The sequence below is a fragment of the Desulfurobacterium pacificum genome (assembly GCF_900182835.1).
Taxonomy (GTDB): domain Bacteria; phylum Aquificota; class Aquificia; order Desulfurobacteriales; family Desulfurobacteriaceae; genus Desulfurobacterium_B; species Desulfurobacterium_B pacificum.
Genome location: NZ_FXUB01000005.1, coordinates 1 through 56,918, shown reverse-complemented (window position 1 = coordinate 56,918; position 56,918 = coordinate 1). Strand labels below are relative to the sequence as shown.

Sequence of the window (56,918 nt, the reverse complement as noted above, 5' to 3'; positions counted from 1 at the left end):
CCAAAGTTTGTTCCTGAGAGAAAAGAGTATCCCCAGCTATCAACGTTTTTTGTGTGGATTTGTTTTGAGTAGCTTCCTACGAAGGAGCCTGTAAATGTAGAGGATATCTCTGGTATGGCAGTTTTTACGTAAAAGGTGATTAACGTTCCCGAAGTGTAGTAAACGTGGTCAGTCGTTCTATCAATGGAGTAGCTTAAGAATGAGAAGAAATAGTGTTTGATTTTGTTTGTGTCTTTGTCTCTGAGAAATAGGTAGGTGGTGCCAGGGGTGAGGGTGTGGATTTTTTCTCTGTCTAAAAACCAAGGGCTTGCTACGGAGATTTTAAACGTTTTTTCGCTTTCGTCCTCGTGGCTATAAACGTTACCATTTATGCTACCTTTCTGTTTTATGAGTCTGTACAGTTGAAAGTACAGGTATCTATCCTGTGAAAATTCTGTGTTTATCCATTTTGTGTATCCTATGAATAGTTTATTTCCCATTCCAGATAGATTGTAATCTCTGATTTCTATTCCTACTTTATAGCTGCCGTCGCTTTTTAATCGGAATTTTGGAACGGGAATTATGGGAAAGCGTTCTTTAACGTAGAAAGTTATCTTTACGTTTCCGTTTTTGAGTTTTTTAACCAGGGGGTTAATTTTGTAAAACAGGTGAGTATTAAGAAGGTTCCTTACGGATTTTTTTAGTAATTCTTCCGAAAACTCTTCACCGGGTTTGAGTAGGATTTCTCTCTCTACGAATTCCTTTTTGCACCACTTTAAACCTATAAAATTGATACTTTCCACAATTGCTGAGTAGCAGGTAGTTGTTGTGAGAAGGGAAATTAGAACTATTAATTTGATTGGCTTCATTGTTTCCTCATGATTAGAAAGAAAAGAAAGGAAAGTGCAGAAAGTAGGAAACTTATCAATAAGCTTGTTCCAAGTGGAAAGTAGAATACGAAATTATCCTTTTTGATATATATGTCTCCTGGTAATCTTCCGATAGGAAACCCACTGCCTGCTTTTGATATTATGATAATGAAAAGTCCTGTTATTATAAGTAAAATCCCCCCATACACCAGCATCTTACCTACTTCTTCCATTCTCTCCTCCACTTTCCTCTTCAGGATACTCCACTCTGTTGTGGTATATCCCAGATAGAACTTTCTTGAATACTTTTTCTATTAAAGATATATCCTTCAGTGAAAGTCCGCTCTGGGTTAACTGACCATCTTCAACTTCATCCATTATTAGTTTGTGAATTGCTTCTTCTAAATTGAAATCTTTGTCTTTCATAGACCTTATCGCAGCTTCAACGGTGTCTGCTAAGAGAACGATTCCTGCTTCTTTGAACTGAGGTTTCGGTCCTGGATATCTAAATTTTTTTTCATCAACTTTATCACCGTATAATTCCTTAGCTTTGTGGTAGAAGTATTTCATCAGTTTTGTTCCGTGGTGCTGTTTAATGATATCTATAACTTTTTCTGGCAGGTTATACTTCCTGCCCAACTCCTCTCCGTACTCAACGTGAGAGCGCAGTATTGCAGCGCTCTTTTCCGGCGGTAGCTTATCGTGTATGTTGATACCGTTTGTCTGGTTTTCTATGAAAGCTTGAGGGTTTTTAAGTTTTCCTATATCGTGAAACAGACCGCCTGCTTTTGCTAAAAGGGCGTTTGCGCCAATCGTTTCTGCTGCTGCTTCAGCAAGCGTTGCTACCATAACTGAGTGGCTGTAAGTGCCGGGTGCTTTTAGTACTAATTTCCTCAAGAGAGGGTGGTTAAGATTGATAAGTTCCATATAAACCATATCCGTTGTAAATTTGAAAATGTTGATAAGTAAAGGACTTAAACCGTTAACTACTACTGCTGTGATGCCAGCACCTGTAAGTGAAAGAATCGGGAAAACGATATTTTCAGGCTTTAAAGTTAATCCGTAGTAGTAAATAAGGATAATTTCTTGGAGGAGGGAAGCGAATAGACCCATTGTGAAGGCGCTTTTGTATATCATCTCTCTGCTTCTGTACTTTCTTGAATCAAAACAGGAAAAAATCCCACCCACTGCCACCGGAATAATAAAGAGCTCTGGTTTAGGTAAAAGAAAAGCAGGCAGTATGGAAACCGGAAAGACGTGAATTGTTGCAACTTTCTTCGTTATAAACATAGATGCGAATATCGTTGACGTAACTATTGGAACGTAAAGCAGGTGTTCGTTTACCGGTAAATTCAGGCTTTCAACTATCAGTTTTGACAGGTAGGTGAATATCCTAATAAGGAGTATGTCTAACGTTACGGTGCAGAAAGAGAAAAGAACGTTTTTGACGTTGAAAGCCGAAGGACTTGTTATTCTGTAGAGTTTAACAAGTAAGTAAAAGAGTATAAGGGAAAGGAGCGTTAAAGAAAGGTATTTGTTGACGCCTCTGCCTTTCTCTTTCTCTTCGCGTATGAGTTTAATCTTTGCAGCCGTTTCAGGTGTGACTTTTTCCCCTTTCCTGACTAATATTTCTCCCTTTTTGAGGGTAATATAGACGGGCTTTACCTTGCTTTCCGCTTCAGACCAGAGCGTTTCTGTTAGTTCCTTCTGATAGACGTAGTTTGGTTTAATCAGTTTTCCCACTTTATTTACTATCTCTTCTGCCCGGTTTTTGTTTATGAACTGAGATAAATCCTGCCTGAGGTAGTTTTTAATCTGGTTGAGTTTTATAAATCTGTCGGCGTTTACTACCTTTTCGCCTTTTGCCGTTATTATTTTTACTCTGCTGTAGCCGTTAGGTATCTGGTTGACGATTCCCCTTCTGTAGTAAAGTTTTAATATCTCTTCAAGGTATTTTTTCTCGTTCTCTGTAAAGTTGCCGGCGCTTTCTACTTCTTTGAGTACTTGATTTTCAACGGCGTGGTGTTTGAATACGGGTAGAACTTTCTGTTTTGCTTCCTCTTTAAGTTTTAGGGTTGCTTTTACGTCTTTAATCTTCAACGTATAGGGGGAACGAATGTCTGTAGGGCTTACCTGCCCCGGTTTTAAAAGAGGAACGTTTACAACGTTAAAAGGCAGCATTATAACGGTTACGATTATCGCTGCTAAAAGAACAAAGCCGTATATCTGATAGTTATCCTTTTGTTCCTGCTTCATACTCTTCATAAGCCTTTATTATCTCCTGAACGAGTCTGTGTCTTACTACGTCCTGCCTTGTAAATTCTACAATTTCTATTCCGTCTATGCCTTTTAGTATTTTCAGTGCTTCTACAAGTCCTGAACGTTCTTTTGATGGAAGGTCTATTTGAGTGATATCACCGGTTATTACTACCTTTGAGCCAAAACCTAACCTCGTTAAAAACATTTTCATCTGTTCTTTTGTTGTGTTTTGAGCTTCGTCTAAGATTATGAATGCGTCGTTCAGCGTTCTTCCTCTCATGTAGGCAAGGGGCGCTATTTCAAAGACGTTCCTTTCAAGAAGGGCGTTTACCTTTTCCGGTTCCATCATTTCAAAGAGGGCATCGTAAAGGGGTTTTAAGTATGGGTCTATCTTTTCTTGAAGCGTTCCCGGTAAAAAACCCAACTTTTCACCGGCTTCCACCGCAGGTCTTGTAAGGATTAATCTATTTACTTTACCTTTTCTGAAGTAAGATACTGCGACGGCAACTGCGAGGTAGGTTTTACCCGTTCCTGCTGGTCCTACGCCGAAAACGATATCGTTTTTTTCTATTGCTTGGACGTACCTTTTTTGGGTGGGGGTTTTGGGGAGGATTTTTTTACCTCTAAAGGTTTTTACTATTTCCTTGTTTGCTTCTATTTCTACTTTTTCTCTGCTTGAAAGCTGAGTTATGTACATATCCATATCGCTTTTTGTAATTTTGTGTCCAGACTTTATTAAGGTTTCCAGACCTTTAAAGAATTCTTTTGCTTTCTCTTCACCTTCAGCGCTGCCGTTTATCATTATTTCGTTGCCGCGGGAACCCAAGTTGATGTTCAAAATTTTTGCTATCTTCTTAAGGTTTTCTTCGTGATGTCCGACTATGGTGTAAAAATCTTCTGGGCTTAGCTCAAGGATTACTTTTATCAATTAATCTGACCTCCTTTAAGGAATTTGTTTTAGTATTTCCTGAATCTGTTTCTTTAGAGTAGGTAAATCTTCTTTTATCGTATCCCAAATAACTTGGGCGTCTACGCCTGAGTAGTCGTGGATAAGGATATCTCGCATTCCTGCTATTTCTTTCCAAGGAATATGGGAGTGGTTTTCTTTAAGTGTTGTGGGGAGTTTTTTGGTAGCTTCTCCGATTATTTCTAAGTTTCTTATTACGCCATCTATGATGAGGTCATTTGAGAAGAACTCTTCTTTTGACATACCTTTTGTGTATTTTTCTATTTTTTTAATAGATTCTAAGATGTCTTCTAAATAGACAGCAGGAGACTTCTTTTTAGACATATATGACCTCATTTAAGATGTCTTTTTTTAGTTTCGGTTTAATCGCTCTTTTCATAACGAGGTCTACTTTGCATTCAAGTTTTTCTTCTAAAAACTGTTTGAGCTTGACAAAATCAATAAGACTGAATTTTGTTTTTTGAATTTCGACCAATATGTCAACATCACTGTTCACAGTGTTATCTCCGCGGGCGACGGAGCCGAAAATACCGATTTTTACTACCCCGAAATTCTGTTCAAGTATTGGCTTCAGTTTTTTAAGCTGTTTGTATATACATTCTTTGCTAACTTTTTTGCCTGTTTTTACCATTTACTTTATCCAATAACTTGTTTTGTGAAAAATTTATATCAAAACTATATTTGTTTCTAAGTTAGTCTGCTGTCGAGAGAAGTGGATTTAAAAATTTCAACCTTTAGTTTGTTTCTGAACCAAACATCGTTTTGAGGGAATGGAATTTCTATGTTGGCTTCTTTGAGTTTGTACCACGCTTTGAAGTAAAAGTTACTTATTACGTTTTTAATTCGCGCGTTTTTCCTTATATCCGTCCAGACTACTGTAGTAAATATCAGAGCGCTGTCTCCCAACTCTTCAAACCAGACGGTGGGTGGGGGGATTTTTCTAATTTCATCTACTTCTTCGGCTACTGAAAGGAGTATCTGTTTAACAGTTTTGGGGTCTGAGGAGTAGGCAACACCTATAGGAATTCGGATTCTCACTAAAGGGTCTCTGTACGAGAAGTTCACTATCGGTGAGCTTATAAATTGAGAGTTTGGTATAGAAATTTCAACTCCATCGTTTGTTCTTGCTATGGTTGATAGTATTCCAATATCTTCTATTTTGCCGAAAACGGAATTTTCAGGTTTGCCTAAGGTTGTTACCGATATTGATGGAAGTTCAACGATGTCTCCTACTTTTAATTTTTTGCTAAAGAGGAGAATAAATCCGCTAACGTAGTTGTTCATTATCGTTTGAAGTCCGAATCCCAGTCCTACGCCCAACGTTCCTGCTACAGGGAGAAGGACTTTCCACGTTATTCCTAAAGTAGAAAGCAGGATTATTACGTTAATTAGGACTCCTAAGTTGAATATGAGAGCTTCTGCTGATGCGCCTTCAACGTCTCTTCTGTTTTCGGGGAAGAAAAACTTGATTAGTTTCTTTCCTATGTTTAGGAGGGAAAAGAGAAATACGGCGGTTATTATGCTTATTAAAACGTTGTCTATGTTGATTTTTATGAGGTCGTTATTTATTAGATATGTATCTTTTAGTTGTTGAAAGATGGAGTTGAAAGGGGGAGTGGTGGAGAGGATTTTTTTCAGAGCTACTGCGTAGATGGCGGTCAGCAACGCTTGAACGTTAAACTTTATGCTGTTGTAGTCTTCTTCTGCTTTCCTTTTGATGAAACTCAGGTAGGTATCTGTTTTTCTGATTGCAAAAATGTAAACTGAAGTGATAAATACCGCTACAGTTAGTTTTTTAAGAAAAGTTACATCGGGAGATAGTTTTCCCGTTTCCCAGAGCAGAAATGCCAGAAGGGATAGGAACACCGTTAGTATGGAGAGTAACCTGTTTAGTGTAGGTGGAAGTTTTTCTTCTAACTGGAGTAGTATTAGCAGAATTCCTAACAGTATGAATGCTCTATTGAGGTGTGTCAAGAAAATTGTTGCATTTGGAGGGAGTTTTAGCGTCAAAGAAACAACGTGTGAAAGAAATGCCAATAAAAAGACGGCATAAGGGATGAACTTTCTTATTCCTTTTGATGGGGAAAGAACGTTAATAGCTCTTACTATGTAAAGGGTTGCGGAAAGTAGAAGGATGTCTTTAATTATTGAGGCGGTTTTGAAGTCTGATACCGCTTTAGGAATTAAAAACGTTAAGGAAGAAAAGAGGAAGGCTCCGATTAGAGAGATAAAAACTTTTACTATTGACTGTTCTTTAGTATAACGTTTTGCCTTTATTTCAATTAAAAAATCCGTCATTAAGAATGCGGCTATTACAGTTATGAATAGGAATTCAGGTTTCAACTTTTACCTCCGAAAATCCCCCCACCTTCTCCACCTTCACCACAACATCCCCCACCACCTCTAATTCCGGGTCGTGGGTAACAATAATCATTTGGGGGATTTTCGTCTTTAACTTCTGAAGCAGGTCGGTTAAAGCCTGTCTTCTCTGCTGGTCAAGATGAATGGTTGGTTCGTCAAGTATGAGCAGGTCAAATCTTTGAGAGAAGTATTTTGCAAGGGCAAATCTTAGGGATAGGGCGAAGGCTATCTGCTGTCCGCCTGAAAACTCGTTCAGCGTTAGCTGTCCTCCAAGTCCTCTTGCCGTTACGCTTAAATCTTCCGATATCGTTACGTCGCCAAATTCAAAATCAAACTCTTCAAAAAATTCGCTGCAGTAATGAGAAATTTCAGGTAGTAACTCTTTACGGACTTGCGTTAAAAATCCCCTCTCCGGATGTAGCCCTTCTAAAACAGACTTTAAAATTCTCAACGTGTCTTCCGTTCTTGCTAATTCACTTTTTAGCTTTTCTCTCTGTTTTAATTTTTCCTCTTTTTCAGCAATTACCTTTTTGTACGTTGAGATTTCGCCGGAAAGTTTTGACGCTTCTTTCTCTAAGGCTTCTACTTTTTCTCTTTCTCTTTTTACCGTTTCCTTCATCGTTTCGTATTCTTCTACGTTAAAGTTCAACTCCTTTAGCTGTTTTTGTAGTTCGTTTAATCGTTTTTTCAGTGCTGTTAGGGTTTCTTCCTTTTCTTTCAGTGCTTTTTCGTAGTCGGGAAGTGAGCGAATTTCTCCTTCTATTCTATCTTTTTCTTCCTTAAGTTTTAAAAGTTCTTCAACTTTTCTGTTGACTTCTTGAAGTGATGAAACGTCAAGATTCCAGAGCTGTTTTATGTTTTTTGCCTCATTCAGTGCTTGTTGTATAGACTCTTCTAAGCTTTTCACCTCTCTTTCAAGGGTTTTTATATCGTGCTGTTCTATCGTTTTCTCAATTTCCTCTTTTCTTTTTTCCTTTTCTTTTATCTGCAGTTCAAGGAATTTCTCTTTTTCTTTGAGAGAGGCTACATCTTTTTGGATTTCCTCAAGTCGTTTTTGTAGCTTTTCTATTTTGCTTTCTTCTACAGGAATTGCTTGAAGGCTTTTTTTGATTTGTTCTGCCTTCAGTTCAAGGTTTTTTACGTTTAGGGTGATTTCTCTTTCTAACGCTTCTTCCTGCTTTTGTTTTGTGAGGATTTTTTCCGCTTCTTTTAATTGTTTTCCAAGCTGTTCTTTTTTGTTTTTCAGCGTTTCTATCTCCTTCCTGATTTGTTTAATTTCTTCAACGGAGGTTTTTATTAGCTCTTTCCTTTTTTCTGTAGATAAAGGAGATAGGCAGACCGGACAAGTGTTTGTTTCTAAACTTTCAAGTTCTTTCAAGCGTTTTTCTAACTCTTTAAGTTTTGCCTCTTTTAGGCTTTCTTCCTTTTCTACCGCTCTAAGTTTTTCTTTGAGTTCGGTGAATTTATCTTCCGATAGTTTTGGTTTTGATTGGAGGGAAAGGAGCTTTTCTCTGGCACTTTTAAGTTCTTTTTCTATTGAGAGTAGTTGCGTTTCTAATTTTAGTTTTTCTCTTCTTTTTTCTTCCATCTCTTTGATTTCTTTTTGGACAGAAGGAAGGAGGTTTGTTAACCCTTTAAGCTTTTCAGAAATTTCCTGTAGCTGTTTCTTGAGTTCGGGGAGCGAGGTTTCTATATCTTTTAACTCTTTGTTTAGCTCTGTCAGTTTTTCTAACGTTTTTTTCTTCTCAACCAAGTCTTTTTTCTTTTCTGCAACGCCTGTGAGGATTTGGCGGATTTGGTGGAGGGGGGGGAGGATTTTTATCGCTTCTTTCAGTGCAGGCAGCTCCTTCTTAAGTTGTTCTATCTTTCCGATTTTTTCCTCTATCCCTTTCTTCTCTTTTTCCACTTCTTCTATTCTTTTTTCGCAGTTCTCTATTTCAGATTTTAACAGCGCAGCATTTTTCTCTTTTTCGTTTAACTTTTGCAAAATATCTTCTTGCTTTTTTAAGAGTTCTTTTTCTTCTTTTAGGGTTCTTTGCGTTTCCTTAAATTTTTTCTCCTTCTCCTTAACTACTACTTTGCTTTGCTCTATCTCTTTTTCTAATTCTTGAAAGTTTTCTTCCTCTTGGAGGAGAATGTTTCTGAAGGATTCCATTACGCGAAAGAACTTTTTCGTTCTTTCAAACGTTTCCCCAATTTCATCCAATCCTAAAAGTCTGTTCAGAATTTGTCTTTTTTCTCTCTTTTGCAGGTCAAACAGAGAAAGAATCTCACCTTGAGGAACGTAAACGGTGTTTCTAAAGATGTGAGGGTCAAGGTTAAGCGTCTCTTCTATGAATTTTTTTACCTCTTTAACGCCTGATGCTGCCAATCTGCCGTTTACTAGAAGTTCTGCTGTGCTTTTTCTCGTATATAGGGAAAATCCCCTCCTTACCTCAACTTCCCTTCCCCTGTAGAGAAATCTAACAGATGTAGAAAAACGTGAAGCGTTTTTGTTGACTAACTTTTCCTGTTTGTCTGCCACAAAATCTTTGCCAAATATAGAGAAAAAAATTCCCCTCAGTATAGATGTTTTACCGGAAGCGTTTTCTCCTAAAATCACGTAGGTTTCGTCAGAAAAGTCAATTTCGGTTTCCTGGTGTGAAAGGAAGTCTTTTAGCTTCAGACTGCGAAGCTTTATCATCTAAGTGATTTCCTCGTTTTCAAAATCAAAACTTTCTCTATTATCCACTTTTGTCTGTTTTTTATCCTCTCTTAATATAACTGTGAAACAAAAAACGACAAACCCGAAGACTACCATCCACGATAGAACCATGAATAATAAAGAACTTCCTTTCATGATAGATTCTCCTTTTGTTTACGATTACTACTAAGGTATACCAAGAAGAACAGAACGATAAACGTTAAAATCATCACAAACCTTGCCACCCATACCTGAACGTCTGTAACGAAAAGCTTAGAAGGAAGTGTAGTTACCATCCAGGTTGAAAGAATTACAAAAAAGAATAAGCGGTGTAATGTAGCGGAGAACGTAAAAGTAGAACTTTGGCACTTTAAACAAACCACCCCTATTTATCTCCTCCCAGGCAAGTTCAGGTTTAAACAACCAGAAGAAGATTATTACCTCTAAGAGGGCAAAAAGTACAACGAAGAACGTTCCAGCCCAAAAATCCATTTCGTCTAACGCTTTCGGCATGAATATAGGAATCTGCGCAACTAAGAACATGAATATCACCGTTGCCGTAACGGCTACCTTTCTCTTAAAGCCGAACTCATCTTCTAAAAACGCAACGATAGGCATAGCTATAGCAACAGAAGAAGTCGCACCTGCAAAGAATAGCAGGAAGAACCACAAAAATCCTATTAGATTTCCTGCTGTGAGGTTCGAAAATATTGCCGGGAGACTAACGAAAGCTAAGTTGAAAGCACCGCTTCCGGCTACAGCTTTGGCGTTCATAACGCCGAAGAAAGCTACTGCTGCTGGTATGGCGATAGAGCCGCCTAAGATAACTTCTGCCAATTCGTTTAATGAAGCGGCAGAAAGTCCAGAAGCCACTATATCGTCATCTCGTTTTATGTAAGAGGCGTAGGTAATGATTGCTCCAAAACCTAAAGATAGGGTAAAGAACACCTGTCCTGCAGCTGCCAGCCATACCTTTGGATTTGATAGTTGGGAGAAATCTGGATGCCATAAGAAATCCAACCCTTGAACGGCTGTTCCGTTGGGAGTTTCAAGAAGGATTACTCTTACCATCAGGATAAAAGCTAAGATAAACAGAGTTGGCATTGCTACCTTGGCAAACTTCTCTATACCGCCACTTACACCTTTATAGAGAATGTAAGCGTTAAACGCAACGGTTATTAAGAAAAATATGTAGGCAATTGGTGAGGGTTGTGTGTAGTGCTTTAGAAATTCGGCAAATGGTTTTAAAAACTGGTCCTGCGGTAGAGATGGGTCGGGATGGGGTAGGAGTCCTAAAAGGGAAAAGACAGAGTACCCTAAAGTCCACGATTCAATGTAAATGTAATAACAGAGGACGATAAACGGAACGAATAAGCCAATTGCTCCGATGTACTTTGCTATCGGATTTCTCCATAGAAGATAGAAAATTGCTGGGGTTGTTCCGTGACCTTTGCTTCCTCCGTACCTACCTATTGCCCATTCCGTCCACATTAAAGGTATGGCAATTAAGAGCATTGCAATCATGTATGGAATCATAAAAGCGCCGCCACCGTTGTCTGCTGCCTGCGTTGGAAATCGCAAAAAGTTTCCTAATCCAACGGCATTACCAGCCATAGCTAAAATGAGACCTATTCTTGTTCCCCAGTGTTCGCGGATTTCTTGAGACATTTTTCCCCTCTCAGTTTTCTCAAGTTTGCGAGTATAATTATACTTACTCTTTGGCTTTCAGCGAGGTGATTGATGAAATATATCTTTGGTCCTGTCTTTTCACGAAGGTTAGGCATCTCCTTAGGTGTTGATTTAGTTCCTTATAAAGTATGCAGTATGGATTGTCTCTACTGTGAAGTTGGAAGGACTTCAGAGAAAACGTTAAAAAGGGCAGAATACGTTCCTTTTGAGGCTGTTAAATCTGAGCTTGAAGATTATCTCTCTTTTAAACCGGAACTTGACTATATAACCTTTTCTGGTTACGGTGAACCAACGCTGTATTCTCGTTTGGGCGAGCTTATAGGTTGGTTAAAAAATAATTACAGCTATTCTTTAGCGTTGCTTACGAATTCTTCTCTTCTTTACGATGATAGAGTTCTTGAAGAAATTAAGACTTTAGATGTTGTCTTGCCGTCTCTTGATGCCGGCTGTGAAGAAACTTTCAGAAAGCTAAATAGACCTGTTGATGGGCTAACTCTGAAAAAGGTTGTTGAAGGAATAAAAAAGTTAATGTCTGTTACTTCTGGAGAGGTTTGGCTTGAAACGGTGTTCGTTAAGGGCGTTAACGATTCTGAAGAAGAAATTGAAAGGATAGGAAAATTGGTTCATGAGATTTCTCCTCACCGGTGGCAGCTTAACACAGTAGTTAGACCTCCTGCCTATAACGTTCAAGGATTGAGTTATGAAGAACTTGAGAGAATTAAAGAGAAGGTTAAGTATCCCAAAACAGAAATAGTTGCAAGGTCAAAAACGGATAGGAGAAAGCTACCTGTGAAGGAGATAGAGAAGGAGATTGTAGCTTTGCTGTCAAGAAGACCGTGCCCCGCTTCTGAGATAGCTGATGCGCTCAATCTGCTTCAGGAAGAGGTTGACTCTATAGTTTCTAAGTTAGTGAGAGAAGGAAAAATTATTGAAATAAATTTCGGAGGAGAGCCATACTTAAAGGCTGTTTCAGATGGCTAATTCTATTGTTTTTAACTTTTAGTGGAACAACTTTAGCTTCGCTACCTGTTTTGCAGGTTTCTCCAAAAGTTAGTTTTGATGGAAAAGTTAAAAAGCAAATAGAAGAGCAGCTACCTGCTGTTTGTTCCTTTTCAAATTGTACTTATGTCCTTCTGTCTCTCTTAAACTCTTTAGGGTATGAGGCAGAAGTTAAAGGTGATAAAGTTATTGTAGTAAAAAGCGTTTTGGTTAAAAGAGTCAAAATAGAAGGGCTTCCATCTGCAGTTTCTTCTCTCAGAAAAACTGTAAAGCTATTGCTTTTAGGGAAACCTTTTTCTGAAGATGCGTTGGAGAACGTTAAACAGCTTTTACTTTTAAACCTGAGAACTGCCGGTTATAGGGATTCTAACGTTAGGTTTAAGGTGGTTTCTCAACCTGATGGTTATACTGTAGAAATCTACGTTTCAGCGGGTCTTCCTTTTATTGTAGAGAAGGTAGTTGTGGATTCTCCTGCAAGGTATAAGAAAGAGTTACTCTCTGCGTTTAAACAGCTGGTGGGAAAGAGGCTTGATGCATCTGTTGTTAAAGATTTAGTTGATAAATTAGAAGAAGAATATATAAAACAAGGATATTTCAACGCGTATATAAGTTACTCCTGTTCTGTTGTGAGTCAAAAAAGTGGAAAGAAGTTAGTAATTTTGAAGATTAAGTTTGTTCCTGGTAAGCGGTATAGGATTGAATTTAAAGGTAATGAGCATTTCCCTCCTGATAAGTTGAAGCCTCTTGTCACTTTTTACGAAGCCAAATCAGTTGATGAGTTTGAAATTGAACGTTCTAAGGAAAGGATTAAGAACTTTTATGAAGATAATGGCTTTCCTTTTGTTAAAGTAGAATCGGTTTTAAGGAGAGAAAAAGATTTTGTGGTTGTTGAGTTTAAGATAGATGAAGGTAAGCAAGTAGTAGTTAAGAGAGTAGTTCCAAAAAATTACCAAGAGTTTTTTAAATCTTTGATGGGTAAACCTTTCTCTCGGAGTAAGGTTGAAAGTGCTGTGGCAAAGATGAGACGTTTCTTTAAAGAAAAAGGATTTTTGGATGTCAAAGTTTCTTACGTTGTTTTGCCTTCTGGTGTTTTAAAGGTTAAGGTTGATAAGGGGAAGCGTTACTATCTGATTTCTGTGAAGGTGTGGGGGGATTTTTTAAACTGTTCTTCGTTGAAGAATCTTAAACTTCCAATTGTTTATACAGAAGATGTTTTAAATAACATTATGGATAGGATAAAGAATTGTTATAAAAAAGCGGGTTTTTCTGGAACTGAGGTAATTGTCAATAAGCGTTTTGTAAATGGAAAATCAAAGACTTTTGTGCTTCTTTCCATCTACGTTTTTCCTGGAGAAAAGAGAGAGTTCGGTTTTGTAATAGTTGAAGGTTTGGAGAGGACTGGTTTGAAATGGATAAGAAAACTAATTGTGATACATCCAGGGGAGATTTACAAGGAGGATTCTATTATAAATCAGTATTCAAAACTTGCGAATACGCGTTTGTTTTCAATGGTTTCTATTAACGATTATCCAGTTGATGGTGTTGTTAATGAAGTGATTTCTTTAAGAGAAGGTTCTTTGCTTCACGCTAAAGGATTTGTTGGCTATGGTACAGATTCGGGTTACGTTATGAACGGATTTCTCTCTTCAACTTCTCCTTTTGGGTTGGGAATAAAATATTTCCTCTTTGGTAACTACAGGCAGAAGGAAGGTTACGATGCTGTTTTTAAGATGAATAAACCTGCTTTTCCGTTTGAACGTTACGACACTTCGTATTCAATAGTAAAGAAAGAGCAGATTTTTGAAAGTTTTACTACAGATAAGATTTTTTACAGATTTGCTTTGGAAAGAGAAGCTTCAAAGGTTATGTTTCAGAGTTTTGGTATTGAGATTGCAAGAGAATCAATAAAGGATACTACTATTCATGAGAAGAATGAATCTGTTAAAAGAACGTTGTTTTATTTTCAGAGATACGATAAGAGGGATAACGTAAAAAATCCTAAGAGGGGCTATCTTATTCAGTTATTTACTTCTTTTGCTGGTAGATTTTTGGGCGGAAATACGGATTACTGGTTGGTTGATGAAAAAGCGCTGAAGTTGTTCCCGATAAACGAAAAGATTGTTGTAGCTTTGAGAGAAGGAGCTGGGCTTATTCAGCCTATTAGGGGAAGTTACGTTCCTGTTCAGGATAGGTTCTTTTTGGGTGGAGCGGAGAGCGTTAGAGGTTATAAATATGGAACTATTTCTCCTACCGATTCTAACGGTAACTACGTTGGCGGTGAGGCTTACGGGTTATTTAGCTGTGAGGTGAGGTATAACTTTACGCAGACGATACAGGGAGCTGTATTTTACGATAGTGGGAAGGTGTTTAGGAAGGGGGGGGATTTTTCGTTTGGTAATTGGTACTCCTCTGTAGGAGTAGGATTTAGATATATCACTCCTGTTGGTCCTTTACGTATAGATTACGGTTACAAACTAAAAGAAGTTCTGGGTCAAGGAAAGGGAAGATTCCACATTTCTTTCGGTTTCCCCTTTTAAAGTCTTATGAGCGTTTTTTGTGATAGAATAAGAAAAACTTATTAGGAGGGGCAGATGGAGGGTGTTGAAAAAGATGTTAGAGTAGAGGAACTTAAAAAATATGCACTCATAGTTTACATTCTTTACGTCCTCAGTCTGGTGATAGGATTAACTTCTATTGCAGGTGTTATTATCGCTTACCTGAAGAAGAAGGATGCTACTGGGACGTGGGTGGAATCTCATTTTGAGTATCAGATAAGGACTTTCTGGATATCTTTAATAGTTGGAATAGTGGGCTTTATCTTGTCTTTTATTTTTGTGGGCGTTATTGTAATTCTTGCTGACATTGTGTGGTTCTTGTACAGAACTATAAAAGGATGGCTTGCATTAAACGACCAGAAAGAAATTGACCCTTATACCTGGTTTTAAATTTTACAGGTTCGGGAGTTATTTCCCGAACCTGTACCATATGTTGCAAGCTCCTTCCATTGATACCATACAGGGTCCTTTGGGGTTTGAAGGAGTGCATGCTTTTCCAAACAATTTGCACTCATTGGGATAAGCTTTACCTAAAACTATTTTGTCACAGATACATCCTTTAACTTTTTCCTCTTCTATCTCTGGAAGGTTGAATACTTTTTTAGCGTTTATATGGTTGTATTCTTCTCGGAATTCAAGACCAGATTTGGGTATTAATCCGATGCCTCTCCAGTTTACATCAGCCTTTTCAAAATATTTATACATCAGCTTTTGGGCTTTAACGTTCCCCTCCGGTCTTACCACTCCTCTGTAAACGTTTTCAAGTTCGCTTTTTCCTTCTCTTATTTGGTACAGGATTCTCAATATTGCTAAAAGAAGGTTATCTGGTTCAAAACCAGCAACTACTGTAGGAATTCCATACTTTTCTGGAAAAACTCTCCAAGCGTTCGCACCTACTATTGCAGAAACGTGCCCTGGAGCAACGAATGCATCAACTCCTACTTCTTCGTCTTTTACTAAAATTTCCATGATTTCCGGTGTAAGCTTTTGAGATGTAAGTATCGTTACGTTTTCTGGTAGTCCCATCTCTATCAGTGCAGCTGTAGGAGCTGTTGTAGTTTCAAAACCTATGGAGAAGAAAACCACGTTTTTATCAGGATTTTCTTTGGCTATTTTTAGTACTTCGTGTGGAGCTGATATCATCTTATAGTTTTTCCCGCTGGTCCGTATGGAACCTTCTTTTGTGGGAACCCTTAGCATATCGCCATAGGTTACCAAAATTGTGTCATCTCTTTGTGAAAGTCTTATAGCGTTTATGATGTCGCTTTCTGAACATACACATACTGGACATCCTGGTCCGGGAACCAATTCAATGTTTTCAGGCATTAAACTTCTCATTCCACTATAAGTTATCGTATGTTCATGAGAACCGCATACGTTCATAATTTTTATCTTTCTATCTTTAGGGTTGATTTCATGAATTAATTTAACTAACTCTTTTACTTTCTCTTTTCTCAATGTGCTCCTCCGCTTTCTATTTTTATTCCAAACTTTTCTATTAAGGTGAATAGGGCTATTGCGGGAACGAACGTAAACTGGAATACCATGGTTGATAGTACAGCAAACTGAACCAAAGCTGCTTTAATGGGAATGATGCCGGCTAACAGTAAACCAACCATAACACCAGGTATATGGACTATACCTGCTGACCGCAACATGTCTCTTACTGGAACGGTTATATCGTTTATCAGTTCTTTAAAAATAAAATGGAATATCTGGACGTTAGAAGCCCCGAGGGCAGCCATTCCCAGTATTATGTCTTCTAAATCTCGGAGTTTTGTTTTTAGGTATTTGTATCCTAAGGATAAGCTTCTCATTCCTGCGGCAGTTACTATACCAGCTAACGGTATAAGGCTGTTAGCTTTAAAGTGGAGGATACCAGACATATACAAAAGCGTTAAAGATACTATTGACATTGTGGATATTGACATAAACGTTATAAAAAATCCCCACTTCCGCGGATACCCCTTAAACTCAAAACGCTTAGTTGAGATTATAGAAGCGTTTACGAAAAAGAGTAAAACTATCGCAAAGTTAACGTAGTTCAGTTTTAACTTTAACAGGAATAGAATGATAAATCCCACTGCTACAAGTTGTAAAAGTGAAAGTACAGAAGAACGCAGAATCTCCTTCCAGAACCCAACGTTGAATTTCCTGTCAAAGTAAGCTACTGCTAAAATCATTAGGTAAGATACAACAACTATCTTCACGTAGTGTTCCATTAGCAAATCCTCGGTAGAGGGTCTTCTTCTAACAGTTCTAAATGACGAACTCCACCTATGGATGTAATCAATTGAACTTTTTTGTCTCCTGTAACTTCTCCAACTATTTCTGCGTTTTTCCCTAACTCGTGGGATTTAAGTATTTCAAGCGCTTTTTCTGCATCCTCCTTTCCTATAACTATTACGGCTTTGCCTTCGTTAGCAAGGTAAAGAGGGTCGTATCCCAACATATCGCATATGAACCTTACTTCTTCCCTTATAGGAATTTTCTCTTCATAAAGTTTTACTCCTAAGCCACTACTTTCAGAAAACTCAATTAAAACGGTTGCAAGTCCTCCTCTTGTAGGGTCTCTCATCCAGCGAAGCGTTGGGATTTCAAATAGTGGAGTGAGAAGGCTATTTAACGGAGCGCAGTCGCTTAAAACCGCCGTTTCTATATCGAATTCTTCTCTTGATAGAGAGATGGCTATACCGTGGTCGCCAATAAATCCTGTAACTATTATGACGTCTCCTTCCTGTGCGTTTAAAGGTGTTAAGGTTCTTACGTTCTTTCCTACTCCGGTTGTGTTTATGTAAACGCCGTCACACTTCCCCTTTTCTACTACTTTTGTATCGCCTGCGACAATCTTTACGTTACTCTTCGCAGCGGTTTCTGCCATAGCTTTGACTATATTTTCAAGCGTTTCAAACTCTGTACCTTCCTCAATTATGAAACCGACAGAAATATAGAGGGGTATATTACCTGAAACAGTTAAGTCGTTTATCGTTCCACAAACGCTGAGTTTCCCTATGTTTCCTCCCGGAAAGAACAGGGGGCGAATTACGTAAGAATCTGTAGTGATACCGATTTTTTCACTTTCTGCAGATAGAATTGTTGCATCTTGAAGAGATTTAAGTTCTGGAAAGTCAAAATGTTTTAAGAACACCTTTTCTATCAGTTCTCTGGTTAGTTTACCTCCAGAACCGTGTCCAATTTCTATTTTCACGCTCCACCTCCTATTAAAAAGAGAAAGGGTGCAACTGCCAAACTACTGTCAAGTCTATCTAAAACCCCGCCGTGACCAGGGAGAATCTTACCCGAATCTTTCACTCCAAAGGTTCTCTTGTAGAAACTTTCAAACAGGTCTCCTAATTGGGCAATTATTGTTAAAAACAGAACTATAAGTATCTGTAAATAGCTTAAAGGGATACCTAAAAGTTTTGCTATTAATACTGTTGTGATTGCGCCACCCAACGTTCCGCCTATTGCTCCTTCCACCGTCTTTTTGGGACTTACAGCAGGTATTAGTTTCCTTTTTCCGAAGAACTTTCCCGTTAGGTAGGCAAATGTATCTGTTGCCCATACAAGTGAAAGTAAAAGCAGGAAAAACTTTTTATTGAGACATCCGATGGAGGTTATACCTATAAGTATGTAGAGGAACATTAAGGCTACGGCAAAAAAGTTTTTGGATATTTCCTTTTCATCTATAAGTTCTGTTGCAAAAAGAAAAAGGACTGCAGTAACGGGGAATACAGGTAGGAGATGTGGGAAGTTTACTCCTATGGAGTAGAGTAGAGAAAACAGAATTAGTCCAAAGAAATACTTTTCTTCTCCTAAACTTCCACTAATTTTTAAAGACTCGCTAACGCAGGCAAATCCTAACAGGTAAACGAGTATCTGGTAAATCTCTTTTGATGAAAAGTATAAAAGCAACGCATAAACGATAACTAAAAGAGAACCTAAAAGTCTTTCTTTCATTTTATTCCGCCGAACTTTCTGTCTCTCCTTTTAAAATCTTCAATTGCTTCTAAGAACTCCTCTTCTGTAAAATCGGGCCATAGCGTTTTTGTAAACCACAATTCAGCGTAAGCCGATTGCCAGAGTAGAAAGTTGGAAATTCTCATTTCGCCGCTTGTCCTTATTATCAGGTCAACATCGGGTAGCTCCGGCATATATACGTATTTTTGGAGAACTTCCGGCGTAACGTTTTGAACTCCATCTTTGATTAATCTGTTTACTGCGTCTATTATTTCCTGTCTTCCTCCGTAGTTAACTGCAAAAACGGCAGTCATTCCCGTACAATGACCGGTTTTCTCTTCTATGGATTTGAATCCTTCCTGAAGGTATTGGGGAAGTTCCCAAAGTCTTCCTATAGTTTTGAACTTTACGTTATTTTCTAAGAATAGAGAAAGGCGAGAGTTGATGTATTCATACATTAGGTTAAAAAGAAACTCTACCTCTTCCTTTGGTCTTTTCCAGTTTTCTGTAGAGAAGGCGTATAGGGAAAGGTATTTTATACCTAAATTGCTTGCAGCTTTTACTATCTTTTCTGTAACTTCTGCTCCTTTTCGGTGCCCTTCTATCCGCGGTAGTCCTCTCTTTGTAGCCCACCTACCGTTGCCGTCCATTATTATTCCTACATGAACGGGGAGTTTACCTTTCATTCATAGTCTCCTATGGTTATTCCTCAAGTAAGTTATGAAATCTGCCAACTCTTTTACCTTTCCTACCAGCATGAAATGAACACCGTCGGCAAACTCCGATATCGCTTTTGCTAATTCAATTGTATATTTCCATCCATATTCTGCAGGCTTTTCAGCGTTTTCTATCGCTTTTTTTAGGTTTTCTGGGACAGAACCTGGATTTAACTTCTCTATAAAGTTAGCCATCTTGACGCTTCTGATAGGCAGTAGTCCAATTATGGCTTTTCCTCCTAAATCCCTGATTATTTCTGTTACCTCTTTTGCCTTTTTTACATCGTAAACAGGTTGCGTCTGTATGAACGTTGCTCCAGCTCTTATCTTTTTTTCCAATTTCCATACTTGGAGTTTTGGAGGACCTGCGAAAGGGTTGTAAACCGCACCTATGGTAAAAGAAGTAGGTTTATCTAAATCTTTTCCGTTGATAAGTTTTCCTTTGTTCATGTCGCTAACGCTTTTTATTAGCTGAACGGAGTCTACATCAAAGACCGGTTTTGCCTGCGGTACATCTCCTAAAGTGGTGAAGTCCCCTGTCATTAAACAAACGTTTTGAATGCCAAAAGCAGCTGCTCCTAAAAGTTCTGATTGCAGGGCGATTCTGTTTCTATCTCTACAGGTTATTTGAAGGATGGGGTCAAATCCATTGTCCAACAGTATTTTTGACATTGCTATTGAGGACATTCTGAGCATTGAACGTTGACAATCTGTTACATTAAAGGCATCAACCTTATCGCGGAGGGGTTCAATCTCTTTTATCGTTTTTTCCCAGTTAATCCCTCTTGGAGGTGCTATTTCAGCAGTTATGATGAACGTGTTGCTGTCGAGTTTTTCGCGCAGAGTCAATTCAGTCCTCCACCTTCAGTTCTCGCGGATAAACAGATTTGGAGTAATCAGCAGGAGGTTTTGGTAACTTGAGGCTTGTAATAGTTTCCAACTCTTCCATTTTCTTCTCAATGGTGTACCAGATACACGGCATAGAAGGGTTTACTTCACATTTTCCATCAATTGCTCCTCCGCACGGACCGTTCAGGAGCGATTTTGGACATCTTGCTACTGGACATATACCCCCGGTTGAAGAAATCATACAATCGCCGCAGGCAATGCAGTACTCTTTAAAGGTATGGCTATCTACTTCTGCTCCGATGAAGAGGGTATCAACGCCTGTTATTACTGGAATGTCAAGGTTTTCTGCCAATACCTGCGTTCCTGCGCCGCAGGCTAAAGAGATTACTACATCGCATTTGCTTTCTATATTTTGTAGAACGTTCCTTTTGAGTCTTTCTAATATGCACGTTCCGCCTGGCGAAGCTATAAGACTCACTGCATAGCCGTTTACTGCCAAAGCTTCTGCTAACTCCTTGGCTTCCTTTAGCCCGCCGTTTTTACACCTTGATGAACCGATTTCGCAACCAACAATTCCGATATTCCACTCTTTGTTCACATACTTTACTATTTCTTCTATTGGTTTGAGTTTTACGGTAACCAATAGACTTCCTCCTGACCTACATGTAAACCTTAACGCTTGCGGTTCTTTTCAGGTTGTCTATGTAATCTTTGAGCGCTTTCTGGAACTTTTGGACGAAAAGACGTCTTCTAATTTCCTCTTCGTTGCAGGATGGCGTTTCTTGCGATTTAACGAAGACAATGTAGTAGCCGTTTTTCGTTTCTACTAACTTGTAAGTTCCAGGTTTTGTTGACCATACGGCTATGTCAAGAGGTTTAATTAACGAACCCTTCGTTACCTTTCCTACGTATCCGCCATTTTGGGCTGTTGTAGGGTCCTCTGATAGCTCTTTGGCTACTTTTTCAAATGGAACTCCTTGTTTTAAGAGTTCAAGTGCCTTTTGGGCTTTTTCTTTACTCTTAGTATATATGTAGTAAACGGTTCTTACGGGGTGGGATTTTAAACTGCTGCATATTTTCTGGATTTCTACATCGGATACATTGATTTTGGATTTAACGTCTCTTGCAATTAGCTTTGCTATTAGTAGTTGTTCTTTCAAATTTTCCTTAAGGTCTTCAAAGGATATTCCTTGAGATTGGAGCATCTTTTTAAATTCAGCGATGTTCTTCGCACCACTTCTTTTTGCTAAGTCTTCTAAAGCTGCGTTGAGTTCTTTGTCTGTTACTTTTAGTCCTTCGGATTGGGCTTGGGTGAGGAGGATTTTTCTTTCTATTACCTTATCTCTTGCTTTTTCAAGGTCATCTATTCCGTTTTCTTTGGCGAACTTTACTATTTCACTATAAAGTACAGGTTCTCCGTTAACGATGGCAGCTATGTAATCTACAATTTTGGCAGTGGCAGGCATAGAGAAAATGAATATGGAGATAAGAAATATTACCAGGTTCCTACTCATAACCTAACTCCTCCGTAAGCGTCTTACTTGTTGGTAAATACTTTTACCTTGCTTGAGGTTTTTAGCTTTTTGATGTACTCGTTTAAGCTTTTTATGTAAGCTTCCTTACGTTTGTTTTCTAATAGTACTTCTTTTAGTCTTGGTTTTAGGGAATTGAAGTCAATCGGTTTTCCGTTCATGCTGAAAACTTTTTTGTTCTTTTCGTAAAAGGCTTTGACTTCAGCATCGCTAATTTCCACTTTGGGAGGCTTAACGTGTTTTTTAAGTAAGTAAAGTATCAGTATCCTCTTCTTTGCTGCTGCGAGTGCCTTTTTAACTTCGGGGTCGTTTTCAAGGTTTTCTTTTAACGCTTCTGAGTAAAGCAGGTCCTCTTTAATGAGATTGTCTAAAACCATCCCTTTTAAATTTGGTACGTTCTTCATATTTGGAGGAACGCTTTTTAAGGCTTCTTCAAGTTGCTGTTCAGTAATTTTTATGCCGTTTACCTCTGCAACAACTTTTGTGGGTTCTTTGGCATAAGATAGAGAGGAAAGTGTTAGCAAAACTGATAGCGTTAAAATTGACTTTTTCAAGTTAGCCTCCTTTAATTTCTATTTAAAGCGTCTCTTAAAGTTAGGAAGTATAATGTAATTTGCAAAGTCCGCTCAAAAGCATAACTTTATGCTTCAAATTTCACGTCAATATTATCACAGGTGAAGAGAGATGAAGAGGAAAGTTAATCTTAACGAAGTTACTGCTAAAGAACCTGTCAAGGTAGATACTGAAATTCAGGCTTCTATTATGCATCTTCCTGAGGAGGAAGTTTCTAAAGCTTCTTCTTTCAAACTTCACATTGAGATTACTAAGAAACCTGTTGGATATAACCTCAAGGGTAACATAAAGGGTGAAGTGGAATTAACCTGCAGCAGGTGTAATGAGAAGTTTATGCATAAGATAGATAAAGATTTTGAGTATAAGTTGTTGCCTACTTCTGAAATTACGGGCGGAGAGATAAAATCTTCTGAACTTGATGTAAAATTCTCCGACTCTGACGTTCTTGACCTTGCTGAAGTAGTTGAGGAACAGATTATTCTTGATTTACCGGTTAAACCTTTATGTAGCGAGGATTGCCAATTGCCAGCTTTGGAAGAGGAAAAAGAAAAGAGTACTGAAGACGTTAAGAGTGGTGTTGATAAAAGGTGGGAGAAACTCAAAACACTTAAAGATAAACTATCAAAGGAGAAGTGAAATGGCAGTTCCAAAGAGAAAAGTTTCAAGAACGAGAAGAGACAAGAGAAGAACGCACTGGAAAGCTAAGATGCCTGCAATCTCTACGTGTCCAAACTGCCTTCAACCAAAACTTCCTCACAGAGTTTGTAAGTACTGTGGTTACTACAAAGGAGAGACAGTAATTGAGGTAGAAGAGTAAATGAGGGTGGTTCTGGATGCTATGGGGGGTGATAACGCCCCCCAAGTTCCTGTAAGGGGAGCAGTTCAGGCTGCAAAAGAGTTAGGAGTAGAGGTAATCTTAACTGGGAAGAGGGAGTTAATTGAGGATGAACTTTCTAAATATTCGTACTCCGGTAATTTAATAAAGGTGGTTGATGCTCCTGAATCCATTTCTATGGATGAGCAACCTTCAAAAGCTTTAAAGAAAAAGAATTCATCCGTTCACGTTGGTATGTCTTTAATTAAAAACAAAGAGGCAGATGCTTTTGTTAGTGCCGGGAATACCGGTGCAGTTATGGCTATTTCTGTTTTTTCTTTAGGAAGGCTTAAAGGGGTAGAAAGACCTGCAATATCAACTGTCTTACCTAATTTGAAGGGACATACTTTTCTATTAGACGTTGGTGCTAACGTTGATTGTAAACCTCATCATCTTTTGCAGTTTGCTGTAATGGGTGAGGCTTACGCTAAGTACGTTTTGGGTGATGAAAATCCCCGCATCGGTCTCCTCAACATCGGCGAGGAAGAAACCAAAGGAAACGAGTTAACGAAAGAAGCTTATAAACTTTTAAAGAAGGCTTCCGAAAAAGGGCTCAACTTTGTCGGTAACGCTGAAGGAAGGGATATCTATTCTGGCGATTTTGATGTAATTGTATGTGACGGATTTGTTGGTAACGTTGCGCTTAAACTCAGCGAGAGCCTTGCAAAAATCTTAGCTAAAATTTTGAAAGAGGAGATAGAAAACCACTTTATATCCCGCTTAGGTGCCATAACGTTGAAACCTGCGATAAAGAGCTTTAAAAAGAGGATAGACTACGCTGAGTGGGGTGGAGCGCCGCTACTTGGAGTTAAAGCGCCTGTTATAATATCTCACGGTAGTTCAAATGCCAAGGCTATCAAGAACGCTATAAAGGTGGCCTGCCAGTTTGCAGAGAGTAACCTTAACAGCTACATAGAAAAGAATATAGAGAAATACGGGTAGGGAAAATGGGAATAAGGTTAGTTTCAACCGGTTCGTATCTTCCGGAAAAAATCCTCACCAACCACGACCTTGAAGAAATGGTAGAAACTTCTGATGAGTGGATAACGACGAGGACGGGCATAAAGGAAAGGAGAATCAGCGAGAAGGAAACAACGGCAGAGTTAGCATATAAAGCCTCACTGAACATTCCTGACTTAAACCCTGAAGAGCTTGAGCTGATTCTTGTTGCTACTGCCACGCCTGATGCTTTTTTTCCCTCTACAGCCTGTAAGTTGCAGGCACTTCTTGGAAATAAAAATTCTGTAGCTTTTGACATTTCAGCTGCCTGTACCGGATTCATTTACGCCCTTTACGTAGCCGATTCAATAATGAGAACTAAAGGCGTTTCAAAGGCGCTGATTGTAGGGGCGGAGAGGTTCTCAAAGATTCTTGACTGGAGTGACAGAACTACCTGTATTCTGTTTGGAGACGGTGCCGGTGCGGTTTTGCTTGAAAAGTCGGAAGAAGAGGGGATTTTAGGATTTGACCTCGGAGCTGACGGAAGCTACGGCGATTTACTCTACGTTAACTCTGTAGGAAGTAACGAAAATCCCCCCTACCACCTCAAAATGAAAGGAAACGAGGTTTTCAAAGTAGCTGTTAGAACCATGGTTGACTCAGCTAAAAGAGTTCTTGAAAAAACCGGCGTTTCACCTGAAGAGATTTCTCTTCTTATTCCTCATCAGGCTAACGTAAGGATAATAAACGCCGTTGCCGAAAGGCTTGGAATAGATAAAAGTAAAGTTTTCGTTAACCTTGATAAATATGGCAATACAAGTGCAGCTTCCATTCCCATAGCGTTAGATGAAGCGGTGAAGAGCGGTGCTGCTAAGAAAGGAGACCTAATTCTTTTTGTTGCTTTCGGAGGAGGATTTACCTGGGGTTCTTGCCTTATAAGGTTATAATTGACCTACTGCTGAAATTGGAGGAGAGAGATGCTTAAAACGAGGGTTTGTGAGATTTTAGGGATTGAGTATCCCATACTACAGGGGGGAATGGCTTGGATAGCCGATGCAGAATTGGCAGCAGCAGTGTCAAACGCTGGCGGTCTTGGAATTATTGCCGGCGGGAACAGGAGCGCCGACGAGTTAAGGGAAGAGATTAGAAAGTGTAAGGAACTTACCGATAAGCCTTTCGGCGTTAACATAATGCTTATGATGCCAAACGCAGAAGAGATAATAAACGTCTGTCTTGAAGAAGAAGTTCCAGTTGTAACCACAGGAGCGGGAAATCCGGGTAAGTATATTCCAGCCTTCAAAGAGAAGGGAATAAAGGTGATTCCCGTTGTTGCCAGCGATGCCTTGGCTAAAAGGATGGAAAGGATAGGTGTTGACGCTGTAATAGCCGAAGGAATGGAAGCTGGAGGTCACATAGGAAAGCTAACTACTATGGTTCTTATACCTGCGATAGTAAGAGCAGTAAATATTCCCGTGATTGCTGCCGGAGGTATAGCTTTAGGTGAGCAGGCAGCGGCAGCTTTCGCTTTAGGAGCTGAAGGTATTCAGGTAGGAACGAGGTTTTTAGCTGCAAAAGAGTGCAACATCCATCCAAAATATAAAGAAAAGATACTTAAAGCGCGTTTTAATCAGGTTACGGTTACAGGAATTACCACAGGTCATCCTGTAAGACTTCTTGAAAATAAACTTACTAAAAAATTTGCAGAACTTGAGTTTTCCGGTGCACCGAAAGAAGAACTTGAAGAACTTGGAAGAGGCAGGTTAAGGCTTGCTGCTGAACAGGGCGACGTTGAGTGGGGTTCCGTAATGGCAGGTCAGGTTGTTGGCTACGTTAACAAAGAAGAAACTGCCGAAGAGATAATCAAAGATATTATGGAAGGCGCAGAGAAGAGACTGAAAGAGATGTGTAACAGATTCTTCGGGGAGTAGAACTCCCCCTCTATTTTAAGTGTTTGTAGAGTTTTTCCAATCCTTTTTCTATTTTATTTTCATCTGTGCAGTAAGAGAATCTTACAAACCTATCTGTTTCATTCTCACCAAAATCTATTCCAGGAGTTATAGCTACTCCTGCTTTTTCAAGAATTCTTGAGGTGAAAGAATAGCTATCGTTTGAAAACTTAGAGCAGTCGGCGTAGATGTAAAAAGCTCCTTCAGGTTTTACAGGAACTTTAAACCCTAACTCTTGAATGCCTTTAAGCATGAGGTTTCTTCTCTTTTCAAAAACCTTTACGTTTTCTTTGAGTTCTTCTAAAACTTCCTCGTCAAAGCACTTAAGTGCAGCAATCTGCGAAACTGTAGGTGGTGAAATTACGATGTTCTGGAGAATTGCCGTGATTTCTTTAACCATCCACTTCGGAACGATAACCCAGCCCACTCTCCATCCTGTCATGAGGAAAAACTTTGAAAATCCCCCCACCACACAACATTCTTCCGTAACTTCCAAAGCTGAAATTGCCCTCTTGCCGTAGGTTAACCCGTGGTATATCTCGTCAGAAATTAAAAAGCATTTTTCAGATAATTTCTTTATTCTTTCTCTGGAAAGAATTTTTCCCGTCGGGTTGGCAGGTGAATTAATAATCATTGCAGGGCTTTCTATTTCGTTGACAGGTATCTCAAAACCGTTTTCTGCACGAACGTCAATTTTCCTACTTTTAACTTTTAGAAAGTTGAGCATATTCTTGTAGCAGGGATATCCAGGGTCAGTATAGGCTATCTCTCCAAGTTTTTCACCTATTACTTTTAGAACTGCAAGGAGGGCAGGTGAACTTCCCGGTGTAATAATTACCTGTTCAGGAGAAGCGTTAACACCGTAAGTTTCGCAGTAATACTCTGTTATCTTTTCCTTTAGCGGCAAAATTCCCGTGCTTTCCGTGTACTTCATTTCCATTTCATTTAAAGCTTTTATTGCTTCCTTTTTAACTTTTTCTGGCACAGGCAGGTCTGGTTCGCCGACTTCAAAGTGAATAATTTCTTTCCCTTTTCTTTCTAACTCCTTTGCCTTCTCAAGTATTTCCATCACGTAAAAAGGTTTTATCTCCATGCTTCCACCATGGCTTTAACGTATTTTCCAATTATGTCAAACTCAACGTTTACCCTATCGCCTACTTTTCTTTCTTTTAGATTGGTATTTTCGTAGGTGTGCGGTATCACTGCAACAGAAAAAGTATTTCCTTTAACTTCTGCAACGGTCAGGCTTATACCGTCTATTCCAATAGAACCTTTTTCAACTACCAGCGTTCTAAAGTTGTAGGGAAGTTCAAACGTAAACCTGTAAAATCCCCCCTTTTCTCTCCTTATACCCACGACCCTTACAACCGTGTCAACGTGCCCCTGCAAGATATGTCCTCCTAACCTATCCCCTACCTTCAACGCCCTTTCAAGGTTAACGGCACTTCCCGCTTTCAGTTTTGACAGGTTGCTTCTCCTTAGCGTTTCTGGTGATACATCAAAACTTAAAAAGTTTTTCCCAATCTCTATAACGGTTAAACACACCCCGTTTACAGCTATACTGTCGCCTTCTCTGGCGTCTTCTATCACTTTTTCGCACTCTACTTTCAGTAGCGAACCGCTTTTTTCTATGCTTTTTACCTTTCCTACCTCTTCCACTAATCCTGTAAACATCTTTTTCTGCCTTTTAGTAAAATTTGCACTCAGATTATACAGCGGAGGAGTTTTTTGAGGTTAGCCACCATAGATATAGGAACAAACTCAACGCGTCTTCTGATAAGCGAATCGGATGAAAGAGGAAAAATCAAGCAGCTGTTGAAGTTAGGTAGGGTTACCCGATTAGGGAAGGGAGTTAAAAAAACGGGAAGGCTTTCAAAGGAAAGTATTGAGAAAACGATTGTTGCCCTTAAAGAGTTTAAGCAAGTAATAGAGCAGTATAAGGTAGATAAGGTTATAGTTGCAACGACAGAAGCCGCAAGGCTTGCAGAAAACGCTGATGAATTTTTAAATAGAGTAAGAGAACTTGGATTTGAAATAGAGATACTGAGCGACAAAGAAGAAGCCGAACTTGTTTTTAAAGCTAACGTTCTCTCTTTTAACGTTCATGGTAGAGCTATGACCGTTGATTTGGGGGGTGGCAGTACAGAAATCGTTTACGGAACGCCGAACAAAATTGAATACCTTGAAAGCCTGAAGTTTGGCGTTGTTACTCTGTATGAAGAGTTTTTAAAGAGCGACCCTCCCACAGAAGAAGAGCTATCCCAATTAGAATCTTTCATAAGGGAGAAACTTTTAGAAGTAAAAAAATACATTAAAGAACCCGATTTTGAAGTGTTTGCCGTTGGTGGAACGATTACATCGGTTGTAGCTATGGAAGAAGAGATGGAAGTTTACAAGCCCGAGATTGTTCACGGCTACAGAGTAACAAAGGCTATGGTAGAAAAGTGGTATAAGAAGCTTATTTCTTTAACTGAATCTGAAAGAAAGAAAGTTAAAGGTTTAGAGGAAAATCGGTCAGATGTTATCATTCCAGGTCTTGCTTTCTTTAAAGTTTTTTGTGAAGTTTTCAATAAAGAAAGTTTGACTGTCAGCGAACACGGATTACTTTACGGACTTGCACTGAAGGAGGTAGAAAAGTGTCTGAAAAAAGAATAGCCGTAATAGGAACAGGATATGTAGGGCTTGTATCAGGAGCTTGCTTTGCCTACTTGGGACACAAAGTCATAGGACTTGACATAGACGCGGAGAAAATAGAAAAACTAAAAAACGGAGAAATTCCCATATACGAACCGGGACTGGACAGAATACTCAACCAGGCAATTGAATCTGGAAACATTGAATTCACAACCGATTACGCCTACGCCGTAAAGAACTCAGACTTCATCTTCATTGCGGTAGGAACTCCCTCAAAAATAGACGGTTCAGCAGACCTATCTTACGTAAAAACTGCCTACGACAGAATTGCCGAACTTATAGATGAAAATGACTTTAAAGTTATCGTTAACAAATCCACCGTACCTGTAGGAACGGGCAGATGGGCAAAAAAATACATAGCTAACCTATTAAAAGAAAGAGGAATAAAAAATCCCGAAGAAAGATTTGAAATCGTATCCAACCCTGAATTCTTAAGAGAAGGAAAAGCAGTTGAAGACTTCATGAATCCAGACAGAGTAGTAGTAGGAGCTGACAACAGAGACGTAGCAGGAATGGTAGCCTCTCTCTACGAAAAACTCCAGCCTGCAATGCTCATAACCGACCTACCAACTGCCGAAATGATTAAATACGCCTCAAACGCCTTTTTAGCAACAAAAATTTCCTTCATAAACGAAATAGCAAACGTATGCGAAAAAGTAGGAGCTGACGTCACAGTAGTTGCAAGAGGAATGGGACTTGACCACAGAATAAGCCCTTACTTCTTAAACGCCGGTTGCGGCTTTGGCGGTAGCTGCTTCCCAAAAGACGTAAAAGCCCTAATATACACTGCTAAAGAAGTTGGAGAAGAACCTGAACTGCTAAACTCCGTAATAGATGTCAATGAAAGACAGAAGCTAAAACCTGTTGAGAAACTGCTGAAGCACATTCCTGACCTAAAAGGTAAAACAATTGCCGTTTGGGGACTTGCCTTTAAGCCAGAAACAGACGACATGAGGGAAGCACCTTCCATTCCTATTATTAAAAAGCTGTTAGAGTTGGGAGCAACGGTTAAGGCTTACGACCCTGTTGCTATTCCGAACGCTAAGGCTGTTTTTGAGCAAGAGTTAAAGGCTTACAAGGGTAAACTTCAGTTTACAGAAACAAAAGAAGAAGCGGTTCAAGATGCAGATGCGCTTTTACTGGTTACAGAATGGAATGAATTTAAAGACGTTAATTTTGATAAACTAAGAGGTAAAGTTGTGATTGACGGCAGAAACCTTTGGGAACCGTCAATCGTAAGGCAGTTCTGTAAATACGAAAGTATAGGGAGACCGTAGTGAACATAACGAGTAAGAGGGATTCGCTGAAAAAACTTTACTCGCCCTTTGGCTGGCTTTTGGCTAAAGCTAACGTATCTCCAAACGTAATAACGCTTCTTGCGGTAATAACGGGAACGTTCGCAGCCTTTCTTTACTACTCTGGGCATCCCGTTTTGGGTGCGTTTTTGTTGTTTTCATCGGGGATTTTAGACCTTTGTGATGGGTACGTAGCCGTTAACAACAGGAAGGCTACGAAGTTTGGTGCCGTTTTTGACTGGATAGCAGATAAGTGGGTTGATGGTTTTGTTTTGGGGGCTGTAGCTCTGAGGTTTGCCAACGACTGGATAGCGCTTTTAGCCGTTGTTTCAACGATGCTTCACACCTTTATAAAGCCTGTTGCCTATGCAGAGATAGGTTACTCTGAAAGAACTACCGGTAAAATTAAAGACCCTCTTGAAAATACTGGATTCTTTGGAAGACCGGAAACGTTTATCGTTCTCTTTACAGCTTCAATTCTCTATCCTTTAAACCATAGGATTTTGACCTATGCAATAGAGTTTATAGCTGTTATGACTTTCTTATCGCTTATGCACAGGCTTTACTACCTTTATAAAAAATACGGCAGAGAGTATGAGGAGTAACCATGGAAAGACCTTACGTAATGATAGTTTCAGAGGTAACAATTGATGGCAAGTTGACTCTTGCTAAGGGCGTTTCAAGTAAGGAGATAATGAAGCTTATGGACGAAGAAGCAAATAAATATTTGCATCAGATAAGAGCGGAGTGTGACGGCATTATGGTAGGTGCTAATACCGTCAGAATAGACAATCCCAACCTTACCGTTAGATACGTTGAGGGTGAAAATCCTGTCAGGATAATCCCTTCTTCTAAAGGAGATATCCCTCTTGATGCGAACGTCCTTAATACGTCTGTTGCACCTACGATAATAGCTGTAAGCGAAGCTGCTCCTAAGGAAAAGATAGAGGCATTTAAGGAAAAAGGAGCTGACGTTATCGTTGCAGGTAAGGATAAGGTGGACTTTAAGGAGCTTTTCAAAAAACTTTACGAGAAAGGCATAAAGAAGCTTATGGTTGAAGGTGGTAGCGCCGTTAACTGGGAGCTTATAAAGAACGACCTTGTTGATGAGATAAGACTTATCCACCTTCCTGTTGTTGTTGGTGGAGATGATGTTCCTTCTCTGACTTCAGGTGAAGGGTTTAAGACGCTTGATGCCGTTAAGAGATTTTCCATTAAAAGAGTGTTCCAGTGTGGTAATCAGGTAATTACAGAGTATCAGCGGCTTTAGCAGATGTTCAAGTACGTTTTAAAGCGTTTTTTTCAGATGATACCTATCATTATAGGTATGACTTTTATCTCATTTATCGTTATAAAGTTGGCGCCGGGGGATTTTTTCACCCAGCTTGAAATGAATCCTTCCATATCAAAACAGACGATAGAGGAGCTGAGAAAGATTTATGGACTTGACCAGAACGTTTTTGTTCAGTATTTCCATTGGCTTTTGAACGCTTTAAAGTTTAATTTGGGTTATTCCTTTGCCTACCATAAGCCTGTTACTGCTTTAATAGAGGAAAGGCTCCTTAATACCCTTGAGTTAACTGTTACCTCTTTTGTCCTTTCCTGGTCTATTTCTGTTCCTTTAGGGATAATTGCCGGCGTTTATAACGGGAAATTGCTGGACAGACTTATTAACTTTTTTTCCCTTTTAGGTCTTTCCGTTCCCAACTTCTTTTTAGCCTTCCTTCTTATGTTTTTTGCAGCTAAAACCGGCTGGTTTCCCATAGGTGGTGTAGTTTCTCAGGATTACGATAAGTTGTCTTTTTTTGGAAAGATACTGGATAGGCTTTGGCATATGGCGATTCCTTTAACAGTTTTAGTTATAGGTTCTGTTGCCGGTTTGCTGAGACTCGTCAGAAGTACGATAATAGAGGAACTTCAAAAGGATTACGTTAAAGTGGCAGTTGCTAAAGGATTACCATACAGAGTTGTTGTTATGAAACACGCCTTCAGGAATGCGCTTTCTCCCTTCCTTACCCTTATCGGTTTTGACATTGCGGGACTTTTATCCGGTGCTGTTTTAGTTGAGATAATAACTGCCTGGCCTGGTCTTGGCAGATTGATGTTTGAAGCAGTTATGGCACAAGACATTTTCGTTGTTATGGGTTCACTTTACATTGGCGGGATTATGCTTCTTATCGGTAATTTGATAGCGGATATACTGCTGGCGCTCAATGACCCAAGAGTTAGAGAAAGAGAAGTAGAGGGCAGGGTTGGATAGATTTTTGTCTTTTTTGAAGGGTTTATATCGGAAAAACTCTCTTGCAGCTTACTCCTTTGTCTTTCTGCTTTTCTTATATTTTATTGCTGTTTTTGCCGATTTTATAGCTCCTTACCCTTATGACGTTCAGTTCAGACATTACCCTTACCATCCTCCAACGCCCATACATTTTTTTGACAGAGAAGGGCATTTTCACCTGCGCCCCTTTGTTTACGGTCATAAGTTGGTTGACCCCGTTACCAAAACTTACACGGTTGATTATTCTAAGGTTTATCCTGTTGAATTTTTCGTTAAAGGAGAACCTCATTACCTGTTAGGGTTTATAAAAACCGATATTCACCTGTTTGGTGCTGGAAATGGCGGTCATATTTTTCTTTTCGGAACGGACAGGCTCGGCAGGGATATTTTTTCAAGGCTCGTTTACGGGACGAGGATTTCTCTTAGTGTTGGACTTATTGGTGTTGCTATCTCTTTTACTTTGGGGCTTTTTATCGGGGCAGTTGCAGGTTATTTTGGTGGGATTGTTGATAACGTTATAATGAGACTGGTTGAAATCTTGATGGCGTTTCCGGCTTTTTATTTGATGCTTGCCCTCCGCTCCATGTTTCCCGTTGATATGCCCAGTTACCTGACTTTCATAATCATTGTTGCGATTCTCTCTCTGATTGGCTGGACTGGGCTTTCAAGGGTTATCAGGGGTATGGTGCTTTCCATAAGGGAGAACGATTACGTTAAGGCTGCGAGGGTGTTAGGAGGAAGCCATCTTTACGTTATAAGGAAGCACGTTATACCTTCTACTTTATCCTATGTTATTATAGCTGCGACTTTGAGCATTCCCGGTTACATTTTAGGTGAAGCGGCGCTCAGTTTGATTGGTTTGGGTATTCAGGAACCTTACCCTTCGTGGGGTAATATGCTTTCTGAAGCCAATAACGTTTACGTGTTGTCTGCCCATCCGTGGGTTCTTTCAGCAGGTGTTGCTATTTCTCTTGTTATTATTGCGTTCAACCTGTTAGGTGATGGTTTGAGAGACTACTTTGATGTGAAGATGGAGAGGTAGTGATGTTCTATTTCCTTTTCTATAAGCTTTTAGGGATTGTCCTTTTTAAGTACATAACTTTTAGGAGCATTTATGCGTCTATAACAGCTATTGTCGTTGGTTTTTTGCTCTATCCCTGGTTTGAGGAGAAGCTGAAGAACCTCCAATTTAAACAGAAGATAAAGGAATACCTTCCCGAAACTCACAAGAAGAAAAACGTTCCAACGATGGGTGGTTTGTTAATCATTACCTCCTTAATTCTTTCCATATTTTTGTGGAATAACCTTGAGAACTTGTTTGTCTGGCTGGTCGTTTTCGTTCTGGTGTCCTTCGGAGCTATCGGTTTTGTAGATGATTATATAAAGTCTAAGAAGGGCAATCCTGAAGGTCTTTCCGAAAGAAAGAAGTTCTTCTTTCAGCTAATTTTTGCTTCTGTTGTTGCTGTTGTGCTTTATAAGACGGGATTTTCTACGGAGCTTTACTTTCCAATTTTTAAAAACCTGCATTTTAACTTAGGGTGGTTATTTATTCCTTGGGTTGTTTTTATTATCGTTGGTGCTTCTAATGCTGTTAACCTTACCGATGGGCTTGACGGTTTGGCAATAGGTCCTGTTATTACTACATCGTTTGTATTTTTAGTCTTTTCTTACGTTGCCGGTAATGCCAAGCTTTCTTCTTACCTTCACATTCCGCACGTTCCGGGTGCTGGAGAGTTGACGATAGTCTGTGCGGCTGTTATAGGTGCTTCGTTGGCATTTTTGTGGTTTAACACTTATCCTGCTGAAGTTTTTATGGGGGATGTAGGGTCGCTTTCTTTGGGAGCGTTGTTAGGGACTATTGCAGTTTTGACTAAAGAGGAGTTTATTTTGGCGATTGCAGGGGGGATTTTTGTTTTAGAAACGCTTTCTGTGATTGTTCAAAGGTTTTACTTTAAATATACTAAGCGAAAGTATGGAGAGGGGAGGAGGATTTTTAGGATGGCTCCTCTCCACCACCATTTTGAAAAGAAGGGGTGGGAGGAACCTAAGATTACTGTTAGGTTCTGGATTATTTCGGTGATGCTGGCACTTTTAGCTTTGAGTATGTTGAAGATTAGGTGATTTCTACGCCGGCGCATTTGAGGATATCAAGAACTTTTTTGTCTTTAAGGCGACACTCAGATTTAACGTTGAAACGGTCAACTTTTTCTATTATTCCCATCTCTTTTAAGATGGCTGCATGCTGGGAAAGGAGCGGTTGAGGAACGCCCAACTCTTCTCTAATTTCCTTCGGTTTTTTGGGTCTTTCCGCCAGCGAGACGATGATTCCTATTCTGATGGGGTTTGCCAGCACTTCGAAGATTCTGGCGCATTCGTTATACTTTTCGTAGCGTTTTTGGCACATTTTTTCCATTTACTGCCTCCCGAGGAGAAGTTTTTTGTGCTTGTTATATTTTAGCTAATTTTTTAAATTAAGGGAGTAGATATGTTTAATAGAATTAAAGAAGATATTAGAACAGTATTTGAAAGAGACCCGGCAGCGAGGAGTTTAATAGAAGTTTTGTTGTGTTATCCAGGTCTTCACGCTATTTGGTTTCATAGAGTTGCCCATTGGTTCTGGAATAAGAATTTGAAATTGATAGCGAGATTGATTTCTCACCTTTCCCGATGGATAACTGGAATAGAAATACATCCGGGAGCTAAAATCGGCAAAAGGTTTTTTATTGACCACGGAATGGGCGTTGTTATAGGTGAAACTACGGAGATAGGGGATGATGTGACGCTTTATCATCAGGTAACGTTAGGGGGAACGAGTACAAAAAAAGGGAAAAGGCATCCTACTATAGGTAATAACGTTGTTATAGGTGCTGGAGCTAAAGTTTTAGGACCTATCACGATTGGTGATAACTGTAAAATAGGGGCTAATTCCGTTGTTATAAAGGATGTTCCTCCAAACTCTACTGTTGTTGGTATTCCTGGTAAAGTGGTAAGAAGGGAGGGAGTAAAACCGACGAAAGTTGACCTTGAACACGGCAGGCTCCCCGACCCTGTTATGGAGTCTTTGAAGCAGATGCTTGATATAATTCACGACTTAGAGCTTGAGGTTAAGACGTTGAAGAAGGAAATAAAAAAATGACGCGGGTTTTGTTTTTAACTTTGTTTTTGTTGTGTCTTTTTGTAAACGTTTCTATTGCTGTAGTTAAGCATCCAAAGCCTGGACACCGTTACTTTACGATACAGTTTGCATCTCCTACTAAGATTGAAACGGCTAAAAAAATTTATAAAAAGCTGAAAGAGGTGCCTTTTCTAAGGATTGTAAAAGCGGATGGGCATTATAGGGTGAGGGGGGGATTTTTTTCATCACTCAAAGAAGCTGAAGAATTTATAAACTCTCATGAAAAGCTTAAAAAATCCCCTCACTACATCACCCTCACCGTTTACGACCCATCTGTGGTTGTTTACGGCTTTGGCAGTTCTAATTCCACAGAAGAGAAAGTTTCTTCTAATGCTACACAAATTTCAGCACTTAGTTCAGAAGTTGTTAAACTTCCTATTCCTGAGGAAAATGAAAGTGCTTCTTTAAATTCTACAAATACTACCAGCAGTAATGCTACTAATAACATTACAGAGAATACTACAAGTAATGTTACTGCTACTGTTTCAGAAAACAACGTTGTGAAAGTAGAAAATGAAACCAATGTAAGAACCAATGCTACTGTTTTTTCTCTATCAAAGGAACAGGAAAAAGAGTTTTTACCGCCTAAAGTTAAAGAAAAACCTTCTGTGAAAAAGCGTGGTAAGAAAACCTTTTACTACTATTACGTTTTGCTTGTTTTAGGGGCGGTATTTTTACTTTTGGTTCTGTTTTTGGCTAAAAGAAGAAAAAGTGGTGGGGTGGATTTTGAAGTTTATATAGGAAAGCTTTTAGAAGAAGAGGATTACGACAAAATAATAGAAGTTTTAGTTCCCTACCTTAAAAGAGAACCAGAAGACACGTTTGCTCTGAAAGCTCTTGCAGAAGCCATGGAAAAGAAGGGAAGAATCCTTGAGACAGTTGCTCTTTACAGAGAATTGGCAGAAGTTCTCAGGAAAAAAGATTTTGTCGTTTTAGCTGAAGAATTTGAAAAGAAGGCAGAAAAACTATCTGAAGAAGCTTTTAAGTAGGAGGGAAACCCTCCCGAGCGGGAGGGTAAAGAGATTACTTGAGCTCTTTCTTCTGCTCTTTCAGGAAGGGCATCATTTCTCTTAATTTTTTACCAACCTTTTCAATCGGATGTTCTGCTTCCATCTTTCTGTGGGCGTTAAGAACTGGGTAGTTAGCCTGAGCTTCAAGCACAAACTCTCTTGCAAATTCGCCCGTTTGAATTTCTTTAAGTATCTTCTTCATGTTTTCCTTAACTCTTTCATCTATAACTCTTGGACCTCTCGTGTAATCTCCATACTCGGCAGTATCAGAAATGGAATATCTCATTCCTGCAAGTCCGTGCTGATAGATGAGGTCAACGATAAGCTTTAATTCGTGGAGGCACTCAAAGTAAGCAACTTCAGGCTGATAGCCAGCTTCTATTAAAGTTTCAAATCCTGCCTTGATGAGTGCGGATACGCCACCGCAGAGAACCACCTGCTCACCGAATAGGTCTGTTTCTGTTTCTTCCTTGAACGTTGTTTCAATAACGCCAGCTCTCGTTGCGCCGATTCCTTTCGCGTATGCTAAAGCTACGTCTTTTGCCTTACCTGTTGCGTCCTGGTGAACGGCAACCAATGCGGGAACGCCTGCGCCTTCTAAGTAAGTCCACCTTACCAAGTGTCCTGGACCTTTAGGAGCTACCATGAAAACGTCAACATCGGCCGGTGGAACTATCTGGTTGAAGTGGATGTTAAATCCGTGAGCGAAAGCTAAAGCCATTCCAGGCTCAAGGTTTGGTTTTACAGCATCCTCGTAAACCTTCTTTTGAACAGGGTCAGGAAGGAGAAACATAACGATGTCGGCTTTTTTCGTTGCTTCGTCAGGTGGTAGAACTTCAAAGCCATCAGCTTTTGCCTTCTCAAAAGACCTTCCAGGTCTTAAACCTATGATTACGTTTACTCCGCTGTCTCTCAAGTTAAGAGCGTGAGCGTGTCCCTGGCTTCCATAACCTAAGATTGCCACTGTTTTGTCTTTAATGAATTCCAGGCTTGCATCCTGGTCGTAGTAAACTTTTGCCATTTGAACCTCCGTTATTAGAATTCTCTTTTATCGCTAAAAGTATCACCCTGAAGGGCTCTAACCATTGCAACCCTGCCGGTTCTCGCCATTTCTCTGATTCCTAAAGGTTTTATCAGCTCCAAAAATGCGTCAACCTGTGCTTCATCACCGGTTAGCTCTATTGTGTAGGTATCGTGGGAAATGTCAACTATTTGTGCGCCAAATATTTCAACTAACCTTTTTGCTTCTTCCTTCTTTTCGTTTGAGTCAACGTTTATCCTTACAACCAAGAGTTCTCTGTCCAACTTCTTTTTGTCAGTTAAGTCTCTTACTTTGAACACATCAATTATTCTTCTTAACTGCTTGACTATCTGTTCTATCGTGTGTTCGTCGCCTTTGGCTACCATCGTTATTCTTGAGATGCTCGGGTCTTCTGTGTGTCCTACGTTTAAACTTTCTATGTTGTAACCTCTGGAGCTAAAAAGCTCTATTATTCTTGCCAGTGCACCTGGTTGGTTTTCTACCAGCACGCTGATAACGTGCTTTCTATGCTGGGGTCTTTCCATCACTGCCCTCTCTACACTGCCTTTTTAGCCTTTTTCTTTCCGTATGAGGGAAGAATCATCTCGTGGAGCGCACCGCCCGGTGGAACCATCGGGAATACGTCTTCTTCCCTGTCAACGACGAAATCTATTACAACGGGTCTGTCATTTATAAGCATCGCTTCTTTTAGAACTGTTTCAACGTCCTGCGGTTTCTCTACTCGGAACCCTACACCACCCATTGCTTCGGTGAGTTTGACAAAATCTGGTTGAACGTCCATGTGGACTTGAGAGTAGTTCTTGTCGTAGAAAATCCCCTGCCACTGCCTAACCATTCCTAAAAATCCGTTGTTCAAAATCGCAACCTTTATCGGAACGTTGTGCTGAACGGCAGTTACTATTTCCTGCATGTTCATCTGGAACGAACCGTCACCGGAGATGCAGAATACCGTTTTGTCCGGTCTTCCTATCTTTGCGCCAATTGCAGCAGGAACGCCAAATCCCATTGTTCCCAAACCGCCGGAAGTAACTAACTGACGAGGAAACTTAAACCTGTAATACTGAGCAACCCACATCTGGTGCTGTCCAACGTCTGTAGTTATTATCGCTTCACCTTTTGTCACTTCATAAATTTTCTGGATAACAAACTGAGGCTTTATAGAAACTTCGCTTGGCTCATACCACAGCGGATACCTGTCAGCCCAACTTCTTACCTTTAATATCCACTTCTCCCTTACCGCGTAGAACTCTCTGTTTTTGGCAACCTGCTTTTCTACTTCAGGTAGAAGCTCCTCTAAAACTAACTTAGCATCTCCAACTATCGGTATGTCAACGGCTTTGTTTTTTCCGATTTCTGCGCTGTCAATGTCAATGTGGATAACCTTTGCGTTTGGTGCAAAGTCGGCTAATCTACCCGTTACTCTATCGTCAAAGCGCGCACCCACGGCTATTAGAAGGTCACACTCCGTAACTGCCATATTGGCGGCGTAGGTGCCGTGCATTCCCAACATTCCTAAAAAGAACGGGTGATTGCCGGGAACTGCCGTTAATCCCATCAACGTTGCGGTCATGGGAATGTTTGCAACTTCGGCAAGCTTCACTACAAGGTCTGCTGCACCGGAAGATACGACGCCCCCGCCGATATAAAGAACCGGTCTTTCAGAAGAAGCTATTGCCTTTGCAGCCTTTTTAATCTGTCCGGGATGTCCCTTTAAAACTGGTTTGTAGCTTCTTATCTGAACCGGCGACTTGTATTCTTCTTCAAAGAAGTCTGCAATTTCTCTTGTAACGTCTTTTGGAAGGTCAACTAAAACAACGCCCGGCCTTCCTGTTTTTGCTATGTAAAATGCCTTTTTAACCGTATCTGCTAAGTCTTTTACATCCTTTACCAAAAAGTTGTGCTTTGTAATAGGGCGCGTTATTCCTACCGTATCAACTTCCTGGAATGCATCGTTTCCTATCATAAAAGTCGGGACGTTACCTGTAAACGCAACAACAGGAACAGAATCTATCTGTGCCGTTGCCAATCCCGTTACTAAGTTCGTTGCTCCCGGACCTGAAGTTGCAAAGCATACGCCTACTTTTCCTGTAACTCTTGCGTATCCGTCTGCTGCGTGGGCTGCCCCCTGTTCGTGTCTTGTTAAGTAGTGCTTTATCGGTGAAAATGGCAATCTATCGTAAATGTCAAGGACTGCTCCACCGGGATAACCGAATATCTTGTCGACTCCCTCTAACTCCAGTGCTCTCAGGAGAATTTCAGCTCCGGAAAGTTTCATTAGATTCCTCCTGCACGCTTGTAAATGGAAATATTAACACAAAACTACTTTCCTTTCTTAGTCTTTGCTACTGTAACTTCGCCCGTTTCTGGGTTGTATTCCACCCTTGGGAACAGGATGCCTCCCTTTTCTACTTCTGCTCCGGGCTTCATTCCTCCCCAGCTTTCAAACTCGTCAACCCTTAACTCTTCAGCCTTTTTCGGTAGTTTCAGCAGTTCTGCCATCTTTTCAGCCGAAGACGGCATAAACGGGAATGTAAAAGCCGTAATGAACCTTAACGCCTCCACCATGTTGTAGAGGACTCTATCTAATTCCTCTTTTCCTTCTTTGTTTAAGGACCAGGGCGCCTGTCTGTCTATGTAAAAGTTAACGAACGATACAAACTGCCAGATTTCGTCTAACGCTTTTGTCAGTTCTGCCTTCGGAATTAGCTCTTTGATGTTTCGTAGGGTTGCTGCTGCCTTGTTTTTGAGTTTCACGTCTAACTCGTTTTCTTCACCTTTTGGTTCCGGAACGATGCTCTTTTTATACTTTTTGAGCATTGAAAGCGTTCTGTTAAAGAGGTTTCCAAGGTCGTTTGCTAACTCCCCGTTTATCCTTGAAACAAGCTTTTCGTATGAAAAATCCCCATCCAGCCCAAAACTAACCTCTCTGAACAGGAAAAACCTCAACTGGTCAACGCCGAACTTTTCTATTACCTCAAACGGGTCAACGACGTTTCCTTTGGATTTGCTCATCTTTTCGCCGTTTACCGTCCACCAGCCGTGCGCGAAAACCCTTTTGGGAATTTCTAAACCTGCCGACATTAAGAATGCGGGCCAATAAACGGTGTGAAACCTTAGAATGTCTTTTCCTACAAGGTGCAGGTCTGCAGGCCAGTATCTTTTCAGGCGCTCTTCGTCGTCTGGATAGCCTACTGCCGTTAGGTAGTTTGTGAGGGCGTCAAACCACACGTAAATCACGTGCTTTTCGTTTATGGGAACGGGTATTCCCCAGGTGAAGCTGGTTCTGCTTATTGAAAGGTCTTTGAGTCCCTGTTTTACGAAATTTATTATCTCGTTTCTGCGGAATTCGGGGGCGATGAAGTGGGGATTTTTTTCGTAAAGCTCTAAAAGTCTGTCCTGATACTTGGACAGCCTGAAAAAGTAGCTCTCTTCCTTTACTCTTGTAACTTCCCTTTTACATAGAGGGCAGAGTTTCCCATCAATTAAATCCTTTTCCGTGTAGTAGGTTTCACACGGAATACAATACCAGCCCTCGTATTCACCTAAGTATATGTCGCCGTTTTCGTAGCACTTCATAAAGATGTGTTGAACGGCTTTTACGTGTTCTGGCTCTGTCGTTCTGATAAATCTATCGTATGAGATGTTTAGCTTTTCCCACAGGTTTTTAAACGTTGGAACAAGTGAGTCCACAAACTCTTTCGGTGACATTCCTTTCTTTTCTGCTGCCTGCTGGATTTTCTGACCGTGCTCGTCCGTTCCCGTTAGAAAGAAAACGTCTTTTCCCAAAAATCTATTGAACCTTGCGATAATATCTGCTGCAACGGTTGTGTAGGCGTGTCCTATGTGAGGTTTATCGTTAACGTAGTATATAGGCGTGGTAACGTAAAATTTTTCCAACTTTGCCTCCTGATTTAGTTTTCATAGTTGTAAAGGAAATTATATTATTAGCAACGGATTTAAGTGCTACAATATAGCACAAATTAAAGTCCCCGGAGGAGAATAGATGAGCGAAAAGGACTACAAAGAGACGCTCAACCTACCCAAAACCTCGTTTCCGATGAGAGGTAACCTGCCCAAAAAAGAACCTGAAACTCTTTCCTACTGGAATGAAATAAATCTCTACAAAAAACTGTTAGAAAGCCACAAGTGTGACTGCAAATTCATCCTTCACGATGGACCGCCTTACGCCAACGGTCACATTCACATAGGACACGCCTTAAACAAGATACTTAAAGATATCGTTATTAAATCAAAGGCGATGCAAGGTTACTTTACGCCTTTTGTTCCCGGCTGGGACTGCCATGGGCTTCCAATAGAAAGAGCTGTTTTTAAGGAAATAAAGAAAAGGAAAGATGAAGTTGACCCGATAGAAGTTAGGAAGAAGTGCAGGCAGTATGCTGAAAAGTGGATTAAGACACAAAAAGAAGAATTCATCAGACTCGGCGTTTTGGGAGACTGGAAGAACCCTTACATAACTATGGACCCTTCCTATCAGGCAACAATCCTAAGGGAGTTGGGTAAGTTTTACGAAAAGGGACTGGTTTACAGGGCGAAAAAGCCGGTTTACTGGTGTCCAACCTGCGTTACTGCTCTTGCCGAAGCGGAAATTGAATACGGAGAGGAAACTTCTCCATCTATCTACGTTGCCTTTAAAGTAACAGACGGTAAAGGAAAGCTTGACGAAGGAACGTATTTGGTTATCTGGACAACAACCCCGTGGACTTTACCTGCCAACGTTGCCGTTGCGCTTCATCCAGACCTTGAATACGTTGTTCTTGAAAGCGAAGGTAAAAGGTATTTGGTGGCGAAAGAACTTGCAGAAGATTTTTCGGAAAAAACGGGCATTTCAAACAATGCAGTAAAAACTTTCAAAGGTAGCGATTTAGAAGGGATAGAGTATGAACATCCTTTTGTTGATAGAAAAGGAAAAACCGTTTTAGCCGACTACGTTTCTTCGGATACTGGAACGGGACTCGTTCACATAGCTCCCGGTCACGGTGAAGAGGACTATCAGGTGGGATTAAAGTATAACCTTCCTGTAATTGTGCCGGTTGACGACTACGGTCGCTTTACAGATGAAGCTCCAGAGTGGATTCGCGGAATGAAGATATGGGATGCCAACGACAAAATCCTTGAAAAGCTAAAAGAAACAGGGCACTTGCTTTACGCTGGAAAGATAACCCACTCCTACCCCCACTGCTGGAGATGTAAAAAGAAGGTTATCTTTAGAGCAACTCCTCAATGGTTTATTTCAATGGATAAAGGGCAGCCAACTCTAAGAAAAGTGGCTCTTGATGAAATAGAAAAGGTAAAGTGGATACCTGCCTGGGGTAAAACGAGAATCAGGAACATGGTTGAACAGCGTCCAGACTGGTGTATTTCAAGACAGAGAATTTGGGGCGTGCCGATAGTTGCCTTTTACTGCAAATCCTGCGGAGAGGTTATCTACTCAAAAGAGTTAGCAGACCACGTTGCCGATATTTTTGAAAAGGAATCAGCCGACGCCTGGTATGAAAAATCCGCTTCTGAACTGCTTCCAGAAGGTTTTGCCTGTCCCAAGTGCGGTGGTAAGGAATTTGAGAAAGAGAAGGACATTTTAGACGTCTGGTTTGATTCCGGCTCTTCGCATGCAGCCGTTTTAGAAAAGAGAGAAGAACTTTCTTCACCGGCTGACCTTTACCTTGAAGGTTCAGACCAGCATAGAGGCTGGTTCCAGGCAAGCCTTTTAGAGTCCTGCGGAACGAGAGGAAGAGCGCCTTACAGGTCTGTTCTGACTCACGGGTTTACCCTTGACGAGAAAGGCTACAAGATGAGCAAATCTTTGGGTAACGTTATTTCGCCTAACGATATAGTTAAGAGGTTTGGCGCTGACATATTGAGGCTCTGGGTTGCCAGCGAAAACTTTACAGAAGATGTAAGAATTTCAGAGAACATACTAAGGAAGATAGCAGAAAGTTACAAGAAAATTAGAAATACTTTCAGGTTTATGTTAGGTAACCTTTACGATTTTACGCCTGATAAAGCACTAAACTACGACGAGTTAGAAGAAATAGACAAGTGGGCGATAAACAGGTTCTTCAACCTGAAGAACGAAATAATCAAAGCCTACAACGACTATAAGTTCAACAGAGTTTACAGAATGGTTTACGAATACTGTTCAAACGAATTGAGCGCCATTTATCTTGACATACTGAAGGATACCCTCTATTGCGAACATCCAGACTCTAAAAAGAGGAGAAGCGCTCAAACAGCCATTTGCAGAATACTTGAAGGATTAACCATTCTAATAGCGCCTATACTTTCCTTTACTGCCGAGGAAGTTTACTCACACATTCCCGGAAAAGAAAAGGAATCGGTTTTCCTTGAAGAGTTTCCACCTTACTGCGAAGATAGAGATGGAGAAGTTTTAGAAACCTGGAACAGGCTCATAGAAATTAAGAAAGCTGTAAATAAAGGTCTTGAAAAGGCAAGAAGTGAAGACCTGATAAGACACTCTTTAGAAGCTAAAGTAACCGTTTACGCTGAAGGTAGCGATTACGACCTGCTTAAAAGATACGCTTCACAGCTTCCATACATATTTATTACATCTCAAGCTGAAGTAAAGCCTTTAAGTGAAGCTCCTGAAACGGCTGTTTTTGATGAGGATACCGGAATAAAAGTTTTTGTTGAAAGAGCCAAGGGTAATAAGTGTGAAAGATGCTGGATGTACAGCGAAACGGTTGGCAAAGACAGTGAATATCCTGACGTTTGTGAAAGGTGCGCAAGGGTTCTAAAGGAGTTGAACGGGTAATGTCTTACTACACCGTTAAAGAACTTCCAGAGTCCGACAGACCGAGAGAAAAGCTTCTAAAAGTAGGGGCGGAAAACCTGTTGGACTCTGAACTTTTAGCGATAATTTTGAGAACAGGCGTAAAGGGTAAAAACGTTCTTGACCTTTCCCGCGAGATACTAAAAGCTTTTGGAGGTTTTGAAGGACTTTCTAAAGTTCACGTTCAGGAGCTCATCGGTTTTAAGGGGCTTGGAAAAGCTAAAGCTGTTGCTGTTAAGGCTGCGGTTGAGATAGGAAGAAGAACAAAAAGCGACAAGAAAGTTTCGTCTATCTCCACTCCGCCGGATGCTTTTGAGCTACTACGCAGGTTCGGTGATTTGGAAGTAGAGGTATTTGGAATAGTTACTTTAAACGTAAAAAACGTTCCTTTGGGCGTTTACGAAATATCTAAAGGTTCTGTTAACGCTGCTGTCGTGACTCCTAAGGAAGTTTTCCGTCCTGCCGTTAGAGATTTGGCAGCGTCGGTGATACTGTTTCACAACCACCCATCCGGAGATACTACTCCGAGCAGTGAAGATTTGAAGATAACCCAAAAATTAAAAAGAGCTGCGCAGCTTTTAGATATTGAAGTTCTTGACCACGTAATAATCGGAAGAGATTCTTACTTTAGTTTTAGAGAAGAGGGAATCCTTGATGTTTAGAAAGGAGACACTTCAAAGGTTTAAAGGTAAGAAGGTTTTGGTTATAGGCGATTTTATGCTTGATGAGTATATAACCGGAAAAGTTGAAAGAATTTCTCCAGAAGCTCCTGTGCCGGTAGTTGAAGCCAAAGAAGCAACCTATAGACCGGGCGGTGCTGCTAATGTGGTAGTTAACCTGTCTTCTTTAGGAGCTGTACCTGTTGCTGTTGGAGTTATCGGTAACGATAGAGAGGGAGAGCTGTTAAAGTCACTTTTGTCACAGTACAACGTTGATACTGAAAGCTTGATAGTTGACAGAGAGAGACCTACCACTAAAAAAACGAGAATCATTGCTTCTTCTCAGCAGCTTTTAAGGGTTGATTGGGAAAACAGAAATTACGTATCGGAGGAAGTGGAACGTAAAATTCTTTCCGTTTTTAACGATTTAAGCAACGTTGACGCTGTGATTATTTCCGATTACGGCAAGGGAGTTGTAACTGCGAGGCTTTTTGATTTGACGGGGAAAATAAAGAAAAACGTTCCGGTTCTTCTTGACCCTAAAGAAAAGAACTATCCCCTTTATAAAAACCTTACAACCATGACTCCCAACATTAAAGAAACTTTTGGGGCTGTTGGAATTAAACCTGAAACGGATGAAGAAACGGAAGAAGCCGGCAGGAGACTTATAGAAAAATTTAAACTTGATTACGCTGTTATAACGAGGAGTGAGAAAGGGCTGTCTATCGTAAAGAAGAATAGCGCTTATCATATTCCAACGAAAGCTAAGCAGGTATTTGATGTGACAGGTGCTGGTGATACCGTTGTAAGCGTTTTTGCTCTTTCTCTTGCCAGTGGTGCTACTCCAGAAGAAGCGGGCGAAATAGCTAATATTGCTGCTGGAGTTGTGGTTGGAAAGCTTGGAACTGCCACTGTAACGGTAGAAGAAATTTTAAAGGCTGCTGAGGAGATGGATGCTCTGTAGAATTTGTAAGGATAGAGGTAAGAGGAATAAGGCAGTCATATTCTTGAGACACCACAGACTTGCTCTATGCGAAAAGCACTTTTTAGAGTGGTTTGAGAAGCAGGTTGAGAAAACTATAAAGAAATTCCGAATGTTTACAAGAAAAGAGACTGTTCTTGTGGCTGTTTCTGGAGGAAAAGACAGCCTTTCTCTCTGGAAAGTTTTAATTGCTTTGGGTTATAAAACGTTGGGACTGCACATAAACCTTGGAATTGAAAGGTGGAATTACTCTAAAACTTCGGAAGAAATTTGCAGGGAATTTGCGGAGAAGAACGGTGCAGAGTTGGTGGTGTTTAGCTTGAAAGAACGTTTTGGATTTTCAATAGAGGAGATTGCAAGGGAAGCAAGGAGGAAAGATGTTTGTTCCGTTTGTGGAACGTTTAAACGCTACGTAATGAATTTGGTGGCGAAAGAGAGAGGGATTAACGTTATCGCTACAGGGCATAACCTTGACGATGAGGCAGCTTTGCTGCTCTCTAATACTATGAGGTGGGAGATAGGTTATTTAGGCAGACAATCACCCGTTTTACCTGAAGAAGCTGGATTTCCTAAGAAAGTTAAGCCTTTTGCTTTCCAGACGGAGAAGGAAACCGTGAGCTACGCAATCTTAAATGGAATTAGATTTATGGAAACTGGGTGTCCAAACGCTAAAGAGTCAACTTCTAAAACTTTTAAGCGTGCTTTGGCAATGATTGAACATGAGATGCCTGGAACGAAACTACGTTTTTATAAAGAGTTTTTGAAGAAGGCGAGGCCTTTGTTTGAAAAGGAGTTAAAAAAGGAACTGGAATTAAGAAGATGTACTGAGTGTGGAATGCCTACTACTCAGGAAATTTGTAGCGTTTGTTCAATTTTAAAGAGGGTGAGAGAAAATGCTAAAAGTAGGGATAATTGAGTATCTAAACACAATTCCTGTTTATTACGGCTTTTTGAAAGGAAGCGTTAAAGCTGATAACGTTGAGTTTGTAGAAGACGTTCCTTCTGAACTTAACGAGCTTTTAAGGGAAGGTTTTTTGGACATATCTGTTATATCTTCTTACGAGTATTTATCTAACAGCGATAAGTATCTTCTATTTCCTGATTTTTCTATATCGGCTAAAAGAAAGGTTTTGAGCGTTTTGTTCCTTTCAACAGTACCTATACATCAATTACACAGGAAAGATGTATGGCTTACGAGAAGCTCTATGACTTCAAGAGAACTTTTGAAATATTTGCTGAAAAACGTTTACGGGGTTGAACCGAACTATTACTATTACTCTCTTAAAGATAACGATTTGCCCAAAAATCCCACCGCCCTCCTCACCATAGGTGACGATGCTTTTAAGCTTTTAAAAAATAAGCGTTTTACCTTTATTTACGATTTAGCTGAAGAGTGGTTTAACATTCACGGTCTTCCGTTCGTTTTTGCCGTTTGGGCTGTTAGGAGAGAAGTTTACGAGAGCAGACCTGAAGAGGTGGAGGCATTTTACAGGAAGCTTTTGGTTTCAAGAGAGGAAGGTATAGCGAATTTAAAAGATATCTGTCAGTCGTACTCTAAAAAACTGTGTATCAATTGTGAAAATTGCATGGAGTACCTTGAGAATTTGAGGTTTAACCTTGGGAATGATGAAAAGCAAAGTTTGGAGTTGTTTGCTCAAAGCATAGGCGTTCCATCAAAGTTAGAGTTTATAGAAGTTTAAAGTCAATCCTTATTGATAGAATATCCGTTAAGTTCTAAGAGAGCTATAACCTTAGGTATTACTTCTTTAGCTTCATCTTCTGTAAGCTCTTTCTTTAGACTATTTATGAGGTCTTGTGCTGTATTTGACGTTTTTAAGCAATCTTCAACTATTGTGGTTGACATTATTCCAAATAGGGGAGAAACAAGTTCCAGTATATCGTTGAACACTTCGTTTGAAAGCTCCAGTTTTCTCTTTTTTGGTCTTGAGAGGAGTTTTCTAACTACCGATTCGTGAAAGTTTTTAACTTCTTCATCTATTGCTTCTTCAGTGCTGATATCTTTCTCCAACCTTTTAACAATTGCTCCATCTTTGAAAATATTGGAAACTATCTTTTTAGAAGAGGCGTAGTATTCGGTTTGGACGTGGAAGGTGGATTTTCCCAATTTGATGTCTTGATTAAGGGAAGTTCCCATTAGTTCTCCTCAATGTTCAATTTTATATCAGTTTATTATACAATTAGCGGTGTGGTAAAAACTATAATCGGAGATAGAAATGGAATTAAGGGGAGAGTTCAGGTCTGTTTCAGAGATTCTTGACCTAATCCAGATAGTTAGCATGGGTAAGAAAAGTGGAGAGATGAATTTCCGAGGGGAAGAAGGAAGTGTTACTGTCTACTTTGACCAGGGGAAAGCTATAAGCTTTGACTCCAGCATACCTGCTGTTTTGAATATAAGGGAAGCTGTTAAATCGCAAAGTTTAACTTTGGAGGAAGCTATAAAGCTTATTCTTCACTACATCTCTTTCTGGAAGGGAGGTAGGTTCCTTTTTGTAGAAAAACCTATTTCCCGGGAGCATTTAGGTTCTGTTGATATGGTTGGCGTTATGATGGAGTTTTCAAAAGAAGTTGATGAAACGCCTGAAGAAGTTAGAAAAGCTATTGCTGATAATCTGAAATTTCAGCTTTCTGAGGATATTCAAGGTGAAATTTGTATTGACAGAGTTGGATGGCGTTTGTTGAGAGAGATAGCAAAAGGTAAGAGTATGAAGAGTTTACTTTTTTCTCTTCCTTTTCCTTATGGTGTAATAGTAGAGAAGTTACAGATGTTGCTAAATAAAGGAGCTATCTGCGAATCCACAGAAGTAGTTGAAAGAGAAGAGTTAGAAAAGAAAGAAGTCAAAGAAGAGATTCCTAAGGTTCCAGAAGAAAGGATAGAGAAGATAAAGGAGATTTTAGTTTCTGCAATGGGTCCTATGGGTGAGTTTTTGGTTGATGAAGCTCTTGAGGATTTGGAAGTTAGAGAATTGTCACCTGATATGGTAAATATGTTTATAGATACTTTGCTTGAAAAAATCCCCGAAACCTGCCTCATAGAAGGCGAAAGCTGTAGAGAACGCTTCAGAAAAGAGTTTGAAAAAATCCTTACAGGAGGTTAGAGAATGCAGTTTACGTGCGATGAGATTAAGAACGCTCTAAACGGCGTTGTTGAAGTTGGCGAAGATAGAGTGAAAATCCTCAACCCACAGAAAGTCAGAGATGAGCTTATAGATAGGCTTGTTTACACTGCTGTATTTGGAGAGGAAAAGGAGAAAGCGTGTGCAAGATGGCTTATAAGGGCTATAGCCCTTGAGCTTGACATAGTTCCCGCTTCCATTCACGACCTTTACACCGGCGGAATGGCAAGGGAGGAGATACCTTTCTGGTTTACCGTTCCTGCCATGAACATAAGGGGGCTTACCTACGACGTTATGAGGCAGATTTTCAAGATTGCCGTTGAAAAGGATATGGGTGCTTTTATCTTGGAAATTGCCAAGTCCGAGATTGGTTATACAGACCAGCGTCCTGCTGAATATACCGCCTGCGCTTTGGCGGCGGCGATAAAAGAAGGTTATAAAGGTCCTGTTTTTATTCAGGGAGACCACTTCCAGTTTAACGCCAAAAAGTATGCAGAAGACCCTGAAAAAGAGCTTGAATCCATAAAAGCGCTTACTAAAGAGGCTATAGAAGCAGACTTCTACAACATAGACATTGACCCATCTACTTTGGTTGATTACAGCAAACCGACTTTAAAGGAGCAGCAGTATCACAACTACGTTAACACGGCTAAGATGACTGCTTTTATAAGAGAAATTGAACCTGAAGGTGTAACGGTATCTGTCGGCGGAGAGATAGGACACATAGGCGGTAAAAACTCAACGCCGGAAGAGTTTGAAGCCTTTATGGAAGGTTTCCTTGAAGAGCTTAAGAAAACTGCTGGAGATGTTCCCGGTATAAGCAAGATTTCTGTCCAGACGGGAACAGAGCATGGAGGCGTTCCTCTACCAGATGGAAGTATAGCGAAAGTAAAGCTTGACTTTTCCGTTCTTGAAAAGATAGGGGAAGTTGCAAGGAAGAAGTATTCAATGGCAGGTGCTGTCCAGCACGGCGCTTCAACGCTACCTGATGAACTCTTCCACAAGTTTCCAGAGGTTAAAACTGCTGAAATTCACCTCGCTACAGGTTTCCAGAACATTATTTATGACCATCTACCAGAAGACTTTAAGAATGAAATTTACAACTGGCTTAAGACAGAACTGAAAAACGAGTGGAAAGAGGGCTGGACAGAGGAACAGTTTATCTACAAGACGAGAAAGAAAGCTTTTGGTAAGTTCAAGAAAGATTTCTGGGATTTGCCGGCAGACGTTAAAGAACCTATGATGAAAGCTCTTGAAGATAAGTTCAGATTCCTCTTTGAACAGCTAAAAGTTTACGGAACGAAAGAAGTAGTTAATAGGTACGTTAAGCCTGTGAAGATTTACAAGAAAAGACCCTACTAAATTAGTTTGTGAGAGCCGGGGATTTTCCCGGCTTTTTCTCTAAAACTAAAAAGAAGAATTCCGCTTTTTTACCGGTTCTTTTGTCGTAGCACCTTATTCCTATTCGGGTTTTATACTTGACGAGCGTTAGCTTATCTTTGAGTTTAACGACGTTTCCTTTTTTTTCAACGTTGTTCAGCCAGCCGACTCCTGTAGCGTAGATTGAACAGTAATGATAGTTTTCGGGGTTTTCTATTTCAAAGCTGACGCTAACCGGATTTTTGTCTGTCAATCCTATGTCTGGCGTATGTTTTACTACAGGTAGGGGCTCTATGTTGAGGTCTTCTACAAATAGCTTAAATCCTGACTGGGAACCTACAACAGCCATTCTCGGAACGGGAAATTCTCTACCGGAGAAAGCACCTCTATCCTGAGAGAAAAGAAGTTTATACCTATTCCTAAAAAACTTCAGGCTTATTTTGTCGTAGTCTCCGTAAGGAAAAGCTAAGAATTCCGGTTCGTAGCCTAACAGCCTTTTGAACCTTTTCCTTGATTTTCTTTCCTCTCTTTTAAGCAGTTTAACGTATTTGTCTTTTGGAAGGTGTAATCTTTTCCAGCCTAAGTTGGGATGGTCGTATAAGTGATTTCCGAACGTAACTAATCCTGACTCTTCCATTTCCTTTATCTGTTTGAGGGTGAGAAAGTCGGGATATCGGTTTATGGCTGCTGTGTAGAGGAAAACTGTAAATGGAAATTTGTACTTCTTCAAAATTTTAAAAGCTTTCATTGTTGTTTCATATCCGTCATCTATTGTGATGACGACCGTTTTGGGAGGGATAGGTTTACCTGAAGAAACGATATCGTATAGCTTTTTCACTGAAATCACGTTGTAGTTGTGCGTTTTTAAGTATTTCATTTCCTTTTCAAAATCTCGCATAGGCACAGAAGTGGAAGGATATCTTTGGTCCCCGAAGCGGTGAAATATAAAAACTGTAGCGTAGTTATCTGGAGCTGCCACTGCCGGTAAAAGATAGAGCGTAACCGTCAAAATCAGTAAGGTTATTATTCTTAATGACATTTTTTACTAACTCCGTGTACTGTTTTCTCATTACGGAGTATTTTTCCAATTCTTTTATAAGCGTGTCAAGTGATGCACCTTTACTCCTTGCATCTCTAAAATCTTTGTAAGCCCAGCTTACGTTAATGTTGTATATGTAATCTTTTACCGATTCGTAAAGGTCTGGATAGACTTTAAGGCATGCGCCGCTCTTCTTTGCTTTCAGGCATTTGCGTTTTTTTGAATAGGAGTAGATACCGAACGCGTTGTTTGCCTCTGTAAAGAAGCGGGACGTTCCCCAGCCGCTCTCTATTGCAGCCTGAGCCAAGACGAGACTTACAGGAACGATGTTTACCCTTTTTAGTAGTTCCTCATAAGAATCGGCTTTATACTTTTTTTTCAATTCTTTAAGTTTCTTTTCTTCTAAAGGCGTCAGTTTCTTTTTTCCTTTTATGCTCAGTAAAAATTTTCTTTCTTTCATTACCTCTTCGTTGGCTTTCTCTATCAGGGGAAGCATGAGCTTTATAAATTCTTTCTTCCTCTCTTTCGGCGGTAGATAGGAGAGAGAAACGTGAGATGGATATGGCGTAGATGGAACTTCGTGCAGTTTAACGGTCTGCTTGCTGTAGTTTTCTTTTTCGGCGCTGCAATCTTTTGCTGTAGTTAAGAGAGCTCCTATGGAAGCTGTAAATACTACTGCGAGTAGCGCCGTTTTTCCTTTCATCTACCGGTTACTCCCTGATTGGATTTGAGGTGGAAATTTATTCCATTTGCTATACTATGCTGGTATTAAGAGATGGGAGGTTTGCATGTCTGCAATAAGGATTACTGCACCTATTTTAGACGACAGCGTTGTTGAAAGTTTAAAAGCTGGTGATTTTGTTCTCATTTCTGGCGTTATCTATACTGCAAGGGATGCTGCTCATAAAAGAATGGTTGAAGCGCTAAAAAAAGGTGAACCTCTGCCGTTTGACGTTAAGGGGCAGATTATTTACTACGCTGGTCCTGCTCCTGCTAAACCGGGTAAACCTATAGGTTCTGTAGGACCTACTACGAGTTACAGGATGGACCCTTACGCGCCTAAGCTTTTAGAGGTTGGATTGAAAGGTATGATAGGTAAAGGGGCAAGGAACGAGGAGGTAAAAGAGGCGATTAAAAAGTTTAAGGGCGTTTATTTTGGAGCTGTAGGTGGGGCAGCTGCTTACCTTGCAAGGTGCGTTAAGAAGGCGGAAGTTATTGCTTACGAAGATTTAGGACCTGAAGCTGTGAGAAGGTTGGAGGTGGTGGATTTTCCAGCTTTCGTTATTAACGATATTTATGGAAACGACCTTTATGAGATGGGAAGAAAGAAGTATCAGCTTATAGAAATTTAAGGGGGATTTACTCCCCCTTTTGCTGCTTCTTTATAGCTTCTTCAAGTATCTTCTTTGCTTTTTCAATCAATTTTAATTCTTTTACCAGCTTCTTTACGTATTCATCGCTGGGGAAGGAGATAGCTTTAACGGGACAGAGGTTTGCACACGTTGTACAGCCAACCATGCAGTTGTAAGGTCTTGCTACAATCGGTCTGTTTTTTTCTATATCCCAGTCAAAAACTTTCTTTCCTGCACATGTAATAAAACAGATTCCGCACCCGATACATTTCTCGTAATCTATAGTTGGGTACCACTCAATCTGATTTCTTGGGACTCCCCACCAGAGTTCTTTTGATAGGTCTTTTACTTCTCTTCCTAATAGGTCCTTCATTTCGTCCCTCCTTGTGAATTTCTTTAGGAGAATTTAGACAATTAACTAAATAAGTCAAGTAGCTTTAAATTTGTGTAGGAGAGAAATAACGTTCTGGTATAATTTCAATAGGAGATTGAGAATATTTTGAAGGTGTTCAGATGAATGATTTAGAGATACTAATTAAAGAGATTGAAGAGCTGAAGGAAAGTTCTCCTTATCCATCTTTTCGTTCCTTAATTATGCCTGCGCTGTGGATTGCAGAGAAGCGGTTTTCTGCAATTTTGCCTGAGCATATAGAGGTGATAGCCAAGCTTTTAGGCGTCAAACCGATAGAGGTTGAGGAAGTTGCGCACTTTTACGCCATGTATCATACTCAAAGAAAGGGCAAATACGTTGTGAGAGTTTGCACTAACCTTTCCTGTATGTTGAACGGCGGTGAATCTATCCTGCAGGCTCTCTGTAGTTACTTTGGTGTTAAGCCTGGTGAAACTACGGAAGATGGGCTTTTTACGATTGAGGAAGCTGAGTGTATGGGGTTGTGTGACGGTGCGCCTGCAATGACGGTTAACGAGGAAAGGTTTACCCACCTTACACCTGAAAAGGCGATTGCTGTTTTAGAAGAGCTTAAAAGGAAGGAACGTAATGGAAAGGGTAATTCTCAGAAACGTTGATAGAGAGGACTCTCACCGTATAGACGTTTACCTGAAGCACGGCGGTTATCAGGCTTTCAGGAAGGTTTTAAAGGAGTTTTCGCCCCAGGACGTTATAGAAGAGATTAAAAGGAGCGGTTTAAGGGGAAGAGGCGGGGCAGGTTTTCCTACAGGTTTAAAGTGGGAGTTTGCCGCTGCCGATTTTAAAGAACCGAAGTACTTTGTCTGCAATGCCGATGAAGGTGAACCGTGCACGTTTAAGGATAGAATGATAATAGAGAAAGACCCTCACGCTCTCATAGAGGGAATGCTTATAGGAGCTTACGCTACAGGGTGTAGCGTCGGTTATATATATCTGCGAGGAGAATATCCGATAGGGAAAAGGATACTGCTTCAGGCTATAGAAGAGGCGAGGGAGAGGGGATTTTTAGGCGAAAACATTTTAGGGAGTGACTTTTCTTTTGATATTCATATCCATTCCGGCGCTGGTGCTTACATATGCGGTGAAGAGACAGCTCTTATAGAGTCTCTTGAGGGTAAAAGGGGTGAGCCGAGGATAAAGCCGCCTTTCCCTGTTAACGCCGGTTTTATGTGGAAACCTACCGTTGTAAATAACGTTGAGACTCTTGCCAACGTTCCTGTGATAATAGAGAGGGGAGCTGAGTGGTATTCTTCCATAGGTTCTCCTGATTGCCCCGGTCCGAAGCTTTACTCTGTAAGCGGTAAGGTGAAAAAGCCCGGCGTTTACGAACTTCCGATGGGAACGCCTTTAGAGGAGATAATATTTGAGCATGCTGGTGGCATAAAGGAAGACAGGAAGTTAAAGGCTGTTTTTCCTGGTGGAGCTTCCAGCTGCGTTCTTACCGCCGATGAAATTCACGTGAAGATGGATTTCCCTTCTCTTGCAAAAGCTGGAACGATGTTAGGTTCAGGTGCTGTGATGGTTTTAGATGAAACGGACTGCATAGTGAAAGCAGCGTTGAGGCTTTTAAAGTTTTTCAGGCACGAATCGTGCGGTAAGTGTGCGCCGTGCAGGGAGGGAACGGACTGGATAGTTAGGATTCTTTACAGGATAGAGAACGGTAAGGGGAGCGAGGATGACCTTGAAACTATAGTAACCATTTCTGAGACTATGGAGAACTCCTTTTGCGGTCTGGGAATGGCTGCGCATAATCCTGCCGTTTCTACGGTGAAGAAGTTCAGAGATGAGTATCTAAAACATATAGCCTTAAAGAGATGCCCTTTTAAGGAGTAAGTATGGAGAGCTTCAGGATAGTTATAGATGGAAAAGAGTGTGAAGCCTTTCCTGGTGAGACCGTTTTAAAGGTTGCAGAGAGGAACGGTATCGTTATTCCTGTTTTCTGTTACCACAAGGAGTTGAGACCTGAAGGTGCTTGTCGTGTTTGTCTGGTTGAAGTGGAAGGTGCACCAAGGCTCGTAACTGCCTGCACCTTAAAGGCTATGCCGAACATGGTTGTTAGGACTAATACCCCTAAGGTAAAGAAGGCAAGAGCTACGATAATCAGGATGATTTTAAACAACCACGCGCTTGAGTGTAAGGAGTGTGATAAGTCTGGTGAGTGTGAACTTCAGATGACAGGATTCAGGCACGCTTCTAAAGAGGTGAAGTATAAGGAAGGGGTAAGGAAGAAGGGGATTTTTATTGAGGGCAAGCTGATAGCTATAAATACCGATAGGTGTATTTTGTGTAGAAGATGTATCAGAATGTGCGGTGAGAATATGGGTAATAGGGTTTTAGGAATAATAGGCAGGGGATATTGGGCTTACGTTTCGCCATTTGATGGAGATTTTGAGAAAAGTGGCTGTGAACACTGCGGTAGCTGTATAGATGTCTGTCCTGTGGGTTCTCTGCTGGATAGAACCTTCAAACATAGAGGAAGACCGTGGAAGCTGGACAAAACCTGGACCACCTGTACGCTGTGTGGAAGTGCCTGTTATATGGAAGTTGATACGTGTGAGGGAGAGATAAAGAGGGTAGTTGGCAGGATAGGGGTTAACCATGAGGATAATAAAGGATACCTGTGCGTTAACGGGAAGTGGGGCTGGGATATTGTCTATTCTGAATACCGCTTTGAAAAGCCTCTGTTGAAAGAGAATGGTAGTTTTAAAGAAATATCTTTTGAGGAGGCTGTAGAGGTTGTAAAAGAGAAGATGGAGGGTGGGGATTTTGGTGTTTTTGTGGATTCTTCTCTAACTTGTGAAGAGATTGACCTGATTGCCGACAGGTTTAGGACGAAAGGGATTGTTTCAGATGCTTTTAATTATCAGAGGTTTTTGAAGAAGATTAGTGGGAATTTAAACGTTTGTAGTTTGAAGGAAGCTTTTGATTCCGACGTTCTGGTGGTTGTGGGGGATTTTGTAGAGGAGACCAATCCTGTTATTGCAACGCTATTAAGGTTAAAAGTTATTCAAGAGCGAAAAAGAATCATCAGGGTGGGTCAGTTTCCTTCAAAACTTGATTCTGTTTCATACAGAGTTTTCGTTGATGAAGATGTAGAAAAGATTTTAACTTCGGAAAGTTTAAATAAACTGCTGCGCAGGAAGAAGTTTTCCTTAATTATAGGTGGGACTATTTATGACTTAATTAAATCTGAAGAAATTGCAAAAACTATTGCAGGAATTTTTCAGGGTATCTCTGTGTATCCAATTCCGCCTGAATCTAATTCCTATTACATTTCTGAAAAGTTTGAGACTGAAAGCAGTCTTAATTCTTCTGTTGGCGTTTATTTTGTTAGTTCAAACGAAAAGTTTGCTGTTTTGAAAAGTGGGAAATTCAAAATTCTCTTTACTCCTTTCTTTGATGACTTTGCTTTGGACGCTGATTTGGTAATTCCTACGGAAACCTTTTTAGAAAAAGAGGGAAAACTTTATCTTTTAGGTGGTTTGGAAAAGCCTGTAAAAGGCGCAGTTGAAGCGAAGGTTTCTTTAAAAACTTTTTTGAAGAGACTGCCTGTGTTTTTACAGAAGAGTAGGGGCGGTATTTCTAACCTTTTTCGTGCTCCTGAGGATACGGATACGTTGGTTTTAGTGTCTAAGCGCGCTAAGGGAATGTTGTCTGTTTATTCGCAGCATGTTGCATCTGTTTCTAAAGGAAACAGAGTTTTGGAATTTTCAGACAGTGGTGTTGGGAAAAAGGTTCTATTTGTAGAAAGATTTGATGAAGATATAATAGAAATATTAAAATTATTTTATCCGTATAAGGAGTCAACTATCAGAAATTAAACACGGAGCCTGAGCAGGATGCTGAAAGCACTGACCCTTAGAAAGCATAGCGAACAGGACACGAATAAGCTT

Annotated in this window: 57 protein-coding genes (1 of these 57 running past the window's edge); 28 read left to right on the top strand and 29 right to left on the bottom strand. The window is 40.2% G+C overall.

Annotation, left to right across the window (positions count from 1 at the left end):
- The 9 genes from QOL23_RS07550 to QOL23_RS07510 form a co-directional block, all read right to left on the bottom strand.
- Positions 1-848, bottom strand: the 5' portion of a protein-coding gene (locus QOL23_RS07550) for a POTRA domain-containing protein (RefSeq protein WP_283400982.1). 307 nt of this gene lie to the left of the window's left edge; 848 of the gene's 1,155 nt are visible here — the first part of the coding sequence; it begins with the start codon at positions 846-848; its stop codon lies off the left edge, out of view.
- Positions 845-1,081 carry a DUF2905 domain-containing protein gene (locus QOL23_RS07545; protein ID WP_283400981.1) on the bottom strand — a complete coding sequence of 79 codons (237 nt, stop codon included), beginning with the start codon at positions 1,079-1,081 and terminating at the stop codon, positions 845-847. The genes QOL23_RS07550 and QOL23_RS07545 overlap by 4 nt, the downstream gene beginning before the upstream one ends.
- Positions 1,065-3,113, bottom strand: coding sequence for an HD family phosphohydrolase (locus tag QOL23_RS07540; protein WP_283400980.1), 2,049 nt, complete (start codon positions 3,111-3,113; stop codon positions 1,065-1,067). Before QOL23_RS07540 ends, QOL23_RS07545 begins: the two co-directional genes overlap by 17 nt.
- Entirely contained in the window at positions 3,082-4,035 is a 954-nt protein-coding gene (locus tag QOL23_RS07535) for a PhoH family protein (RefSeq protein WP_283400979.1), read from the bottom strand. Before QOL23_RS07535 ends, QOL23_RS07540 begins: the two co-directional genes overlap by 32 nt.
- Before the next feature lie 15 nt (positions 4,036-4,050).
- A complete protein-coding gene (locus QOL23_RS07530; protein ID WP_283400978.1) occupies positions 4,051-4,398 on the bottom strand; it encodes a HepT-like ribonuclease domain-containing protein in 348 nt (115 codons plus the stop codon).
- Positions 4,391-4,705: a nucleotidyltransferase family protein gene (locus QOL23_RS07525; RefSeq protein WP_283400977.1), complete on the bottom strand. Its 315-nt coding sequence runs from the start codon at positions 4,703-4,705 to the stop codon at positions 4,391-4,393. The genes QOL23_RS07530 and QOL23_RS07525 overlap by 8 nt, the downstream gene beginning before the upstream one ends.
- 56 nt (positions 4,706-4,761) lie before the next feature.
- The gene (locus QOL23_RS07520; RefSeq protein WP_283400976.1) at positions 4,762-6,417 is read right to left on the bottom strand and encodes a mechanosensitive ion channel family protein; all 1,656 of its coding nucleotides are present in this window, start codon (positions 6,415-6,417) and stop codon (positions 4,762-4,764) included.
- A complete protein-coding gene (locus QOL23_RS07515; RefSeq protein ID WP_283400975.1) occupies positions 6,407-9,118 on the bottom strand; it encodes an AAA family ATPase in 2,712 nt (903 codons plus the stop codon). Before QOL23_RS07515 ends, QOL23_RS07520 begins: the two co-directional genes overlap by 11 nt.
- Before the next feature lie 273 nt (positions 9,119-9,391).
- Positions 9,392-10,786, bottom strand: coding sequence for a sodium:neurotransmitter symporter family protein (locus QOL23_RS07510; RefSeq protein WP_283400974.1), 1,395 nt, complete (start codon positions 10,784-10,786; stop codon positions 9,392-9,394).
- A gap of 72 nt (positions 10,787-10,858) precedes the next feature.
- Between QOL23_RS07510 and QOL23_RS07505 the strand changes: the two genes are divergently transcribed.
- From QOL23_RS07505 to QOL23_RS07495, 3 genes are read left to right on the top strand one after another with little or no spacing between them, the layout of a single operon-like run.
- Positions 10,859-11,788: a radical SAM protein gene (locus tag QOL23_RS07505; protein ID WP_283400973.1), complete on the top strand. Its 930-nt coding sequence runs from the start codon at positions 10,859-10,861 to the stop codon at positions 11,786-11,788.
- Between the two features lie 5 nt (positions 11,789-11,793).
- A complete protein-coding gene (locus QOL23_RS07500) occupies positions 11,794-14,343 on the top strand; it encodes a BamA/OMP85 family outer membrane protein (protein WP_283400972.1) in 2,550 nt (849 codons plus the stop codon).
- Positions 14,344-14,397: 54 nt separating this feature from the next.
- Positions 14,398-14,751, top strand: a complete 354-nt coding sequence (locus QOL23_RS07495) for a DUF4870 family protein (RefSeq protein ID WP_283400971.1) — start codon at positions 14,398-14,400, stop codon at positions 14,749-14,751.
- 18 nt (positions 14,752-14,769) lie between these two features.
- On the opposite strand, the gene hypD is transcribed toward QOL23_RS07495, so the two are convergent.
- Genes hypD through QOL23_RS07450 form a run of 9 tightly spaced genes read right to left on the bottom strand, consistent with a single transcriptional unit; the run spans position 14,770 to position 21,972 of the window.
- Entirely contained in the window at positions 14,770-15,819 is a 1,050-nt protein-coding gene (gene hypD, locus QOL23_RS07490) for a hydrogenase formation protein HypD (protein ID WP_283400970.1), read from the bottom strand.
- Positions 15,816-16,583 carry an ABC transporter permease gene (locus QOL23_RS07485; RefSeq protein ID WP_283400969.1) on the bottom strand — a complete coding sequence of 256 codons (768 nt, stop codon included), beginning with the start codon at positions 16,581-16,583 and terminating at the stop codon, positions 15,816-15,818. Before QOL23_RS07485 ends, hypD begins: the two co-directional genes overlap by 4 nt.
- Entirely contained in the window at positions 16,583-17,569 is a 987-nt protein-coding gene (gene hypE / locus QOL23_RS07480; protein ID WP_283400968.1) for a hydrogenase expression/formation protein HypE, read from the bottom strand. Before hypE ends, QOL23_RS07485 begins: the two co-directional genes overlap by 1 nt.
- Positions 17,566-18,321 carry a phosphatidate cytidylyltransferase gene (locus QOL23_RS07475; protein WP_283400967.1) on the bottom strand — a complete coding sequence of 252 codons (756 nt, stop codon included), beginning with the start codon at positions 18,319-18,321 and terminating at the stop codon, positions 17,566-17,568. The genes hypE and QOL23_RS07475 overlap by 4 nt, the downstream gene beginning before the upstream one ends.
- Positions 18,318-19,007: an undecaprenyl pyrophosphate synthase gene (gene uppS, locus QOL23_RS07470; protein WP_283400966.1), complete on the bottom strand. Its 690-nt coding sequence runs from the start codon at positions 19,005-19,007 to the stop codon at positions 18,318-18,320. Before uppS ends, QOL23_RS07475 begins: the two co-directional genes overlap by 4 nt.
- A complete protein-coding gene (locus QOL23_RS07465; RefSeq protein ID WP_283400965.1) occupies positions 19,008-19,886 on the bottom strand; it encodes a methylenetetrahydrofolate reductase in 879 nt (292 codons plus the stop codon). It abuts the gene before it with no gap.
- 1 nt (position 19,887) lies between these two features.
- Positions 19,888-20,529, bottom strand: a complete 642-nt coding sequence (locus tag QOL23_RS07460) for a methylenetetrahydrofolate reductase C-terminal domain-containing protein (protein WP_283400964.1) — start codon at positions 20,527-20,529, stop codon at positions 19,888-19,890.
- Positions 20,530-20,545: 16 nt separating this feature from the next.
- Positions 20,546-21,400, bottom strand: coding sequence for a foldase protein PrsA (locus tag QOL23_RS07455; protein WP_283400963.1), 855 nt, complete (start codon positions 21,398-21,400; stop codon positions 20,546-20,548).
- Between the two features lie 23 nt (positions 21,401-21,423).
- Complete coding sequence (locus tag QOL23_RS07450) at positions 21,424-21,972, bottom strand: SurA N-terminal domain-containing protein (RefSeq protein ID WP_283400962.1); 549 nt, start codon at positions 21,970-21,972, stop codon at positions 21,424-21,426.
- A gap of 130 nt (positions 21,973-22,102) precedes the next feature.
- Here QOL23_RS07450 and QOL23_RS07445 point away from each other — a divergent pair, with 130 nt between their 5' ends.
- Genes QOL23_RS07445 through fabK form a run of 5 tightly spaced genes read left to right on the top strand, consistent with a single transcriptional unit; the run spans position 22,103 to position 25,732 of the window.
- Positions 22,103-22,627, top strand: coding sequence for a YceD family protein (locus QOL23_RS07445; RefSeq protein ID WP_283400961.1), 525 nt, complete (start codon positions 22,103-22,105; stop codon positions 22,625-22,627).
- Position 22,628: 1 nt separating this feature from the next.
- Positions 22,629-22,808, top strand: coding sequence for a 50S ribosomal protein L32 (gene rpmF, locus QOL23_RS07440; protein ID WP_283400960.1), 180 nt, complete (start codon positions 22,629-22,631; stop codon positions 22,806-22,808).
- A complete protein-coding gene (gene plsX / locus QOL23_RS07435) occupies positions 22,809-23,807 on the top strand; it encodes a phosphate acyltransferase PlsX (protein ID WP_283400959.1) in 999 nt (332 codons plus the stop codon).
- Positions 23,808-23,812: 5 nt separating this feature from the next.
- Positions 23,813-24,751 (top strand): beta-ketoacyl-ACP synthase III, encoded by a 939-nt coding sequence (locus QOL23_RS07430; RefSeq protein ID WP_283400958.1) that lies wholly within the window; start codon positions 23,813-23,815, stop codon positions 24,749-24,751.
- Positions 24,752-24,781: 30 nt separating this feature from the next.
- Positions 24,782-25,732 carry an enoyl-[acyl-carrier-protein] reductase FabK gene (gene fabK / locus QOL23_RS07425; RefSeq protein ID WP_283400957.1) on the top strand — a complete coding sequence of 317 codons (951 nt, stop codon included), beginning with the start codon at positions 24,782-24,784 and terminating at the stop codon, positions 25,730-25,732.
- Between the two features lie 10 nt (positions 25,733-25,742).
- Here fabK and QOL23_RS07420 read toward each other — a convergent pair whose 3' ends face one another.
- Together QOL23_RS07420 and QOL23_RS07415 are read right to left on the bottom strand one after the other, a co-directional pair.
- Complete coding sequence (locus QOL23_RS07420; RefSeq protein ID WP_283400956.1) at positions 25,743-26,843, bottom strand: aminotransferase class I/II-fold pyridoxal phosphate-dependent enzyme; 1,101 nt, start codon at positions 26,841-26,843, stop codon at positions 25,743-25,745.
- A complete protein-coding gene (locus QOL23_RS07415; RefSeq protein WP_283400955.1) occupies positions 26,834-27,424 on the bottom strand; it encodes a riboflavin synthase in 591 nt (196 codons plus the stop codon). Before QOL23_RS07415 ends, QOL23_RS07420 begins: the two co-directional genes overlap by 10 nt.
- A 54-nt stretch (positions 27,425-27,478) precedes the next feature.
- On the opposite strand from QOL23_RS07415, the gene QOL23_RS07410 reads away from it, so the two are divergent.
- From QOL23_RS07410 to mraY, 7 genes are read left to right on the top strand one after another with little or no spacing between them, the layout of a single operon-like run.
- Positions 27,479-28,405 carry a Ppx/GppA phosphatase family protein gene (locus tag QOL23_RS07410; RefSeq protein WP_283400954.1) on the top strand — a complete coding sequence of 309 codons (927 nt, stop codon included), beginning with the start codon at positions 27,479-27,481 and terminating at the stop codon, positions 28,403-28,405.
- A complete protein-coding gene (locus QOL23_RS07405; RefSeq protein ID WP_283400953.1) occupies positions 28,387-29,721 on the top strand; it encodes a UDP-glucose dehydrogenase family protein in 1,335 nt (444 codons plus the stop codon). Before QOL23_RS07410 ends, QOL23_RS07405 begins: the two co-directional genes overlap by 19 nt.
- A complete protein-coding gene (locus QOL23_RS07400) occupies positions 29,721-30,344 on the top strand; it encodes a CDP-alcohol phosphatidyltransferase family protein (protein WP_283400952.1) in 624 nt (207 codons plus the stop codon). The genes QOL23_RS07405 and QOL23_RS07400 overlap by 1 nt, the downstream gene beginning before the upstream one ends.
- 2 nt (positions 30,345-30,346) lie before the next feature.
- Positions 30,347-31,009 (top strand): 2,5-diamino-6-(ribosylamino)-4(3H)-pyrimidinone 5'-phosphate reductase, encoded by a 663-nt coding sequence (locus tag QOL23_RS07395; RefSeq protein ID WP_283400951.1) that lies wholly within the window; start codon positions 30,347-30,349, stop codon positions 31,007-31,009.
- Between the two features lie 3 nt (positions 31,010-31,012).
- Positions 31,013-31,999: an ABC transporter permease gene (locus tag QOL23_RS07390; protein WP_283400950.1), complete on the top strand. Its 987-nt coding sequence runs from the start codon at positions 31,013-31,015 to the stop codon at positions 31,997-31,999.
- Positions 31,992-33,059 carry an ABC transporter permease gene (locus QOL23_RS07385; protein ID WP_283400949.1) on the top strand — a complete coding sequence of 356 codons (1,068 nt, stop codon included), beginning with the start codon at positions 31,992-31,994 and terminating at the stop codon, positions 33,057-33,059. Before QOL23_RS07390 ends, QOL23_RS07385 begins: the two co-directional genes overlap by 8 nt.
- A 2-nt stretch (positions 33,060-33,061) precedes the next feature.
- Positions 33,062-34,138, top strand: coding sequence for a phospho-N-acetylmuramoyl-pentapeptide-transferase (gene mraY, locus QOL23_RS07380; RefSeq protein WP_283400948.1), 1,077 nt, complete (start codon positions 33,062-33,064; stop codon positions 34,136-34,138).
- Here the strand turns inward: mraY and QOL23_RS07375 are convergent.
- Entirely contained in the window at positions 34,131-34,430 is a 300-nt protein-coding gene (locus QOL23_RS07375; RefSeq protein ID WP_283400947.1) for an ArsR/SmtB family transcription factor, read from the bottom strand. The genes mraY and QOL23_RS07375 overlap by 8 nt on opposite strands.
- Positions 34,431-34,502: 72 nt before the next feature.
- Here QOL23_RS07375 and cysE point away from each other — a divergent pair, with 72 nt between their 5' ends.
- Together cysE and QOL23_RS07365 are read left to right on the top strand one after the other, a co-directional pair.
- Complete coding sequence (gene cysE / locus QOL23_RS07370; RefSeq protein ID WP_283400946.1) at positions 34,503-35,153, top strand: serine O-acetyltransferase; 651 nt, start codon at positions 34,503-34,505, stop codon at positions 35,151-35,153.
- Positions 35,150-36,181, top strand: coding sequence for an SPOR domain-containing protein (locus QOL23_RS07365; protein ID WP_283400945.1), 1,032 nt, complete (start codon positions 35,150-35,152; stop codon positions 36,179-36,181). The genes cysE and QOL23_RS07365 overlap by 4 nt, the downstream gene beginning before the upstream one ends.
- 34 nt (positions 36,182-36,215) lie before the next feature.
- On the opposite strand, the gene ilvC is transcribed toward QOL23_RS07365, so the two are convergent.
- Genes ilvC through metG form a run of 4 tightly spaced genes read right to left on the bottom strand, consistent with a single transcriptional unit; the run spans position 36,216 to position 41,141 of the window.
- On the bottom strand, positions 36,216-37,223 hold the full coding sequence (gene ilvC / locus QOL23_RS07360) for a ketol-acid reductoisomerase (RefSeq protein ID WP_283400944.1): 1,008 nt from the start codon (positions 37,221-37,223) through the stop codon (positions 36,216-36,218).
- A 14-nt stretch (positions 37,224-37,237) separates the two neighbouring features.
- Complete coding sequence (gene ilvN / locus QOL23_RS07355) at positions 37,238-37,768, bottom strand: acetolactate synthase small subunit (RefSeq protein WP_283400943.1); 531 nt, start codon at positions 37,766-37,768, stop codon at positions 37,238-37,240.
- Positions 37,769-37,779: 11 nt separating this feature from the next.
- Complete coding sequence (ilvB, locus tag QOL23_RS07350) at positions 37,780-39,519, bottom strand: biosynthetic-type acetolactate synthase large subunit (protein WP_283400942.1); 1,740 nt, start codon at positions 39,517-39,519, stop codon at positions 37,780-37,782.
- 44 nt (positions 39,520-39,563) lie between these two features.
- Positions 39,564-41,141 (bottom strand): methionine--tRNA ligase, encoded by a 1,578-nt coding sequence (gene metG / locus QOL23_RS07345; protein WP_283400941.1) that lies wholly within the window; start codon positions 41,139-41,141, stop codon positions 39,564-39,566.
- Between the two features lie 106 nt (positions 41,142-41,247).
- Between metG and ileS the strand changes: the two genes are divergently transcribed.
- From ileS to QOL23_RS07320, 5 genes are read left to right on the top strand one after another with little or no spacing between them, the layout of a single operon-like run.
- On the top strand, positions 41,248-44,034 hold the full coding sequence (gene ileS / locus QOL23_RS07340) for an isoleucine--tRNA ligase (RefSeq protein ID WP_283400940.1): 2,787 nt from the start codon (positions 41,248-41,250) through the stop codon (positions 44,032-44,034).
- Complete coding sequence (radC, locus tag QOL23_RS07335) at positions 44,034-44,714, top strand: RadC family protein (RefSeq protein WP_283400939.1); 681 nt, start codon at positions 44,034-44,036, stop codon at positions 44,712-44,714. Before ileS ends, radC begins: the two co-directional genes overlap by 1 nt.
- The gene (gene rfaE1 / locus QOL23_RS07330) at positions 44,707-45,675 is read left to right on the top strand and encodes a D-glycero-beta-D-manno-heptose-7-phosphate kinase (protein ID WP_283400938.1); all 969 of its coding nucleotides are present in this window, start codon (positions 44,707-44,709) and stop codon (positions 45,673-45,675) included. Before radC ends, rfaE1 begins: the two co-directional genes overlap by 8 nt.
- On the top strand, positions 45,665-46,609 hold the full coding sequence (locus QOL23_RS07325; protein WP_283400937.1) for a TIGR00269 family protein: 945 nt from the start codon (positions 45,665-45,667) through the stop codon (positions 46,607-46,609). The genes rfaE1 and QOL23_RS07325 overlap by 11 nt, the downstream gene beginning before the upstream one ends.
- A complete protein-coding gene (locus QOL23_RS07320) occupies positions 46,587-47,393 on the top strand; it encodes a menaquinone biosynthetic enzyme MqnA/MqnD family protein (protein ID WP_283400936.1) in 807 nt (268 codons plus the stop codon). The genes QOL23_RS07325 and QOL23_RS07320 overlap by 23 nt, the downstream gene beginning before the upstream one ends.
- A gap of 2 nt (positions 47,394-47,395) precedes the next feature.
- Here the strand turns inward: QOL23_RS07320 and QOL23_RS07315 are convergent, their stop codons facing one another.
- The gene (locus QOL23_RS07315; protein WP_283400935.1) at positions 47,396-47,848 is read right to left on the bottom strand and encodes a hypothetical protein; all 453 of its coding nucleotides are present in this window, start codon (positions 47,846-47,848) and stop codon (positions 47,396-47,398) included.
- A 79-nt stretch (positions 47,849-47,927) separates the two neighbouring features.
- On the opposite strand from QOL23_RS07315, the gene QOL23_RS07310 reads away from it, so the two are divergent.
- Both QOL23_RS07310 and QOL23_RS07305 read left to right on the top strand, forming a co-directional pair.
- Positions 47,928-48,809 (top strand): DUF4388 domain-containing protein, encoded by an 882-nt coding sequence (locus QOL23_RS07310; protein ID WP_283400934.1) that lies wholly within the window; start codon positions 47,928-47,930, stop codon positions 48,807-48,809.
- A gap of 3 nt (positions 48,810-48,812) precedes the next feature.
- Positions 48,813-50,189, top strand: a complete 1,377-nt coding sequence (locus QOL23_RS07305) for a class II fructose-bisphosphate aldolase (protein WP_283400933.1) — start codon at positions 48,813-48,815, stop codon at positions 50,187-50,189.
- Position 50,190: 1 nt separating this feature from the next.
- Here the strand turns inward: QOL23_RS07305 and QOL23_RS07300 are convergent, their stop codons facing one another.
- Both QOL23_RS07300 and QOL23_RS07295 read right to left on the bottom strand, forming a co-directional pair.
- Positions 50,191-51,246 (bottom strand): polysaccharide deacetylase family protein, encoded by a 1,056-nt coding sequence (locus QOL23_RS07300; RefSeq protein WP_283400932.1) that lies wholly within the window; start codon positions 51,244-51,246, stop codon positions 50,191-50,193.
- Positions 51,170-51,949, bottom strand: a complete 780-nt coding sequence (locus QOL23_RS07295) for a glucosaminidase domain-containing protein (RefSeq protein ID WP_283400931.1) — start codon at positions 51,947-51,949, stop codon at positions 51,170-51,172. The genes QOL23_RS07300 and QOL23_RS07295 overlap by 77 nt, the downstream gene beginning before the upstream one ends.
- Positions 51,950-52,034: 85 nt before the next feature.
- Between QOL23_RS07295 and QOL23_RS07290 the strand changes: the two genes are divergently transcribed.
- Positions 52,035-52,598 (top strand): Fe-S-containing hydro-lyase, encoded by a 564-nt coding sequence (locus QOL23_RS07290; protein ID WP_283400930.1) that lies wholly within the window; start codon positions 52,035-52,037, stop codon positions 52,596-52,598.
- 7 nt (positions 52,599-52,605) lie between these two features.
- Here the strand turns inward: QOL23_RS07290 and QOL23_RS07285 are convergent, their stop codons facing one another.
- A complete protein-coding gene (locus tag QOL23_RS07285) occupies positions 52,606-52,971 on the bottom strand; it encodes a 4Fe-4S dicluster domain-containing protein (protein ID WP_283400929.1) in 366 nt (121 codons plus the stop codon).
- A gap of 140 nt (positions 52,972-53,111) precedes the next feature.
- Between QOL23_RS07285 and QOL23_RS07280 the strand changes: the two genes are divergently transcribed.
- The 3 genes from QOL23_RS07280 to QOL23_RS07270 are packed head-to-tail and all read left to right on the top strand — an operon-like array spanning position 53,112 to position 56,846.
- Positions 53,112-53,624 carry an NADH-quinone oxidoreductase subunit NuoE family protein gene (locus tag QOL23_RS07280; RefSeq protein WP_283400928.1) on the top strand — a complete coding sequence of 171 codons (513 nt, stop codon included), beginning with the start codon at positions 53,112-53,114 and terminating at the stop codon, positions 53,622-53,624.
- Positions 53,596-54,858: an NADH-quinone oxidoreductase subunit NuoF gene (gene nuoF / locus QOL23_RS07275; protein WP_283400927.1), complete on the top strand. Its 1,263-nt coding sequence runs from the start codon at positions 53,596-53,598 to the stop codon at positions 54,856-54,858. Before QOL23_RS07280 ends, nuoF begins: the two co-directional genes overlap by 29 nt.
- Positions 54,859-54,860: 2 nt before the next feature.
- Positions 54,861-56,846 carry a 2Fe-2S iron-sulfur cluster-binding protein gene (locus QOL23_RS07270; protein ID WP_283400926.1) on the top strand — a complete coding sequence of 662 codons (1,986 nt, stop codon included), beginning with the start codon at positions 54,861-54,863 and terminating at the stop codon, positions 56,844-56,846.
- The last annotated feature ends 72 nt before the right edge of the window (positions 56,847-56,918 follow it).

Bases quoted from the DNA above. Each gene is read 5' to 3' on its own strand.
- QOL23_RS07545 (WP_283400981.1), bottom strand. From the start codon at position 1,081: ATGGAAGAAGTAGGTAAGATGCTGGTGTATGGGGGGATTTTACTTATA.
- QOL23_RS07540 (WP_283400980.1), bottom strand. From the start codon at position 3,113: ATGAAGAGTATGAAGCAGGAACAAAAGGATAACTATCAGATATACGGC.
- QOL23_RS07530 (WP_283400978.1), bottom strand. From the start codon at position 4,398: ATGTCTAAAAAGAAGTCTCCTGCTGTCTATTTAGAAGACATCTTAGAA.
- QOL23_RS07525 (WP_283400977.1), bottom strand. From the start codon at position 4,705: ATGGTAAAAACAGGCAAAAAAGTTAGCAAAGAATGTATATACAAACAG.
- QOL23_RS07515 (WP_283400975.1), bottom strand. From the start codon at position 9,118: ATGATAAAGCTTCGCAGTCTGAAGCTAAAAGACTTCCTTTCACACCAG.
- QOL23_RS07510 (WP_283400974.1), bottom strand. From the start codon at position 10,786: ATGTCTCAAGAAATCCGCGAACACTGGGGAACAAGAATAGGTCTCATT.
- QOL23_RS07505 (WP_283400973.1), top strand. From the start codon at position 10,859: ATGAAATATATCTTTGGTCCTGTCTTTTCACGAAGGTTAGGCATCTCC.
- QOL23_RS07495 (WP_283400971.1), top strand. From the start codon at position 14,398: ATGGAGGGTGTTGAAAAAGATGTTAGAGTAGAGGAACTTAAAAAATAT.
- QOL23_RS07485 (WP_283400969.1), bottom strand. From the start codon at position 16,583: ATGGAACACTACGTGAAGATAGTTGTTGTATCTTACCTAATGATTTTA.
- QOL23_RS07475 (WP_283400967.1), bottom strand. From the start codon at position 18,321: ATGAAAGAAAGACTTTTAGGTTCTCTTTTAGTTATCGTTTATGCGTTG.
- uppS (WP_283400966.1), bottom strand. From the start codon at position 19,007: ATGAAAGGTAAACTCCCCGTTCATGTAGGAATAATAATGGACGGCAAC.
- QOL23_RS07455 (WP_283400963.1), bottom strand. From the start codon at position 21,400: ATGAGTAGGAACCTGGTAATATTTCTTATCTCCATATTCATTTTCTCT.
- QOL23_RS07445 (WP_283400961.1), top strand. From the start codon at position 22,103: ATGAAGAGGAAAGTTAATCTTAACGAAGTTACTGCTAAAGAACCTGTC.
- rpmF (WP_283400960.1), top strand. From the start codon at position 22,629: ATGGCAGTTCCAAAGAGAAAAGTTTCAAGAACGAGAAGAGACAAGAGA.
- plsX (WP_283400959.1), top strand. From the start codon at position 22,809: ATGAGGGTGGTTCTGGATGCTATGGGGGGTGATAACGCCCCCCAAGTT.
- QOL23_RS07430 (WP_283400958.1), top strand. From the start codon at position 23,813: ATGGGAATAAGGTTAGTTTCAACCGGTTCGTATCTTCCGGAAAAAATC.
- fabK (WP_283400957.1), top strand. From the start codon at position 24,782: ATGCTTAAAACGAGGGTTTGTGAGATTTTAGGGATTGAGTATCCCATA.
- QOL23_RS07420 (WP_283400956.1), bottom strand. From the start codon at position 26,843: ATGGAGATAAAACCTTTTTACGTGATGGAAATACTTGAGAAGGCAAAG.
- QOL23_RS07415 (WP_283400955.1), bottom strand. From the start codon at position 27,424: ATGTTTACAGGATTAGTGGAAGAGGTAGGAAAGGTAAAAAGCATAGAA.
- QOL23_RS07395 (WP_283400951.1), top strand. From the start codon at position 30,347: ATGGAAAGACCTTACGTAATGATAGTTTCAGAGGTAACAATTGATGGC.
- QOL23_RS07390 (WP_283400950.1), top strand. From the start codon at position 31,013: ATGTTCAAGTACGTTTTAAAGCGTTTTTTTCAGATGATACCTATCATT.
- mraY (WP_283400948.1), top strand. From the start codon at position 33,062: ATGTTCTATTTCCTTTTCTATAAGCTTTTAGGGATTGTCCTTTTTAAG.
- QOL23_RS07375 (WP_283400947.1), bottom strand. From the start codon at position 34,430: ATGGAAAAAATGTGCCAAAAACGCTACGAAAAGTATAACGAATGCGCC.
- cysE (WP_283400946.1), top strand. From the start codon at position 34,503: ATGTTTAATAGAATTAAAGAAGATATTAGAACAGTATTTGAAAGAGAC.
- QOL23_RS07365 (WP_283400945.1), top strand. From the start codon at position 35,150: ATGACGCGGGTTTTGTTTTTAACTTTGTTTTTGTTGTGTCTTTTTGTA.
- ilvC (WP_283400944.1), bottom strand. From the start codon at position 37,223: ATGGCAAAAGTTTACTACGACCAGGATGCAAGCCTGGAATTCATTAAA.
- ilvN (WP_283400943.1), bottom strand. From the start codon at position 37,768: ATGGAAAGACCCCAGCATAGAAAGCACGTTATCAGCGTGCTGGTAGAA.
- ilvB (WP_283400942.1), bottom strand. From the start codon at position 39,519: ATGAAACTTTCCGGAGCTGAAATTCTCCTGAGAGCACTGGAGTTAGAG.
- ileS (WP_283400940.1), top strand. From the start codon at position 41,248: ATGAGCGAAAAGGACTACAAAGAGACGCTCAACCTACCCAAAACCTCG.
- radC (WP_283400939.1), top strand. From the start codon at position 44,034: ATGTCTTACTACACCGTTAAAGAACTTCCAGAGTCCGACAGACCGAGA.
- rfaE1 (WP_283400938.1), top strand. From the start codon at position 44,707: ATGTTTAGAAAGGAGACACTTCAAAGGTTTAAAGGTAAGAAGGTTTTG.
- QOL23_RS07325 (WP_283400937.1), top strand. From the start codon at position 45,665: ATGCTCTGTAGAATTTGTAAGGATAGAGGTAAGAGGAATAAGGCAGTC.
- QOL23_RS07320 (WP_283400936.1), top strand. From the start codon at position 46,587: ATGCTAAAAGTAGGGATAATTGAGTATCTAAACACAATTCCTGTTTAT.
- QOL23_RS07315 (WP_283400935.1), bottom strand. From the start codon at position 47,848: ATGGGAACTTCCCTTAATCAAGACATCAAATTGGGAAAATCCACCTTC.
- QOL23_RS07310 (WP_283400934.1), top strand. From the start codon at position 47,928: ATGGAATTAAGGGGAGAGTTCAGGTCTGTTTCAGAGATTCTTGACCTA.
- QOL23_RS07305 (WP_283400933.1), top strand. From the start codon at position 48,813: ATGCAGTTTACGTGCGATGAGATTAAGAACGCTCTAAACGGCGTTGTT.
- QOL23_RS07300 (WP_283400932.1), bottom strand. From the start codon at position 51,246: ATGTCATTAAGAATAATAACCTTACTGATTTTGACGGTTACGCTCTAT.
- QOL23_RS07295 (WP_283400931.1), bottom strand. From the start codon at position 51,949: ATGAAAGGAAAAACGGCGCTACTCGCAGTAGTATTTACAGCTTCCATA.
- QOL23_RS07290 (WP_283400930.1), top strand. From the start codon at position 52,035: ATGTCTGCAATAAGGATTACTGCACCTATTTTAGACGACAGCGTTGTT.
- QOL23_RS07285 (WP_283400929.1), bottom strand. From the start codon at position 52,971: ATGAAGGACCTATTAGGAAGAGAAGTAAAAGACCTATCAAAAGAACTC.
- QOL23_RS07280 (WP_283400928.1), top strand. From the start codon at position 53,112: ATGAATGATTTAGAGATACTAATTAAAGAGATTGAAGAGCTGAAGGAA.
- nuoF (WP_283400927.1), top strand. From the start codon at position 53,596: ATGGAAAGGGTAATTCTCAGAAACGTTGATAGAGAGGACTCTCACCGT.
- QOL23_RS07270 (WP_283400926.1), top strand. From the start codon at position 54,861: ATGGAGAGCTTCAGGATAGTTATAGATGGAAAAGAGTGTGAAGCCTTT.